52 protein-coding genes (2 of these 52 running past the window's edge) are annotated in these 57,671 nt (G+C 53.5%); 33 read left to right on the top strand and 19 right to left on the bottom strand.

Going from position 1 to position 57,671, the window contains the following annotated elements:
* Both I6L54_RS20085 and I6L54_RS20080 read left to right on the top strand, forming a co-directional pair.
* A protein-coding gene (locus tag I6L54_RS20085; RefSeq protein WP_005127956.1) for a YebC/PmpR family DNA-binding transcriptional regulator crosses the window boundary here: on the top strand, positions 1-301 show its end. It extends 416 nt beyond the left edge of the window; the window shows 301 of its 717 coding nt (coding positions 417-717); its start codon lies off the left edge, out of view; the stop codon is at positions 299-301.
* Positions 302-538: 237 nt separating this feature from the next.
* Complete coding sequence (locus tag I6L54_RS20080; protein ID WP_040232903.1) at positions 539-991, top strand: acyltransferase; 453 nt, start codon at positions 539-541, stop codon at positions 989-991.
* Between the two features lie 125 nt (positions 992-1,116).
* On the opposite strand, the gene catA is transcribed toward I6L54_RS20080, so the two are convergent.
* The 3 genes from catA to I6L54_RS20065 form a co-directional block, all read right to left on the bottom strand.
* A complete protein-coding gene (gene catA / locus I6L54_RS20075; RefSeq protein ID WP_040232806.1) occupies positions 1,117-1,794 on the bottom strand; it encodes a type A chloramphenicol O-acetyltransferase in 678 nt (225 codons plus the stop codon).
* A 150-nt stretch (positions 1,795-1,944) separates the two neighbouring features.
* A complete protein-coding gene (locus tag I6L54_RS20070) occupies positions 1,945-2,256 on the bottom strand; it encodes a putative quinol monooxygenase (RefSeq protein ID WP_040232803.1) in 312 nt (103 codons plus the stop codon).
* A 135-nt stretch (positions 2,257-2,391) separates the two neighbouring features.
* On the bottom strand, positions 2,392-3,204 hold the full coding sequence (locus tag I6L54_RS20065) for a DNA-binding transcriptional regulator (protein ID WP_040232802.1): 813 nt from the start codon (positions 3,202-3,204) through the stop codon (positions 2,392-2,394).
* A gap of 191 nt (positions 3,205-3,395) precedes the next feature.
* Here I6L54_RS20065 and I6L54_RS20060 point away from each other — a divergent pair, with 191 nt between their 5' ends.
* The 9 genes from I6L54_RS20060 (at position 3,396) to mmuM (ending at position 13,555) form a co-directional block, all read left to right on the top strand.
* Positions 3,396-5,060, top strand: a complete 1,665-nt coding sequence (locus tag I6L54_RS20060; RefSeq protein WP_040232800.1) for a bifunctional 3-(3-hydroxy-phenyl)propionate/3-hydroxycinnamic acid hydroxylase — start codon at positions 3,396-3,398, stop codon at positions 5,058-5,060.
* 1 nt (position 5,061) lies between these two features.
* Complete coding sequence (gene mhpB, locus I6L54_RS20055) at positions 5,062-6,006, top strand: 2,3-dihydroxyphenylpropionate/2,3-dihydroxicinnamic acid 1,2-dioxygenase (RefSeq protein WP_040232799.1); 945 nt, start codon at positions 5,062-5,064, stop codon at positions 6,004-6,006.
* A 28-nt stretch (positions 6,007-6,034) separates the two neighbouring features.
* On the top strand, positions 6,035-6,901 hold the full coding sequence (mhpC, locus tag I6L54_RS20050) for a 2-hydroxy-6-oxonona-2,4-dienedioate hydrolase (protein WP_040232797.1): 867 nt from the start codon (positions 6,035-6,037) through the stop codon (positions 6,899-6,901).
* 9 nt (positions 6,902-6,910) lie between these two features.
* Entirely contained in the window at positions 6,911-7,720 is an 810-nt protein-coding gene (gene mhpD, locus I6L54_RS20045) for a 2-keto-4-pentenoate hydratase (RefSeq protein WP_040232796.1), read from the top strand.
* Positions 7,717-8,667 carry an acetaldehyde dehydrogenase gene (gene mhpF / locus I6L54_RS20040; RefSeq protein ID WP_040232795.1) on the top strand — a complete coding sequence of 317 codons (951 nt, stop codon included), beginning with the start codon at positions 7,717-7,719 and terminating at the stop codon, positions 8,665-8,667. The genes mhpD and mhpF overlap by 4 nt, the downstream gene beginning before the upstream one ends.
* Positions 8,664-9,677, top strand: a complete 1,014-nt coding sequence (gene mhpE, locus I6L54_RS20035) for a 4-hydroxy-2-oxovalerate aldolase (RefSeq protein WP_040232793.1) — start codon at positions 8,664-8,666, stop codon at positions 9,675-9,677. Before mhpF ends, mhpE begins: the two co-directional genes overlap by 4 nt.
* A 68-nt stretch (positions 9,678-9,745) precedes the next feature.
* The gene (gene mhpT, locus I6L54_RS20030) at positions 9,746-10,957 is read left to right on the top strand and encodes a 3-(3-hydroxy-phenyl)propionate transporter MhpT (protein WP_040232901.1); all 1,212 of its coding nucleotides are present in this window, start codon (positions 9,746-9,748) and stop codon (positions 10,955-10,957) included.
* A 275-nt stretch (positions 10,958-11,232) separates the two neighbouring features.
* On the top strand, positions 11,233-12,636 hold the full coding sequence (mmuP, locus tag I6L54_RS20025; protein ID WP_040232790.1) for an S-methylmethionine permease: 1,404 nt from the start codon (positions 11,233-11,235) through the stop codon (positions 12,634-12,636).
* Positions 12,623-13,555 carry a homocysteine S-methyltransferase gene (gene mmuM, locus I6L54_RS20020; protein WP_005125025.1) on the top strand — a complete coding sequence of 311 codons (933 nt, stop codon included), beginning with the start codon at positions 12,623-12,625 and terminating at the stop codon, positions 13,553-13,555. Before mmuP ends, mmuM begins: the two co-directional genes overlap by 14 nt.
* A gap of 88 nt (positions 13,556-13,643) precedes the next feature.
* Here mmuM and fbpC read toward each other — a convergent pair whose 3' ends face one another.
* The 6 genes from fbpC to I6L54_RS19990 all read right to left on the bottom strand — a co-directional run bounded on the left by fbpC (position 13,644) and on the right by I6L54_RS19990 (position 21,427).
* Entirely contained in the window at positions 13,644-14,690 is a 1,047-nt protein-coding gene (gene fbpC, locus I6L54_RS20015) for a ferric ABC transporter ATP-binding protein (RefSeq protein WP_040232788.1), read from the bottom strand.
* An 11-nt stretch (positions 14,691-14,701) separates the two neighbouring features.
* A complete protein-coding gene (locus I6L54_RS20010; protein ID WP_040232787.1) occupies positions 14,702-16,780 on the bottom strand; it encodes an ABC transporter permease in 2,079 nt (692 codons plus the stop codon).
* 70 nt (positions 16,781-16,850) lie between these two features.
* Positions 16,851-17,882, bottom strand: a complete 1,032-nt coding sequence (locus I6L54_RS20005; RefSeq protein WP_005125022.1) for an ABC transporter substrate-binding protein — start codon at positions 17,880-17,882, stop codon at positions 16,851-16,853.
* Positions 17,879-19,171, bottom strand: coding sequence for an MFS transporter family glucose-6-phosphate receptor UhpC (uhpC, locus tag I6L54_RS20000; protein ID WP_040232785.1), 1,293 nt, complete (start codon positions 19,169-19,171; stop codon positions 17,879-17,881). The genes I6L54_RS20005 and uhpC overlap by 4 nt, the downstream gene beginning before the upstream one ends.
* Positions 19,172-19,256: 85 nt before the next feature.
* Positions 19,257-20,798, bottom strand: coding sequence for an MASE1 domain-containing sensor histidine kinase (locus I6L54_RS19995; protein ID WP_040232782.1), 1,542 nt, complete (start codon positions 20,796-20,798; stop codon positions 19,257-19,259).
* Positions 20,798-21,427 carry a response regulator transcription factor gene (locus I6L54_RS19990; protein ID WP_005125019.1) on the bottom strand — a complete coding sequence of 210 codons (630 nt, stop codon included), beginning with the start codon at positions 21,425-21,427 and terminating at the stop codon, positions 20,798-20,800. The genes I6L54_RS19995 and I6L54_RS19990 overlap by 1 nt, the downstream gene beginning before the upstream one ends.
* 335 nt (positions 21,428-21,762) lie before the next feature.
* On the opposite strand from I6L54_RS19990, the gene tauA reads away from it, so the two are divergent.
* Genes tauA through tauD form a run of 4 tightly spaced genes read left to right on the top strand, consistent with a single transcriptional unit; the run spans position 21,763 to position 25,180 of the window.
* On the top strand, positions 21,763-22,725 hold the full coding sequence (gene tauA, locus I6L54_RS19985; protein ID WP_040232781.1) for a taurine ABC transporter substrate-binding protein: 963 nt from the start codon (positions 21,763-21,765) through the stop codon (positions 22,723-22,725).
* A gap of 12 nt (positions 22,726-22,737) precedes the next feature.
* Positions 22,738-23,505 carry a taurine ABC transporter ATP-binding subunit gene (gene tauB, locus I6L54_RS19980; RefSeq protein ID WP_040232780.1) on the top strand — a complete coding sequence of 256 codons (768 nt, stop codon included), beginning with the start codon at positions 22,738-22,740 and terminating at the stop codon, positions 23,503-23,505.
* Entirely contained in the window at positions 23,502-24,332 is an 831-nt protein-coding gene (gene tauC, locus I6L54_RS19975) for a taurine ABC transporter permease TauC (protein WP_040232778.1), read from the top strand. Before tauB ends, tauC begins: the two co-directional genes overlap by 4 nt.
* Positions 24,329-25,180 carry a taurine dioxygenase gene (gene tauD, locus I6L54_RS19970; RefSeq protein WP_040232776.1) on the top strand — a complete coding sequence of 284 codons (852 nt, stop codon included), beginning with the start codon at positions 24,329-24,331 and terminating at the stop codon, positions 25,178-25,180. The genes tauC and tauD overlap by 4 nt, the downstream gene beginning before the upstream one ends.
* Positions 25,181-25,266: 86 nt before the next feature.
* Here tauD and olsF read toward each other — a convergent pair whose 3' ends face one another.
* Entirely contained in the window at positions 25,267-26,973 is a 1,707-nt protein-coding gene (gene olsF, locus I6L54_RS19965) for a bifunctional ornithine lipid synthase OlsF (RefSeq protein WP_040232775.1), read from the bottom strand.
* A 112-nt stretch (positions 26,974-27,085) separates the two neighbouring features.
* Positions 27,086-28,060, bottom strand: a complete 975-nt coding sequence (hemB, locus tag I6L54_RS19960) for a porphobilinogen synthase (protein WP_005125012.1) — start codon at positions 28,058-28,060, stop codon at positions 27,086-27,088.
* Positions 28,061-28,565: 505 nt separating this feature from the next.
* Here hemB and ehaB point away from each other — a divergent pair.
* On the top strand, positions 28,566-31,484 hold the full coding sequence (ehaB, locus tag I6L54_RS19955; RefSeq protein ID WP_005120958.1) for an autotransporter adhesin EhaB: 2,919 nt from the start codon (positions 28,566-28,568) through the stop codon (positions 31,482-31,484).
* An 86-nt stretch (positions 31,485-31,570) separates the two neighbouring features.
* On the top strand, positions 31,571-32,194 hold the full coding sequence (gene iprA, locus I6L54_RS19950) for a hydrogen peroxide resistance inhibitor IprA (protein ID WP_040232772.1): 624 nt from the start codon (positions 31,571-31,573) through the stop codon (positions 32,192-32,194).
* A gap of 1 nt (position 32,195) precedes the next feature.
* Here the strand turns inward: iprA and ampH are convergent, their stop codons facing one another.
* Entirely contained in the window at positions 32,196-33,353 is a 1,158-nt protein-coding gene (ampH, locus tag I6L54_RS19945; protein ID WP_040232770.1) for a D-alanyl-D-alanine-carboxypeptidase/endopeptidase AmpH, read from the bottom strand.
* Between the two features lie 381 nt (positions 33,354-33,734).
* Here ampH and sbmA point away from each other — a divergent pair, with 381 nt between their 5' ends.
* Both sbmA and I6L54_RS19935 read left to right on the top strand, forming a co-directional pair.
* The gene (sbmA, locus tag I6L54_RS19940) at positions 33,735-34,955 is read left to right on the top strand and encodes a peptide antibiotic transporter SbmA (RefSeq protein ID WP_040232769.1); all 1,221 of its coding nucleotides are present in this window, start codon (positions 33,735-33,737) and stop codon (positions 34,953-34,955) included.
* Positions 34,956-34,969: 14 nt separating this feature from the next.
* A complete protein-coding gene (locus tag I6L54_RS19935; protein ID WP_040232767.1) occupies positions 34,970-36,073 on the top strand; it encodes a DUF1615 domain-containing protein in 1,104 nt (367 codons plus the stop codon).
* Here I6L54_RS19935 and I6L54_RS19930 read toward each other — a convergent pair.
* Positions 36,058-36,381 carry a YaiY family protein gene (locus I6L54_RS19930; RefSeq protein WP_040232764.1) on the bottom strand — a complete coding sequence of 108 codons (324 nt, stop codon included), beginning with the start codon at positions 36,379-36,381 and terminating at the stop codon, positions 36,058-36,060. The two genes, I6L54_RS19935 and I6L54_RS19930, sit on opposite strands and share 16 nt — an antisense overlap.
* Before the next feature lie 264 nt (positions 36,382-36,645).
* On the opposite strand from I6L54_RS19930, the gene I6L54_RS19925 reads away from it, so the two are divergent.
* Positions 36,646-36,867, top strand: coding sequence for a DUF2754 domain-containing protein (locus tag I6L54_RS19925; RefSeq protein ID WP_005120949.1), 222 nt, complete (start codon positions 36,646-36,648; stop codon positions 36,865-36,867).
* Positions 36,868-36,889: 22 nt separating this feature from the next.
* On the opposite strand, the gene ddlA is transcribed toward I6L54_RS19925, so the two are convergent.
* Complete coding sequence (gene ddlA / locus I6L54_RS19920) at positions 36,890-37,984, bottom strand: D-alanine--D-alanine ligase (RefSeq protein WP_040232898.1); 1,095 nt, start codon at positions 37,982-37,984, stop codon at positions 36,890-36,892.
* Positions 37,985-38,285: 301 nt separating this feature from the next.
* Between ddlA and I6L54_RS19915 the strand changes: the two genes are divergently transcribed.
* The 5 genes from I6L54_RS19915 (at position 38,286) to adrA (ending at position 43,167) form a co-directional block, all read left to right on the top strand.
* Complete coding sequence (locus I6L54_RS19915; RefSeq protein WP_040232763.1) at positions 38,286-39,482, top strand: multidrug efflux MFS transporter; 1,197 nt, start codon at positions 38,286-38,288, stop codon at positions 39,480-39,482.
* 248 nt (positions 39,483-39,730) lie between these two features.
* Positions 39,731-39,973 (top strand): sigma-S stabilization anti-adapter protein IraP, encoded by a 243-nt coding sequence (locus tag I6L54_RS19910; protein WP_005120945.1) that lies wholly within the window; start codon positions 39,731-39,733, stop codon positions 39,971-39,973.
* A gap of 104 nt (positions 39,974-40,077) precedes the next feature.
* The gene (gene phoA, locus I6L54_RS19905; protein WP_040232762.1) at positions 40,078-41,493 is read left to right on the top strand and encodes an alkaline phosphatase; all 1,416 of its coding nucleotides are present in this window, start codon (positions 40,078-40,080) and stop codon (positions 41,491-41,493) included.
* Between the two features lie 146 nt (positions 41,494-41,639).
* Complete coding sequence (gene psiF, locus I6L54_RS19900) at positions 41,640-41,960, top strand: phosphate starvation-inducible protein PsiF (RefSeq protein WP_005120942.1); 321 nt, start codon at positions 41,640-41,642, stop codon at positions 41,958-41,960.
* Between the two features lie 91 nt (positions 41,961-42,051).
* Positions 42,052-43,167 (top strand): diguanylate cyclase AdrA, encoded by a 1,116-nt coding sequence (adrA, locus tag I6L54_RS19895; protein ID WP_137378455.1) that lies wholly within the window; start codon positions 42,052-42,054, stop codon positions 43,165-43,167.
* Positions 43,168-43,181: 14 nt separating this feature from the next.
* Here adrA and proC read toward each other — a convergent pair whose 3' ends face one another.
* Positions 43,182-43,991, bottom strand: a complete 810-nt coding sequence (gene proC / locus I6L54_RS19890) for a pyrroline-5-carboxylate reductase (protein WP_040232760.1) — start codon at positions 43,989-43,991, stop codon at positions 43,182-43,184.
* Positions 43,992-44,180: 189 nt separating this feature from the next.
* Between proC and I6L54_RS19885 the strand changes: the two genes are divergently transcribed.
* The 4 genes from I6L54_RS19885 (at position 44,181) to ppnP (ending at position 46,678) form a co-directional block, all read left to right on the top strand.
* Complete coding sequence (locus tag I6L54_RS19885) at positions 44,181-44,636, top strand: YaiI/YqxD family protein (protein ID WP_005120939.1); 456 nt, start codon at positions 44,181-44,183, stop codon at positions 44,634-44,636.
* A 184-nt stretch (positions 44,637-44,820) separates the two neighbouring features.
* A complete protein-coding gene (gene aroL / locus I6L54_RS19880; protein WP_040232759.1) occupies positions 44,821-45,366 on the top strand; it encodes a shikimate kinase AroL in 546 nt (181 codons plus the stop codon).
* A 278-nt stretch (positions 45,367-45,644) separates the two neighbouring features.
* On the top strand, positions 45,645-46,322 hold the full coding sequence (locus I6L54_RS19875; RefSeq protein ID WP_040232758.1) for an AroM family protein: 678 nt from the start codon (positions 45,645-45,647) through the stop codon (positions 46,320-46,322).
* Between the two features lie 71 nt (positions 46,323-46,393).
* Entirely contained in the window at positions 46,394-46,678 is a 285-nt protein-coding gene (ppnP, locus tag I6L54_RS19870; RefSeq protein WP_003021477.1) for a pyrimidine/purine nucleoside phosphorylase, read from the top strand.
* A 93-nt stretch (positions 46,679-46,771) separates the two neighbouring features.
* On the opposite strand, the gene rdgC is transcribed toward ppnP, so the two are convergent.
* Positions 46,772-47,683, bottom strand: coding sequence for a recombination-associated protein RdgC (gene rdgC, locus I6L54_RS19865; RefSeq protein ID WP_005120935.1), 912 nt, complete (start codon positions 47,681-47,683; stop codon positions 46,772-46,774).
* Between the two features lie 91 nt (positions 47,684-47,774).
* Here rdgC and mak point away from each other — a divergent pair, with 91 nt between their 5' ends.
* Entirely contained in the window at positions 47,775-48,683 is a 909-nt protein-coding gene (gene mak / locus I6L54_RS19860; protein WP_005120934.1) for a fructokinase, read from the top strand.
* A gap of 4 nt (positions 48,684-48,687) precedes the next feature.
* Here the strand turns inward: mak and araJ are convergent, their stop codons facing one another.
* The 3 genes from araJ to sbcD all read right to left on the bottom strand — a co-directional run bounded on the left by araJ (position 48,688) and on the right by sbcD (position 54,397).
* Positions 48,688-49,860, bottom strand: coding sequence for an MFS transporter AraJ (gene araJ, locus I6L54_RS19855; RefSeq protein WP_040232897.1), 1,173 nt, complete (start codon positions 49,858-49,860; stop codon positions 48,688-48,690).
* A gap of 194 nt (positions 49,861-50,054) precedes the next feature.
* Complete coding sequence (gene sbcC / locus I6L54_RS19850; protein ID WP_040232754.1) at positions 50,055-53,198, bottom strand: exonuclease subunit SbcC; 3,144 nt, start codon at positions 53,196-53,198, stop codon at positions 50,055-50,057.
* A complete protein-coding gene (gene sbcD / locus I6L54_RS19845; RefSeq protein ID WP_040232752.1) occupies positions 53,195-54,397 on the bottom strand; it encodes an exonuclease subunit SbcD in 1,203 nt (400 codons plus the stop codon). Before sbcD ends, sbcC begins: the two co-directional genes overlap by 4 nt.
* 190 nt (positions 54,398-54,587) lie before the next feature.
* On the opposite strand from sbcD, the gene phoB reads away from it, so the two are divergent.
* From phoB to brnQ, 3 genes are all read left to right on the top strand, one after another.
* Positions 54,588-55,277 (top strand): phosphate response regulator transcription factor PhoB, encoded by a 690-nt coding sequence (gene phoB / locus I6L54_RS19840; protein ID WP_003021496.1) that lies wholly within the window; start codon positions 54,588-54,590, stop codon positions 55,275-55,277.
* 50 nt (positions 55,278-55,327) lie between these two features.
* Entirely contained in the window at positions 55,328-56,623 is a 1,296-nt protein-coding gene (phoR, locus tag I6L54_RS19835) for a phosphate regulon sensor histidine kinase PhoR (protein WP_040232750.1), read from the top strand.
* A gap of 407 nt (positions 56,624-57,030) precedes the next feature.
* On the top strand, positions 57,031-57,671 hold the beginning of the coding sequence (gene brnQ / locus I6L54_RS19830) for a branched-chain amino acid transporter carrier protein BrnQ (RefSeq protein ID WP_040232748.1). It continues 679 nt past the right edge of the window; only the first 641 of its 1,320 coding nucleotides appear in the window; the start codon lies at positions 57,031-57,033; its stop codon lies off the right edge, out of view.

Here is a 57,671-nt window from a genome sequence, read left to right as displayed (position 1 = left end):
TAAAGGCACTGACCCTGACCATATTTTTGAAATTTTGCTTGAAGCTGAAGTTGATGTTCGTGATGTCACCGAAGAAGAAGGCAATATCATTATTTATACTGAGTCTACAGACCTTCATAAAGGAATTGCAGCCCTCAAAGCCGCTGGGATTACTGAATTCTCAACCACAGAATTAGAAATGATAGCTCAATCAGAAGTTGAACTTTCACCAGAAGATTTAGAAATCTTTGAAGGACTTGTTGATGCCCTTGAAGATGATGATGATGTTCAAAAAGTATATCATAACGTTGCAAATCTCTAATTATAAAATAAATAAATCTGTCATTATGGCAGATTTTATAAATTGTAAGTTTGTTATAATCAACATGTCTGATAAGATGTGTTGATTATAACAAATAGATAAAAACACTATCGCTAAAAGAAACGCATCAATTGAAATTCCTGGCCTAAACTATCTGATAATAAATGGCAAAGGAGCTCCTGCAAGTTCATGTCTTCAATACTGAAGCGTATTATCTTGAGTAAGGACAGTGCTGATATGAATATTATTGAAAGTGGTATTCGTGACGTAAAACAAGGTAAGAATGTCACAATAGTCATGCCTGTGAATCTTTATGAATGCAACCTGGGCCATGATGTGTTTGTCGGACCATTTGTTGAGATACAAAAGGGATGCGTCATAGGCGATAGAACTAAAGTGCAGTCCCATACTTTCATCTGTGAGAACGTTACCTTAGGCGAGGACTGCTTTATAGGGCATGGCGTGACCTTTGCTAACGATCTTTTCAAGAGCGGAAGTCCCGACGCTTCTGCAAAAAGCTGGATTAATATTGTATTAGGTAACGCAGTATCGGTGGGCAGTGGCGCCACAATTTTAACAACGGAAATTTGCAGTGGTGCGGTGATTGGTGCCGGTAGTGTGGTAATAAAACCCGTACTGATAAAAGGCGTGTATGCTGGCAATCCGGCCAGACTTTTGCGAAAGCTTTAAGTATTACCCTTGCCATTGCGAACCCAAATTTATGTTCTTCCCAGACCGTTCATGTCGACTCCTCTTGTTTGCAGGCATGGCGACTATTATTGCTGCTCACGCCATATAAAGAAACGTCTGCTGCATCAGACGTTGCGTTCCTCCGAATGGTGCCGTAGGTCATGACTCATTTCCTGTAGTTCATTAATTAGTCGTGCTAAATGGAATCCATCGCACACGGAGTGATGTACCTGAACGGCGAGAGGTAACACCACTTTCCCATCTTGTTCATAGTATTTCCCAAGAGTGAACATGGGGGCAAAAAAGTTCTGCATGTTCGCAATGTTGATATTAAAACTGGTAAAACTGACCCAAGGGATAGCCGATACGAAAAATATATTTTCCGGAGACTCCCCCTTCGGCCAATAAGAAAGATTATGACAATAGCGTGCAACGTCTTCTGAATAAGTGTTTTGGAAGTGATGAATATTGCCATCGTAGCGGCTCCATAATGATGAAAAAGTCTCAGTTTCATTATGGAAAATGGTATAGCTTGGATGAATTTCATTCCATATGACAAGCTCATTGTTCTTTATGGCCATACGGAATTCAGTATGCTTGTTGACAACTTTAGCAAGGAGGAAAATCATAGTAGGGTAAAATTTCCAGCCAATCTCTTTTATATGTTTTAGTACTGCGGTAATGTCTAACAGAACAGTTTGGTTAATTGTACTTTGAGCAAAAGACTGAAATACCTCAAAATGCTCTCTCCTTGGCCAACGAGACAAGTCAACAGTCGTATATTCTGGAGTCGTTTTTTTCACTTTTTATCCTTTGATTTGCAATCAAATATCATATTTTAGCCTAAGTCTTTCTATGACGTAATCAAGTTGCATGTCCCGAAGCATGTTACCAGCGAACGCATTTTTTAGAGAGTAGCGTATCCTTATACAGGAGGAAAGATTAAAGCCTCTTCACAAGAGACTTTGAGCCCCTGGATTTACGATGTCATTCATCAATATGTAACGTGCTTCTTTGCGCGTGTATTGATCGATTAACGGCACAAGTCGTCTGAAATGCTCACTCGCACAATGTTCATCGAGCGCCGCGTGGTTTGGCCATTCTTCTATAAAAATAAAATGCCCAGGATCTTTTTCATCAATATAGAGGTCATAAGCAAGACAGCGCTGTTCTTTCTTTGTGGCGGATATGAGTTCACGATACAAAGGGAGAACGGTTTCAATATATTCAGGTTTTATAAAATCTTCAGCAATGACCTTTAACATGTAGCCCCCTGGCAGAAAATGAATGCACACTCTGCAATGAAGATATCATTTAAGCAAGATGACACCGCGTGATATCGGCTGATGAGTGAATCATTCCAGCTATCCATCAGGTGAGGCGTATAACTGTGATCCACATCACCTCCCGGCAACCAAAATCTCCTGTGACTCGACGCCGTCCTCTATCTGTTTTGCCACCTTTTGTAAGGCTGGAAGATGTTTTTCCGCAGCCTGTTCGATGGTCATCGCGCTGGCCATATACACCAGGTTCAGGCAGCCGATCACCCGCTGTTCACTGCGAATGGGGACGGCGATGGAGGCGATTTTTTCCTCCTGATCCCAGCCGCGATAGTTCTGGCCAAAGCCGTCTTTCCGCGCGCGGGTCAGGATGGCATTGAGCTTCAGTGGCTCGCGCGCCAACTGGAATTCTTCTCCGGGTCGTGAGGCCAGCATTTCAATCAGTTCCTGACGTTCATTCTCCGGGCTAAATGCCAGCCAGGTCAGGCCGGAGGCGGTTTTCAGCAGCGGCAATCGACGCCCGACCATCGCCCGGTGAAACGATAAGCGGCTGAAGCGGTGGGTGGTTTCACGCACCACCATGGCGTCCACATCCAGCGTGGAAACGTCGGTCGGCCAGATCACCTCGCGCAGCAAATCTCCCAGCAGCGGGGCAGCCAGCGCAGAAATCCACTGCTCGTCACGAAATCCCTCACTGAGCTGGCGGACTTTAATGGTTAAACGAAAGCTGTCATCGGACAGGCTGCGTCGGACGTAACCTTCATCCTGCAACGTTTCCAGCAGTCGCCTGACCGTAGTGCGGTGCAGGCCGCTCAGTTCAGCCAGCAGGCCAACGCTGGCTCCGCCATCGAGCCGGTTTAACATATTTAATAACATTAATCCGCGCGTTAATCCGCGTACGGTTTTGTATTCGGTACCGTCGTCATTTTTCATATTTATTGACAAATCTACAGGTAAAACAACGTGGTGCACTTAGTGCACATCCAGGCATGTTTTGATTGTAGCGCAAAAACTCATTCCTATACTGACCGCACAATAAAAAATTATTTACATCTTTTTAACAAGACGAATTGCGCCTCGCCAGGGTCTGCAATTGCGTTTTGTCCGAGTAGTGAGGTTCTGAAATGACAACGATAAACCCGGATATCCAACCCGCTGTACAGCACACTGTACAGGTAGCGATTGCCGGAGCCGGTCCGGTTGGGCTGATGATGGCCAACTATCTGGGCCAGATGGGCATTGAGGTACTGGTGGTGGAGAAACTCGACAAACTGATCGACTATCCACGTGCCATCGGCATTGACGATGAAGCGCTGCGCACCATGCAGTCCGTCGGTCTGGTCGAAAACGTGCTACCGCATACCACGCCATGGCACGCGATGCGCTTTCTTACGCCGAAAGGCCGCTGCTTTGCCGATATCCAGCCGATGACCGACGAATTTGGCTGGTCGCGGCGCAACGCGTTTATTCAGCCACAGGTGGACGCGGTGATGCTGGAAGGGCTGTCGCGTTTTCCCAACGTGCGCTGCCTGTTTTCCCGCGAACTGGAAGCCTTCAGCCAACAGAACGGTGAAGTAACGCTGAATCTGAAAGCCCCGGACGGCCCACGCGAAACGGTGAAAGCCCAGTGGCTGGTGGCCTGCGACGGCGGCGGTAGCAACGTCAGACGGTCGCTGAATGTGCCATTTGAAGGAAAAACCGCGCCAAATCAGTGGATTGTGGTGGATATCGCCAACGATCCGCTCAGCACGCCGCATGTGTATCTGTGCTGCGATCCGGTGCGTCCGTATGTCTCCGCCGCGCTGCCGCACGCGGTGCGCCGCTTTGAATTTATGGTGATGCCGGGAGAAACCGAAGCGCAGCTCAGCGAGCCGCAAAATATGCGCCAGCTGTTGAGCAAAGTATTGCCGAACCCGGATAACGTTGAGCTGATCCGCCAGCGTGTGTATACCCATAACGCCCGCCTGGCCGAACGTTTTCGCATTGACCGTGTGCTGCTGGCCGGCGACGCGGCGCACATTATGCCGGTCTGGCAGGGGCAGGGGTACAACAGCGGCATGCGCGATGCTTTCAATCTGGCGTGGAAACTGGCGCTGGTAATTAACGGCAAAGCTGGAGATGCGCTGCTGGATACCTACCAGCAGGAACGCCGCGACCACGCCAAAGCGATGATCGATCTCTCCGTGACCGCAGGCAACGTACTGGCACCGCCGAAACGCTGGCACGGCGCGGTGCGCGACGGAGTCTCCTGGTTGTTGAACTACCTTCCACCGGTCAAACGCTACTTCCTTGAAATGCGTTTTAAACCGATGCCGCAATACCACTCCGGGGCGCTGGTGCGTGAGGGCGACGCGAAAACTTCTCCGGTCGGCAAGATGTTTATCCAGCCGAAGGTGACGCTGGAAACCGGCGACGTGACGCTGCTCGATAACGTCATTGGGCCGAATTTCGCGGTGATTAGCTGGGGTTGTAACCCGCGGTGGGGCATGAGCGAGGCGCAGATCCAACAGTGGCAGGCGTTGGGCACGCGGTTTATCCAGGTGGTACCGGATACGCAGATTGCCACTGCTCAGGATAACCATGACGGCGTTATCCGCATTGGCGATACGCAAAACCGCCTGCGCACGTGGTTTGCCCGGCACAACGCTTCGCTGGTGGTGATTCGCCCGGACCGCTTCGTAGCCGCCATCGCTATTCCGCAAACTCTGGGCAGCACCCTGAATAAACTGGCATCGGTGATGACCCTCACCCGCGCCAATGCCGCTGTTCCCATTGAAAAGGTCGCCTGATATGCACGCTTATCTTCACTGTCTCTCCCACTCGCCGCTGGTGGGTTACGTCGACCCGGCGCAGACCGTGCTCGACGAGGTTAACGGTGTGATCGCCAGCGCCCGGGCGCGCATTGCGGCGTTTGACCCTGAACTGGTGGTGCTGTTTGCCCCCGATCACTACAACGGTTTTTTCTACGACGTGATGCCGCCGTTCTGTTTAGGCGTGGGAGCCACGGCGATCGGTGATTTCGGCAGTGCGGCGGGGGAACTGCCGGTGCCGACGGATCTCGCTGAAGCCTGCGCCCACGCGGTGATGAAAAGCGGTATCGATCTCGCCGTGTCCTACAACATGCAGGTCGATCATGGTTTCGCCCAGCCGCTGGAGTTTTTACTCGGCGGTCTGGATAAGGTTCCGGTGCTGCCGGTGTTTATTAACGGTGTCGCCACGCCGCTGCCGGGCTTTCAGCGTACCCGCATGCTCGGTGAAGCGATTGGCCGTTTCGCCAGCTCGCTGAATAAGCGCGTACTGTTTTTAGGCTCCGGCGGACTGTCGCATCAGCCGCCGGTACCAGAGCTGGCAAAGGCTGACGCGCATATGCGTGACCGTATGCTCGGCAGCGGTAAACAGCTGCCCGAAAACGAGCGCGAGCTGCGCCAGCAGCGGGTGATCAGCGCCGCCGAGAAGTTCGTGGCCGATCAAAACACGCTGCACCCGCTGAACCCTGTCTGGGATAACCGCTTTATGACCCTGCTTGAGCAGGGGCGCTTGCAGGAGCTGGACGCGATCAGTAACGAAGAGTTGTCTGCGATGGCGGGCAAATCAACGCACGAAGTGAAAACCTGGGTTGCCGCCTTTGCCGCCATTTCTGCCTTTGGCAACTGGCGCTGCGAAGGCCGTTATTACCGCCCGATCCCAGAGTGGATCGCCGGATTCGGCTCCCTGAGCGCTACCACACAGAACTGAAACAGAACTGAACATGCAGGAGAAAACCATGACTTACCAACCGCAAACCGAAGCCGCGACCAGTCGTTTCCTGGAGGTACAAGAAGCTGGTGAAACGCTACGCGTGCATATCAATGACTGTGGGCAGGGCGAAGAAACCGTTGTGCTGCTGCATGGCTCCGGTCCAGGCGCGACCGGCTGGGCGAACTTCAGCCGCAATATTGATCCGCTGGTGCAGGCCGGATACCGGGTGATCCTGCTGGATTGTCCTGGCTGGGGAAAAAGCGATGGGATCGTTAACCGCAGTTCACGTTCGGATCTCAACGCCCGCATCCTGAAAAGCGTGGTCGATCAGTTGGATATTCAGAAAGTCCACCTGCTGGGCAACTCGATGGGCGGCCACAGTTCCGTGGTATTCACCCTGAGCTGGCCGGAGCGCGTGGGCAAGCTGGTGCTGATGGGCGGCGGAACGGGCGGCATGAGCCTGTTTACGCCGATGCCGACCGAAGGTATTAAGCGGCTGAATCAGCTGTACCGCGAGCCAACTATCGAGAACCTGAAGCTGATGATGGATATCTTTGTCTTCGATACCAGCGATCTCACTGAGGCGCTGTTTGAAGCGCGTCTGAACAATATGCTGTCGCGCCGCGATCACCTGGAAAACTTTGTCCAGAGTTTGGAGGCCAACCCGAAACAGTTCCCGGATTTCAGCCCGCGTCTGGGTGAAATCAAAGCCCAGACCCTGATTGTCTGGGGACGCAATGATCGCTTTGTGCCGATGGATGCCGGTCTGCGCCTGCTCTCCGGAATTGCCGGTTCTGAGCTGCATATCTACCGCGACTGCGGGCACTGGGCGCAGTGGGAGCATGCGGATGCCTTTAACCAGCTGGTGCTGAACTTCCTCGCACGCCCTTAAGGAACGGACATGACGAATCATAATCTTGAGCAGCTGGCCGCCGATTTACGTCAGGCTGAAGAAAAAGGGGAAGCTATCGCCCCACTGCGTGAATTGATTGGTGTGGATAACGCCGAAGCGGCCTACGCCATTCAACGCATCAACGTGCAGTATGAAGTGGCGCGCGGGCGTCGCGTGGTCGGGCGCAAAGTAGGGCTGACACACCCGAAAGTGCAGCAGCAACTGGGCGTCGATCAGCCGGACTTCGGTACGCTGTTTGCCGACATGTGCTACGGCGATAACGACACCATTGCGTTTGAGCGCGTGCTGCAACCGCGTATTGAAGCGGAAATCGCGCTGGTGCTGAACCGCGATCTGCCCAATGCCGACACTACTTTTGACGAGCTGTATAACGCCATCGAGTGGGTGCTGCCCGCGCTGGAAGTGGTCGGCAGCCGTATCCGTGACTGGTCAATCAAGTTTGTTGATACCGTGGCGGATAACGCCTCCTGCGGGGTGTATGTGGTCGGCGGCCCGGCACAGCGTCCGGCAGGATTAGATCTGAAAAACTGCGCGATGAAAATGACGCGCAACAACGAAGAGGTTTCCAGCGGGCGCGGCAGCGAATGTCTGGGACATCCGATCAACGCCGCCGTCTGGCTGGCGCGCAAAATGGCCAGCCTCGGCGAGCCGCTACGTGCCGGAGATATCATTCTCACCGGCGCGTTAGGCCCGATGGTGGCGGTGAATGCGGGCGATCGTTTCGAGGCCCATATCGACGGTATTGGTTCAGTTGCCGCCACTTTTTCAGCGGCGGTTACAAAAGGAAGTCAGTCATGAGTAAGCGTAAAGTCGCCATTATCGGCTCCGGCAACATCGGTACCGATTTGATGATAAAAATTCTGCGTCACGGGAAGCATCTGGAAATGGCGGTGATGGTCGGTATCGATCCAGAATCTGATGGTCTGGCGCGTGCCCGACGCATGGGCGTTGCCACCACCCATGAAGGGGTGACAGGGCTTATCGCCATGCCGGAATTCGCCGACATCGACATTGTTTTTGATGCCACCAGCGCAGGCGCGCATGTGAAGAACGACGCCGCGCTGCGCGCCGTTAAACCAGCGATCCGCCTGATCGACCTGACCCCCGCGGCAATCGGCCCGTACTGTGTGCCTGTGGTGAATCTGGAGGCCAACGTTGATCAGCATAACGTTAATATGGTGACCTGCGGCGGGCAGGCGACTATCCCGATGGTGGCGGCGGTTTCTCGCGTGGCAAAAGTCCATTACGCCGAAATTATCGCCTCGATCGCCAGTAAATCTGCGGGTCCAGGCACGCGCGCTAATATCGATGAGTTTACCGAAACCACCTCGAAGGCGATTGAAGTGGTTGGCGGCGCGGCAAAAGGTAAAGCGATTATCGTCCTTAATCCAGCCGAGCCGCCGCTGATGATGCGCGACACGGTGTATGTGCTGAGCGAAGCGGCCTCTGAGGTTGAAGTTGAAGCATCGATTAATGAGATGGTGGCGGCGGTGCAGGCGTACGTGCCGGGCTATCGTCTGAAACAGCGTGTCCAGTTTGAAGTCATCCCGCAGGATAAACCGGTCAATCTGCCGGGCATCGGCCAGTTCTCCGGGCTGAAAACCGCGGTGTATCTGGAAGTGGAAGGCGCGGCGCACTATTTACCTGCCTATGCGGGCAACCTCGACATTATGACCTCCAGCGCGCTGGCGACCGCTGAGAAAATGGCGCAGTCACTCACTCGTCAGGCAGGAGAAGCAGCATGAACGGTAAAAAACTCTATATCTCTGACGTGACCCTGCGCGACGGCATGCACGCCATTCGTCATCAATATTCGCTGGAAAACGTGCGCCAGATTGCCAAAGCGCTGGACGACGCGAGGGTGGATTCAATTGAAGTGGCGCACGGCGACGGTCTGCAGGGTTCCAGTTTTAACTATGGCTTTGGCGCGCACAGCGACCTGGAGTGGATTGAAGCGGCGGCGGATGTGGTCAAGCACGCTAAGATCGCCACGCTGCTGTTGCCGGGCATCGGCACGATTCACGACCTGAAAAATGCCTATCAGGCCGGAGCGCGGGTGGTACGCGTGGCGACTCACTGCACCGAAGCTGACGTGTCAGCCCAGCATATTCAGTATGCGCGCGAGTTAGGTATGGACACCGTCGGCTTTCTGATGATGAGTCATATGACCACGCCGGAAAACCTCGCACAGCAGGCGAAGCTGATGGAAAACTACGGTGCGACCTGTATCTACGTGGTTGATTCAGGTGGGGCGATGAACATGTCTGATATCCGTGACCGCTTCCGCGCCCTGAAAGCGGTGCTGAAGCCGGAAACCGAAACCGGGATGCATGCGCACCACAATCTGAGCCTCGGCGTGGCGAACTCCCTTGCTGCGGTAGAAGAGGGCTGTGACCGCATCGACGCCAGCCTGGCGGGTATGGGCGCAGGCGCGGGTAATGCGCCGCTGGAAGTGTTTATCGCCGCTGCGGATAAGCTTGGCTGGCAGCACGGCACCGATCTCTATGCGCTGATGGATGCCGCCGACGATTTAGTCCGTCCGTTACAGGATCGCCCGGTGCGGGTCGATCGTGAAACGTTGGCACTGGGCTATGCCGGGGTGTACTCAAGCTTCCTGCGCCACTGTGAAGTCGCGGCGGCGCGTTATGGCCTGAGCGCGGTAGATATTCTGGTTGAACTGGGCAAACGCCGGATGGTCGGCGGCCAGGAAGATATGATCGTCGACGTGGCGCTGGATCTGCGCAACAGCAAATAAAAATGATTACGCGGCTGGCAACGTATCAGCCGCGATTCACCTGCATCGTGACCTCTGAGGTACATCTTATGACTACCCGTACCCCCTCATCCTCCCGCCTGACGCTGACCGTCGGGCTGTGTTTTTTAGTCGCCCTGATGGAAGGGCTGGATTTACAGGCCGCCGGGATCGCTGCCGTCGGTATCGCCCATGCATTTGCGCTGGATAAAATGCAGATGGGCTGGATCTTCAGCGCGGGCATTCTCGGGCTGCTGCCCGGCGCGCTGGTGGGCGGCATGCTGGCCGATCGCTATGGCCGCAAGCGCATTCTGATTGCCTCCGTGGCGCTGTTCGGTCTGTTCTCGCTGGCAACAGCGGTTTCCTGGGATTTCTCGTCGCTGGTGTTTGCCCGTCTGATGACCGGCGTCGGGCTGGGCGCGGCGTTGCCGAATCTGATTGCGCTGACTTCCGAGGCGGCGGGTCCGCGTTTTCGCGGTACGGCGGTGAGCCTGATGTACTGCGGTGTACCGATTGGCGCGGCGCTGGCGGCGGCGCTTGGATTTAGCGGTCTGGCGTCCGCCTGGCAAACCGTGTTCTGGGTTGGTGGGGTGATCCCGTTGCTGCTGGTGCCGCTATTGATGCGCTGGCTGCCGGAGTCGCAGGTGTATGCCCAACAAACGCAGGTCGCCGCCGCGCCGCTGCGCGCTCTGTTTGCACCAACCACCGCGACAGCCACGCTGCTGCTGTGGCTGTGCTATTTCTTCACCCTGCTGGTGGTGTATATGCTGATCAACTGGCTGCCGATGCTGCTGGTGGAGCAGGGCTTTCAGCCCTCGCAGGCGGCAGGCGTGATGTTTGCCCTGCAAATTGGCGCGGCCAGCGGGACGTTAATTCTCGGGGCGTTGATGGACAAACTGCGTCCGGTGATCATGTCGCTGCTGATCTACACCGGGATGTTGGCTTCACTGCTGGCGCTGGGCGCGGTATCGTCATTGAGCGGCATGCTGATGGCGGGATTTGTGGCGGGGATGTTTGCCACCGGTGGGCAAAGCGTGTTGTATGCTCTGGCACCATTGTTTTACAGCACACAGATCCGCGCCACCGGCGTGGGCACCGCCGTCGCGGTTGGGCGTCTGGGCGCGATGAGCGGTCCCTTGTTGGCAGGGAAAATGTTAGCGCTTGGCACCGGAACAGTGGGGGTGATGGCAGCTTCAGCGCCGGGTATTTTAGTGGCGGGCCTGGCGGTATTTATTCTGATGAACCGCAAATCGCAGATGCCGATCCCGGCCAGCGGTGCTTAAGCGCTCATTCGCTAGTATGAGTGGGGGGGATACGGTTCCCACTTCCGGGTGAACGCCAGTCGGTGAGGACGTTGCCAGAGTTTAGATAAAGCCTGGCAACGGAGGCGTTATGAGCTGGCGACCCTTTTTGTATTTGATTATTAATCCTCACCCGGTATTAAGCGCCCGGCGCGGGCATCTGCGCCTGGTGCAGGGTTGACTTTGCATTCTGTTAACAAACGCGGTATAACAAACCTTCTTTGGATGTTTAGATGTCCATACGTTCAGAAGGTTATATGCAAACAACACAACAAAATGCGCCACTGAAGCGCACAATGAAAACACGTCATCTGATTATGCTCTCCTTGGGCGGCGTGATTGGCACAGGGTTATTCTTCAATACCGGGTACATCATCTCCACCACCGGGGCGGCGGGAACGCTGCTGGCCTATCTGATTGGCGCGCTGGTAGTCTGGCTGGTCATGCAGTGTCTGGGCGAGCTTTCGGTAGCGATGCCGGAGACCGGGGCGTTTCACGTCTATGCTGCGCGTTATCTCGGCCCTGCAACGGGATATACCGTGGCCTGGCTCTACTGGCTGACCTGGACTGTGGCGCTGGGGTCGAGTTTTACCGCCGCCGGATTCTGTATGCAGTACTGGTTTCCCCAGGTGCCGGTATGGGTCTGGTGCGTGGTGTTCTGCGCGATTATTTTTGGCCTGAATGTTATCTCCACACGCTTTTTTGCCGAAGGGGAGTTCTGGTTCTCGCTGGTAAAAGTGGTCACTATCATCGCTTTTATTATCCTCGGCGGAGCGGCTATTTTTGGTTTCATCCCGATGCAGGATGGTTCGCCCGCGCCGGGGCTGAGTAATATCACGGCGGAAGGCTGGTTCCCACACGGTGGTTTACCGATCCTGATGACGATGGTGGCGGTGAATTTTGCTTTTTCGGGAACCGAGCTTATCGGTATTGCCGCCGGAGAAACAGAAAACCCGAGCAAGGTCATTCCGGTAGCGATTCGTACCACCATCGCGCGACTGATTATTTTCTTTATCGGCACAGTGTTTGTGCTGGCGGCGCTGATCCCGATGCAGCAGGCGGGCGTGGAGAAAAGCCCGTTTGTGCTGGTGTTTGAGAAGGTGGGGATTCCGTATGCCGCCGATATTTTTAACTTCGTGATCCTGACGGCTATTCTTTCCGCGGCGAACTCCGGGCTGTATGCCTCCGGGCGCATGCTGTGGTCGCTGTCGAATGAACGCACGCTGCCAGCCTGTTTTTCCCGAGTGACGAAAAACGGCGTGCCGCTGACGGCGCTGTCGGTCAGTATGCTCGGCGGTGTGCTGGCACTGTTTTCCAGCGTGGTGGCCCCGGACACGGTATTTGTCGCGCTGTCGGCAATCTCCGGGTTCGCGGTGGTGGCGGTGTGGCTGAGCATTTGCGCTTCGCACTTCGTCTTTCGCCGCCGTCATCTGCAGCAGGGTAAGGCATTGAGTGAATTGCATTATCGCGCGCCGTGGTATCCGTTGGTGCCGGTACTGGGATTTGTGCTGTGCCTGGTGGCTTGCGTCGGGCTGGCATTCGATCCAGCGCAGAGAATTGCGCTGTGGTGCGGGGTACCGTTTGTGGCAGTGTGTTATGGTGCTTATTTCCTTACTCAATCGCGTAAAGCCAAACAGGAGCCCGAACATGTCGCAGAATAATCCGTTAAGCGCCATCCTCGAAAAACAGGATTTCCTGCTGCTCGATGGTGCGATGGCGACGGAGCTGGAAGCGCGTGGCTGTAACTTAGCCGATAGCCTGTGGTCAGCCAAAGTGCTGGTCGAAAATCCGGAGCTCATCCGCGAAGTCCATCTCGATTACTACCGGGCGGGGGCGCAGTGTGCGATCACCGCCAGCTATCAGGCGACACCGGCGGGGTTTGCCGCCCGTGGCCTGGATGAAGCGCAGTCGAAAGCGCTGATTGGTAAAAGCGTGGAGCTGGCGCGTAAAGCCCGTGAAGCGTATCTGGCAGAGAACCCCCAGGCGGGCACGCTGCTGGTAGCAGGATCGGTCGGGCCTTACGGCGCGTATCTGGCGGATGGTTCTGAATACCGTGGTGATTACCAACGTAGCGCTGAAGAGTTTCAGGCGTTTCACCGCCCGCGCGTGGAAGCCTTGCTGGATGCCGGGGCCGATCTTCTGGCCTGTGAAACCCTGCCAAATTTTGCCGAAATTAGCGCGCTGGCTGAGTTATTGACCGCATATCCGCGTGCGCGGGCGTGGTTCTCATTTACTCTGCGCGACAGCGAGCACCTGAGCGACGGTACGCCGCTGCGTGACGTGGTTGCGTTGCTGGCGGATTATCCGCAGGTGGTGGCGCTAGGTATTAACTGCATTGCGCTGGAAAACACCACCGCTGCGTTGCAGCATTTACACGGTTTAACGGCGCTGCCGCTGGTGGTGTATCCGAACTCGGGTGAGCACTATGACTCAGTGACCAAGACCTGGCACCATCACGGCAAAGCATGCGCCACGCTGGCGGGATATTTACCCCAGTGGCTGGCGGCGGGCGCGAAGCTGATTGGCGGCTGCTGTCGGACGACGCCGCAGGATATTGCCGAACTGAACGCGCAGCGCTGAGAATCATGCCGGGTGGCGGCTCCGCCTTACCCGGCCTACAAATTGCACAAACAGTAGGCCGGGTAAGCGCAGCGCCACCCGGCACAACTTATGCAACATCCGCCAGCACAAACATCCCGTACGGGTGGATTTCGAGGTAATACTGCTCGCCGACGTCCGGCTGTAAACGCGTAGCGTTGACCTGCAATAAGATCTCCTGCCCGTGCCATTCCACCGTGACTTCATACTGGGGGCCCATATAGGCCACGTGGCGGATCACGCAGCGCTGACTCTCTTCGCCGCGATCGCTGAGCGTGATCGCTTCCGGGCGCACGCCGACCATGCCTTCGCCTTGCGTATCAAAGTGCAGCGGGCGCGGCAGATGATAGCCGTAGATATCAACGTATTGCTCACTGAAGGTGGCCGGGAACAGGTTGGCATCGCCCATAAAGCTCGCCATAAAGCGTGAGGCCGGCTGGCGATAGAGATCCTGCGGCGAGCCTATCTGCATGATGTGCCCCTTGTTCATCACCAGCACGGTATCCGAAACCGCAAAGGCTTCGCTCTGATCGTGGGTGACGTACAGCGAGGTGATATCAAACTGCTTTTGCAGTTCGCGGATCTTGTCGCGCATGCTGCGACGCAGGTTGGCGTCGAGGTTACTTAACGGCTCATCAAACAGCAGCACTTTCGGTTTGAGGATCAACGCGCGGGCCAGCGCTACGCGCTGCTGCTGACCGCCGGAGATCTGATCAACATAGCGCTCTTCGAATCCTTCCAGATCGACCATCGCCAGTGCCTCTTTGACACGGGCTTTCACCTCAGCGCGGGACACGCCGAGCATCTTCAGGCCATAACCAACGTTCTCTCCCAGCGACATATGCGGGAACAGGGCATAGGACTGAAACACCATACAGATATCACGCTGCTGAATTGAGCGATGGGTGACGTCTTCGCCATCAATGAAAATCTGCCCTTCGCTCGGTTTTTCCAGCCCGGCGACCAGGCGCAAAATGGTGGTTTTACCACAACCGGACGGGCCGAGCAGCGTGACCATTTGTCCCTGTGGAATGGTGAGATTGATATTGTCGATTACCGTATTGCTGCCGAATCGTTTGGTGACGTTGCGCAGTTCAACGAAATTTTTCTGAGTCATAGTGCGCTCCATTACGCCTGGTTTTTGGCTTTTGAACGGGAGGTTCGTGATTCACCGATCAGCCAGTCAAAGATGAAAATAATCGCCAGCATCACCACGATCAGAATAGAACCGTAGGCAATCGCCACGCCATATTCGCCGTCTTCCACGCGGTTAAGGATGTAGGCCGTGGCTACGCGGGTATCCGGCGTGACGAGGAACACAATGGCGCTGACGGTGGTAATGGCACGGACAAAGCTGTAGATCAGCGCTGAGAGGATTGCCGGGCGCAGCAGCGGTAGCAGGATGTGCGTAATGGTGCGCAGCGAACCGGCGCGCAGGCTGAGTGAGGCTTCATCCAGTGATTTATCGATCTGGCCGAGTCCCGCAATACCCGCGCGAATGCCGACCGGGACGTTACGCATTACCATCGAGATAATGACAATCGCCGCCGTGCCAGTGAGGTACACCGGAGCGCTGTTAAAGGCCAGAATATATGACACACCCGCGACGGTGCCCGGAACGGCAAAGCACAGCATAGTGGTGAACTCGATGGTCTTCTTACCTTTGAACTGCTGACGCACCACAATCCAGGCGATCAGCAGGCCGAAGATGGCGGTGATCGGCGCGGCAATCCCGGCGTAGAGCAGGGTGTCGAGCAGTGAAGGCCACGCGCCGTCGCTCATCCCCTGGCCGAACAGTTTGGTAAAGTTCGCCAGCGTCAGGGTGTAGTCCACGCCCCAGTTAACGGTGAAACTGCCGTAGAAAATGCTGCCGTACAACAGGGCGTTAAAGGCAATCCACACCGCCAGCAGCGCGACCACGCTCCATACCAGCGTCACAGGTAACGGCTGCACGTCGCCCCGGTAGGATTTACCGGAAACGGTGACGTATGAGCGTTTACCAATCCACATATATTGCACGCAGAACACCAGCAGCGAGAACAGCAGCAGGAAGGCACCCAGCGTACTGGCGGCCTGGTAGTCGAGCTGCGAACCGGTGATGTAGAAGTAGATTTGCGTTGCCAGCACGTCGAAGTTACCGCCGAGCACCAGCGGGTTACTGAAGTCGGCCAGCGATTGCACCACCACAATCAAAAAGGCGTTCGCCAGCGCGGGTTTCAGCAGCGGGACAAACACGCCGTTAAAGGTCTGCCAGCGGCTGGCACGCAGGGTGTACGACGCTTCTTCCAGCGACGGATGAATGGTTTTGATTGCTCCGTCGAGGATCATAAACGCCATCGGAGTGAAGGCCAGCACCTGTGCCAGCCAGATGCCGGTAAAACCGTACAGCCAGTTGGTGTTGGTTAAGCCAAACCATTCGACCATAAATTCGGTGATGTAGCCGGAGCGTCCCATCATCAGCGTGACGCCTAAACCCACGACAAACGGCGGGGTGACGATCGGCAGAATCGAGAAAATTCGTCCAATAATAGCGCTGCGTCTGGCGATACGGGTGGTATAGATAGCCAGTACCAGACCAAAGAAGGTACAGCCGACGCCGACGGCAATCGACAGCATAATCGAGTTGAGGATCACCTGAATGATATGTGCCTGCGACAGCACATTCATAAACGCCAGCGGGGCAAATTCCCCGGCGTCGTTGGTGAACATCGGAATAAAAATAGCGATACTCGGCCAGACGATAAAAATACCGATCAAGGCGACAATCGCGGTGAGCGAACCGATGACGAAACGGTCGCCGCCCAGCCATTCCAGACGGGTGAGCGCCAGGGTCATGATCGCGCCAAGTGCCACAAACAACACTATGGTGGCATAGCCTAAGCCGCGCCCCTCAAGAGTCGCGCTGGCGACGATAAACGCCATACAGAAAAAAGCCCAGCCCGCATCAAGATAATGGCGGCCGCGCTGTTCGCGCCTGGCCTCATGGAACGGACGCACCAGCAGCAGGCTCGGCAGCAGATACCATAACCAACTGATATTGAACTGTGACCAGCCGTAGGCGGCGAGTATTTCCTCGCCAGTCGACTCCAGCAGACCGTAGTCCAGGCTCCAGCTTGGCAGCAGGGCAAATGCCAGCCAGCCAAGCAAAACCCAAAGGAATATCGCATCCCGTTTTTTCACAGGATGGAGTGCAAGTGTGTGTGACATAAGTTTTCCGGTGTTGTGTGTAGGCCCGGTAAGCGTGAGCGCCACCGGGCATTAACCGCAAAATGTGGGCTTATTTACCCATCTTCACTTCGCTAACCCACTTATTGATAAGCTGCTTACGGACTTCGGTCGAACCGTATTTATCCATGTCGTAGTTGATAAGCTTCAGGTCGTCGAGCTTCAGCGAGTTTGGTGAGGTTTCGGCGGTGGTGTTGGTCAGGATCTGATAAGACTTGCCTTTTTTCCACGCCAGTTCCTGAGCATCTTTTGACAGTACCCAGTCAACGAACAGTTTGGCGTTATCGAGGTTGCGCGCGCCTTTCAGGATGCTGACGCCGCCAATTTCATAACCGGTACCTTCGCACGGTGAAATCAGCTCCAGCGGTGCGCCCTGTTCTTTTTCCAGCGAGTAGTCGTGCAGGAAGCCAATGCCAATCGCCGTTTCGCCACGGGCGGCGTTACGCGCTGGGGCAATGCCGGATTTAGTGTATTGAGAGACGTTGGCATTGAGCTGTTTCAGGTAATCAAAGGCCTGATCTTCACCCCACAGTTGAGCAAAAGTCGCCAGCGCGGTATAGGCGGTACCGGAGCTTTGCGGGTCAGCAATCTGGATTTCACCTTTGTATTCCGGTTTGGTCAGATCCTTCCAGCATTTTGGCACCGACAGGTTTTTCTCTTTCAGACGCTGAGTATTGACGCCAAAGCCCAGGATACCGACATAAACCGCGGAGGATAGGTTGCCTTTTACTTTTGCCGGATCGCGGAATTTCTCCATGATCTGCTCGAGATTCGGTGATTTATACGGTTGCAGCAGACCCATTTCGCCCGCCTGAGATTGCGGGTCCAGCGTACCGCCGTACCACACATCCGCCTGTGGGTTTTTCTTCTCGGCATCTACTTTCGCCAGCGTACTGCCCGAGCCGTTGCGAATGAATGAGGTTTTCACATCATATTTGTCGCCGAAGGCTTTGGTTTCGGTTTCACACATCTCGTTCGTGGCGCTGCAATAGACCACCAGACGACCTTGTGCTTGTGCCGTACTGCTGAAGGCCGCCAGCGCCAGAGTAGAGGCAATCAGGGTAGAGGTAAGCGTCAGTTTCATTGTTTTATCCTTTGACTGAGAGAAGGGGTAATGCCCGCAATGAGCAACGGCATCAGCAATAAACCCATAAAGACAGCGGCAACCGAGAGTAAACTGAACATTCCCGACCAGCCGTAATGTTCTATGACCAGCGACAGCGGCCAACCCGCCAGCGCGGCCCCCAGATAGGCGAACAGCCCGAGAAAACCGGTAATTGAACCTGCTGCCGCTTTGTGCCCGCACTCCACTGCCGCGAGGCCAATCAGCATCTGTGGGCCAAACACAAAAAAGCCCACCGTAAAGAAACAGACAGCCAGTAGCGCGTAGTGGTGCACCGGCGCCAGCCACAGCGCGGCGACGGAGACCATCAACCCCAGCGTGAACAGCAAAATCATCGGCGCACGCTGACCGCTGAACAGCAGATCCGATCCCCAGCCGGCAAACAGCGCCCCCAGCAAACCGCCAACTTCAAACAGCATCACCGTGGCATTGGCGCTGAGCAGATTCACGCCATGGCTTTCCGTCAGCCAGATGTTGCCCCAGTCGTTGAGGGCGATGCGGATCAAATAGACCAATACATACGACACGCCGAGCAGCCAGATCATCGGGTTTTTCAGCATGGTGGTACGTAACATTTGCCACAGCCCCATCGGCGGGCTTTGCTGCTCCTGGCGCAGCTCCAGCGGGTCATGCCGCCATTCCCCGACCGTAGGTAATCCCTCTTCCCGGGGCGTGCCTTTCAGTTGCAGGGTGAGCCAGATACCTAACGCCATGCTGATAATCCCTGGTGCCAGCATCGCCGCCTGCCAGCCCCACCAGTGGGCGGCAAAGGCGCTAATCAGCGGGATAATTGCCCCACCGATGTTGATCGACATATTCCAGCAGCCCCACCAGAATCCGCGTTCGTTACGCGAATACCAGTGGGTCAGCAGGCGGGCGCAGGGCGGCCAGCCCCAGCCCTGAAAAAATCCGTTGAGCGTCCAGACCGCCAGCAGTAGCGTCAGCGATTCACCAAACGCGAACAGCACATTTAAAATGCCGGTGGCGAACAGGCCAATGCCCATAAACGCGCGCTGTCCGTGGCTGTCGTGCCATAGCCCGGCGGTGAATTTCGACAAACCATAGGTCAGGTAAAACAGCGATCCCAACAGACCTATATCACTTTTATCCAGTCCCAGATCCATTTGCAGTGCCGGGAGCACGTAGTTAACGCTTTTGCGCGTCAGGTAAAACGCCGCGTACCCGATGACCATGTACATCAGCAGCTGTGGACGCAGCGTCCGGTATTGTTGGTTGATGTCGGTACGCATAGCCGTCTCCGTTTGTGCTGACTATAGGAAAGTGAAATCGAAAGGGGATGAGAGAAAGTCCAGAGTGGCTAAGACTTTTTCCTGGTTAGCGGCTGATTTGTTGCAAATTTGTGGGCAGGTTAACAATTACCCGCGTGCTGCCGTTTGATTCGAGCGTCAGCTCGCCGCCGAGCGCGCTGACCCGCTCACGCATCCCCTGGATACCAAAACCGGGAATTTTTTCAGGAAGAATGCCGACACCGTTGTCCGTGACTTCCAGCAACAGGCAGTGATCCCGTTGGCGCAGCGCAATCGACACCTCGCTGGCATTGGCATGTTTACAGATGTTATTGAGCAATTCCTGCAACAGACGGTACAGCGTAAAGCGCACCGTTTCATTTTCTGGCGTATTTGCCAGTCGGTAATCAAACTGGCAGTGAATACCCCGTTCGGCAAAGGCAAATTCATTGACCAGATGGTGCAGCGCATCTTTAAAAGACAACTCGTCAAGCGCGGGCGGGCGTAGCTGGCGCAGTAACTGACGGGTCGAGTGGTGGATACGCCGGGCAAGATCGTTGATCTGGTTTGCCGCGTCGAGCGTTTGCTCAGAACCCTGCGAACGTTTAACCAGTTGAGACTGAATTTGAATGGCGGTAATGTTCTGGCCAATTTCATCATGCAGTTCCCGCGCCAGGCTTTTGCGCGTGTTTTCTTCGGTGCGGATCAGCTGTTCGGTCAGTGCGCGACGCGCCGCCAGTTCAGTTTCCAGACGCTGGCGATAATGATGCAGATTTTGCGCCAGATGCTGCTGGCGGCTGATGGCGATCCCCAGCCCGATGCCGAGCAGCGCCTGGGTGGCGAGGAAAATCTCCAGCTCCACTAAGTTGCTGAACCCGACGCCGATTTGCCGGGCGATGGTGATCATCATACTGCCGAGCAATCCGGACAACACGCCGCCCTGCCAGCCAAATTTCCACGCCATCACCACGTTCGGTAAGAACACGACAATCAGCAACAGGCGCTCAATCTCCGGCGACAGCACCATCTGGGTGCCGATGCCAATAATAAAAAACAGGCTGCACCAGATGATAAGTGAGGTGCGTAGCGGGGGATTGGTGGTATCCAGACCGAGCAAATGATAGCGGTGTTGCTGGCGTAGAAATTCGTAGATCAGATAGACAAACGGCGTCAGCAGCACACCGCCGGTAAACGATGCCAGCCCAATCAACATCGCCGGGCTTTGGATAAACGGTGAAAGCAGGGCGGTATTGAGCAGCGACGTGACCGTCACCGCGGCCAGCAGCAGCGTTAAGCGCTGCCAGTAAAGCGGGAAGCGGTGCCAGTATGACTGACCGATACTGGCCGGTATCAGGCTTATCAGCGGTGCGGCCAGCAGAAGATAACCGTTGAGTAACTGTTCGTTGTGCAGCCAGAACAACATCAGCACCGGCGGCAATACCAGCGCGGGCCAGTAGCGGCGAGACAGCAGGATCAATAGCGCGAGATAGACGCCGTGCGGCAGAAATAGCGCCGCCTGCTGACCGTTATGGGTCAGGTAAAAACCTAACGTCCACAGCATTAGCCAGCCCGATCCCCAGGCCAGCAGAATAAACAGAGAAATAACCCAATGACGAAGGTTACGCGACATTAATGCCCCGTCAGCAACTGGTGGTCGAGGGCAAAATGCACCAGATCGATGGTGCTGTGGCATTGCAGTTTGCCCAATACGTTCGCGCGATGAACGTGCACCGTTTTATGACTGAGGTCGAGCTTGAAGGCGATCTCTTTCACGCTGTCGCCTTTGACCAACAGCTCAAACACTTCGCGCTCGCGTGGGGTCAGTACTTCCAGTACCTGCGCGGGCTGTTCGCCGCCGCGTAACGCCCGCAGCGCATCGGCACACAGGTAATGCCCGCCCATACCGACCGATCGTACTGCCTGCACCAACTCTTCCGGTCCACAGCGTTTGGTCAGGTAGCCACTGGCCCCGGCATCCAGCGCGCTTTGTACAAACGTCGGCGCGTCATAAATACTGAGAATAATGGCGCGAAAGCCGGGTTTTTGCGCCCGCAGCCGTTTTAGCAGACTCAGACCATTTTCATCCGGCATGGCGATATCCATGACGGCGACATTGACGTCCTCGCGCAGTAATGCCGGCCAGGCCTCTGCCGCACTGCTGTACTGGCCGATAACGGCGAGATCCTCTTCGAGACCGAGTAATTGCGCAAAACCGGAACGCACCACCACATGGTCGTCCACCAGCACAACATGAATCATGATATTGCTCTCTTGCCTGACAAGAATATCTATGATGCCTGCCAGCGCCACGCTGGCAATCATCCAGACGCAGTTATGTTACGGATGTAACAAAATTGTAATAATTTTCCGGGTGTGGTAGGCCGGATAAGGCGCTTGCGCCGCCATCCGGCAACAGTGCCTGATGGCGCTGCGCTTATCAGGCCTACGAATGTCATCTGTAATGAGCGAAATCGCTAACTATTGCCGCTTTTTTTCTAAAAACGCTTTGTTCTTAGCCAGAATTTTTAATTCCTTTATCAAATTGTGCCGCAACGAAATACTGCCTCCATAACAAGACAGGGGAGCAGACAATCATGGCTATTTCATCGCGTAACGCACTTCTCGGTGCACTGGCATTCATCGCATTTCAGGCGCAGGCGGTGAACGTCACCGTCGCCTATCAGACCTCCGCTGAACCGGCCAAAGTAGCGCAGGCAGATAACACCTTTGCTAAAGAGAGCGGGGCCACCGTTGACTGGCGCAAATTCGACAGCGGGGCGAGCATCGTGCGTGCGCTGGCTTCCGGCGACGTGCAGATCGGTAATCTTGGCTCCAGCCCGCTGGCGGTCGCTGCCAGTCAGCAGGTACCGATTGAGGTTTTCCTGCTGGCGTCAAAACTGGGTAGCTCTGAAGCGCTGGTCGTGAAGAAAAATATCAGTAAGCCGGAGGATTTGATCGGCAAACGCATTGCCGTGCCGTTTATTTCCACCACCCATTACAGCCTGCTGGCTGCGCTGAAACACTGGGGGATTAAACCCGGTCAGGTGGAGATTGTGAACCTGCAGCCGCCGGCAATTATTGCCGCCTGGCAGCGTGGCGATATTGATGGTGCTTACGTCTGGGCACCGGCCGTCAATGCACTGGAAAAAGACGGCAAGGTGTTAACCGACTCATCGCAGGTTGGCGAGTGGGGCGCACCGACGCTGGACGTGTGGGTGGTACGCAAAGATTTTGCCGAGAAGCATCCTGATGTGGTGAAAGCCTTTGCCAAAAGCGCTATCGATGCGCAGCAACCTTATATCGCTAATCCCGATGAGTGGCTGAAGCAGCCGGAGAATATCAGCAAATTGTCGCGTTTAAGCGGCGTGCCGGAAGCGGATGTGCCGGGACTGGTGAAAGGTAACACTTACCTGACGCCGCAACAGCAGACTGCCGAACTGACCGGATCGGTGAACAAAGCCATTATCGACACCGCGCAGTTCCTCAAAGAGCAGGGCAAAGTCCCCGCCGTCGCGACGGATTACAGCCAGTACGTTACCGATCGCTTCGTGCAATAAAAGGAGGCGCTGATGCTGCAAATCTCTCACCTCGCAGCCAGCTACGGTGGAAAACCGGTGCTGGATGATATCAACCTGTCGCTTGATAGCGGCGAACTGCTGGTGGTACTCGGGCCTTCCGGCTGCGGCAAAACCACGCTGCTAAATCTGATTGCCGGGTTTGTGCCGTATCAGCACGGCAGCATTACGCTGTCAGGTAAGAAGGTGGAAGGTCCGGGCGCGGAACGCGGGGTGGTATTCCAGAACGAAGGTCTGCTGCCCTGGCGTAACGTGCAGGATAATGTGGCCTTTGGTCTGCAACTGGCAGGGGTAGAGAAAGTGCAGCGTCAGCGTATCGCCCTGGAGATGTTGCAGAAAGTCGGGCTGGAGGACGCGGGCAAACGCTTTATCTGGCAGCTTTCCGGTGGACAGCGGCAGCGTGTTGGCATTGCGCGGGCGCTGGCGGCCAATCCACAGTTGTTGTTGTTGGATGAACCTTTTGGCGCGCTCGACGCCTTTACTCGTGAGCAGATGCAAACCCTGCTGCTGAAGCTGTGGCATGAGACCGGCAAACAGGTGCTGTTGATTACGCACGATATTGAAGAAGCGGTGTTTATGGCGACAGAGCTGGTATTGCTGTCGCCAGGCCCTGGTCGGGTGATGGAGCGTCTGCCGCTTAATTTTGCCCGGCGCTTTGTGGCCGGGGAAGCGAGCCGCAGCATTAAGTCCGATCCGCAGTTTATCGCCATGCGCGAGTACGTGTTAGGTCGCGTCTTTGAACAACGGGAGGCATTTTCATGAGCGTGGTGATTAATGATAAACCCCGTCGCCAGCGCGCGCTCAACTGGCGCTGGCCGTTCTCGCGGCAGATTACCTTAAGCCTTGGTACGTTGGCCGTCATTCTGGCGGTGTGGTGGACGGTGGCAGCGCTGCAATTAATCAGCCCGCTGTTTTTGCCAGCGCCCGGTCAGGTACTGCAAAAGTTGATCACCATCGCTGGGCCACAAGGATTTATGGATGCCACGTTATGGCAGCATCTGGCAGCGAGCCTGGCGCGAATTGTCATCGCCCTGCTGGCGGCGGTGCTGCTGGGCGTCCCGGTTGGGATCGCGATGGGGCTGAGTCCGACAATTCGCGGCATTCTCGATCCGATCATTGAATTATACCGTCCGGTTCCGCCGCTGGCCTATTTACCGCTGATGGTGATCTGGTTTGGTATTGGTGAAACCTCCAAGATCTTATTGATCTACCTGGCGATTTTCGCGCCTGTTGCGATGTCGGCGCTGGCCGGTGTCCGCAGTGCGCAGCAGGTGAGAGTACGCGCCGCACAATCACTCGGGGCCAGCCGTGCGCAGGTGTTGTGGTTTGTTATTTTACCCGGTGCATTGCCTGAAATTCTGACCGGGCTGCGCATCGGGCTGGGTGTCGGCTGGTCAACGCTGGTGGCCGCGGAGTTGATTGCCGCCACGCGAGGTTTGGGTTTTATGGTCCAGTCCGCCGGTGAATTTCTGGCAACGGATGTGGTGCTGGCGGGGATCGCGGTGATTGCCGTTATCGCCTTTATTTTAGAACTGGGTCTGCGCGCGCTTCAGCGTCGTCTGACGCCCTGGCATGGAGAAGTACAATGAGTGAACGTCTGAGCATTACCCCGCTGGGGCCGTATATTGGCGCACAAATTTCCGGTGCGGACCTGACGCGTCCGCTAAGCGATAACCAGTTTGAGCAGCTTTATCATGCGGTGCTGCGCCATCAGGTGGTGTTCCTGCGTGAGCAGGTGATTACGCCGCAGCAGCAGAGAGCGCTGGCGCTACGTTTTGGCGATCTTCATATTCATCCGGTCTACCCGCACGCCGAGGACGTGGAGGAGATTATCGTGCTGGATACTCACAACGATAATCCGCCGGATAACGATAACTGGCACACCGATGTGACCTTTATCGACACGCCGCCAGCCGGGGCAATTCTGGCAGCAAAAACGCTGCCTTCGACCGGTGGCGATACGCTGTGGACCAGTGGAATTGCCGCTTATGAGGCGCTCTCTGAGCCGTTTCGTCAGTTGCTGAGCGGCCTGCGGGCAGAGCATGATTTCCGCAAATCGTTCCAGGAGTTCAAGTACCGTAAGACGGAAGAAGAGCACCAGCGCTGGCTGGAAGCGGTGGCGAAGCATCCGCCTCTGTTACACCCAGTGGTGCGTACGCATCCGGTAAGCGGGAAGCAGGCGCTGTTCGTGAACGAGGGATTTACCACGCGGATTGTGGATGTCACGGAGAAAGAGAGCGAAGCGCTACTCGGGTTCCTGTTTGCGCATGTCACTAAACCAGAGTTTCAGGTGCGCTGGCGCTGGCAGCCTGACGATGTGGCGATTTGGGATAACCGCGTGACGCAGCATTACGCCAATGCGGATTATCTGCCGCAGCGGCGCATTATGCATCGGGCCACGATTTTAGGGGATAAGCCGTTCTATCGTGCGTCGTGAGTTCCTGACAGGTGCCGATTGTAGGCCGGATAAGCGTAGCGCCATCCGGCATCGTGCCGGATGGCGGCGTAAACGCCTTATCCGGCCTACAAACCTAAATGCGGTCCGATATACCGCTGGTAGCGATTTGCCTTCAGATACGTTAAATCTACCAGTACCAGGCCATCCACGCAGTTGTTAAAGTCCGGGTCGCTGCCAAAGTCGATAAACTGTACGCCACCTGGCTCACACACTTCGGAATATTGCTTGTAGAGTGGTGGAATCCCACAACCAAGGTTGCCGAGCAGCGACTTCAGCCGCGTCAGGTCTTCACTGTAATTTTCCCCGCCAAACTGCGCCAGTGCGTCGGGTAACGAGGCCGGGTACGGTCGGCGTGACTCCGCCAGCGGATGTGTTGCCGGAAACCACAGGCGATAAAAGGCAACCAGCAAATCGCGGGCCGAAGGCGGTAGCCCACCAGAAATAGAAACCGGGCCAAACAGGTAGCGATAGTGTGGATGGCGCGCCAGATACGCGCCGATACCGGACCACAGATAGTCCAGGCCGCGGCGTCCCCAGTAGCGTGGCTGAATAAAGCTGCGCCCCAGCTCAATGCCGTGCTGGAGGATATCGTCCATCCGTTCGTCGTAATGAAACAGGCTATAGCTGTAAATGCCGTCCAGCCCGCGCTTTTCCATCTGTAGGGCGGTCGGCATAAAGCGGTAGGCACCGACGATCTCCAAATCGTCTTCATCCCACAGGATCAGATGCAGGTAGTCATCGTCGTAACTGTCGATGTCGCGGCGTTTGCCGCTACCTTCACCTACCGCGCGGAAGGCGATTTCCCGCAGGCGGCCCAGCTCACGTAGCAACGGAACCTCTTCCTGGCCATTACGCTGCCATAGATAGATAACCTTACCGTCTGCTGTACGCCCCAGGCACTCGGCCTGGTGTAGCTCGCGCTTGAGCAGGGCCCGGGGTTCCGGGCGAGCGATCGCGCTTTCGGTTTTAAAGACGCCCGGCAGTCCTTTCCCCAGTAGCTGAACGTGTCGGTAGCACTTGTCTGTCATTTCTCGCGGCGTAGTTTGTGGGTTACACCATGTCGTCCACGCAATTTGCTCGCCAATGGTCACCGGCAGGTTGCTGTTCCGGCGGCGAAACATTTGCTGCATTAACAACAGCATCGGCAGGTTTTGCGATACCAGTGCGCTGGCATAAAACAGCGTACTGTTGCGTGCCTCAATCCACGCAGGTAAGAGCGGTGCGCGGTATTTGGCGGCGAGCTTAATAAAGCCGGAGTGCCATTTTTTATCGTGAATGCCGCGCCGGGTTATGCGCGAAACTTCACCGGCCGGGAAGAAGATCAGCACACCGCCGTTTTGCAACTGTCGATCCATCAGCTGTAGCGCTGCTTTAGCGGTGCGGCCATTGATATTATCCACCGGAATAAACAGCGAACTGAGCGGTTCGAGATGAGTGAGCATGCGGTTGGTGACGACTTTAACATCGCGGCGAACGCGAGAAACGGCGTACAGCAGGGCCAGGCCGTCGAGTGTGCCGGTAGGGTGGTTGGCGATGATAACCAGCGGCCCTTGTTCGGGAATTTGTTCCAGACTACGGACCGGAATTTGACAGTGAATGTTGAGATGCTCCAGCACCTGTTCAACGGTATCTAACCCTTTCAGATGGCGGTGACGAGCGGCAAACTGTTGGAATTCCTCTTCATGTAACAGTTTTCTCAGCACTTTTTTTTGCCACGGGGCGGGCCTCGCCTCTGGCCACAGGTCGTCGATGACATTGTCGAGACTAAACATAGCGGCTCCTCCTCTGTCCTTTTGTGACAGTAGAAGGGCGATGTGTCGGTTAGATGGCGGTTTGGTGACGTTTTATGATAAAACGCCCCGCAGTGCAGGGCGTTGAAAGGAATTAACGCAGGATTTTTTTCTCAGCCAGATCGAGTGCGAAGTAGCTGAAAATCAGATCCGCGCCAGCGCGCTTGATCGAGCCTAAGCTTTCCAGCACCACTTTCTCTTCATCTATAGCACCCGCCATCGCCGCGAATTTGATCATCGCGTATTCACCGCTGACTTGATAAGCGCCAATCGGCAGCTCGGTGCGCTCGCGGATATCGCGCAGAATATCGAGGTATGCGCCAGCCGGTTTGACCATCAGGCAGTCTGCGCCCTGGGCTTCATCCAGCAGCGATTCGCGGATCGCTTCCCGACGGTTCATCGGGTTCATCTGATAGGTTTTACGATCGCCTTTCAGCGCAGTGCCTGCGGCTTCACGGAACGGGCCGTAGAAAGAAGAGGCAAATTTCGTGGAGTAGGACATGATCGCCGTATCGGTGAAGCCCGCAGCGTCCAGCGCCTGGCGAATCGCCTGCACCTGGCCGTCCATCGCGGCGGAAGGCGCGATGAAGTCAGCACCCGCAGCGGCGGCAACCACCGCCTGCTTGCCAAGATTGGCCAGGGTTAAATCGTTATCAACGCCGTGCTCGCATAATACGCCGCAGTGACCGTGCGAAGTGTATTCACAGAAGCAGGTGTCGGACATGACGATCATTTCAGGTACGGTCTGCTTACAGATACGCGACATGCGCGCCACCAGACCGTCTTCTCTCCATGCATCGCTGCCGGTGTCATCGGTGTGGTGGGAAATACCGAAGGTCATGACTGAGCGGATGCCTGCATTAGCAATGCGTTCAATTTCGCGTGCCAGATGCTTCTCCGGAATGCGCATCACGCCTGGCATGGCCTCGATAGCTTTGTAATCGTCGAGTTCTTCTTCAACAAAGATCGGCAACACCAGGTCATTTAAGCTCAGTGTTGTCTCTTCAAACATAGCGCGCAGCGCAGGTGATTTGCGCAGGCGGCGAGGGCGTTGGATTAGGTCTGTCATGGTATGCCTGATGTTTGTGAAATCGAAGGCCGTAGTATACCCGAACCTGAGGGCGGGTGGTTTACGAAAGTTGGCTTTATATTTGGATTTCCCGTGGCGAAAGGCTGAATCATTAGAGCAATTTATTCACATGCATGACAATTTATTTATATTCATTATTTTGTTTATTTTTGTTTTTATTATTTTAAATGTTGATGTGTTTATTTGGCACGTAACGTAACTCTCGCCTATTTATTTTTTATTTGTTTAAGTATTGGGTGGATCATTTGATAATTATATGTGTTAGATATCATATGTTCTATATATTACTGAAAGTGTTTGTATTTTTGTTTTCTCGTTAAGGCTGGGGTAATTCATGATTTTGTCCGGTTTCGGACGGTGCGCAAAGAATAATTGAACCTTTTAGTTGTGAAACTGCATAATCGACCCTGCGAAACATAAAATGTTTTCTTTGCATTGATAATTGATGGATCAACTATATTACGTCCCTGAGGAGGGATGACAAATGCACATCTGGAAAAAGAAACTTGTAGTCTCACAATTAGCATTAGCCTGCACTTTGGCAATCACTTCTCAGGCGAATGCTTCAACCGATATTTCTGGAACCACGTACAACACGTTCTCCCACTATAATGATGATAGTCATACTGATAATTGGTATTACGGTGGTTATGTAGGCTGGTACAATGATGACACCGATAGTATTTATAACGGTGATATTTATCCGGTAATCAATAACGCCACTGTCAACGGTGTTATGTCTATTTCTAAATATTATCTGGATGATGAACTATCTAATAACAACAGCCTGACGATTAAAAATAGTACTATTCACGGTATGGTGATATCCGAGTGTTTGGCCACGGATTGTACTAACTATAGGAGTACCGACTACGACTACGATCGCCTGTCGATGAGCGTCATCAACTCAACGATTGATGACAACTACGAACATTATACCTACAACGGTACCTATAACGATGCGGCTGATACGCACGTTGTCGACGTTTATAATCTGGGTACGGCTATCACGCTGGATCAAGAAGTTGATCTGTCTATCTCCAACAACTCTCACGTTGCGGGTATTACGCTGACTCAGGGTTATGAGTGGGAAGACATTGACGATAACACCGTCAGCACCGGCGTAAACAGCGGCGAAGTGTTTAACAACACCCTTTCTGTCAGCGATTCTACTGTAACCTCTGGTTCATGGTCTGATGAAGGAACCTCCGGCTGGTTTGGCAATACCAGCAATGCAAGCGACTACAGCGGTTCTTATACCGCTGACGATATTGCATTAGCGGTTATTGCACATCTGGGTGCTGACAACGCGATGCAGACGACTGCCACGTTGAGCAACTCCACGCTGATGGGCGACGTGGTGTTCTCCAGCAACTTCGATGAGAACTTCTTCCCGAACGGCGCTGATACTTACCGCGATACCGATGCCGACCTGGATACCAACGGTTGGGATGGTACTGACCGTCTGGATCTTACCCTCAACAACGGCAGTAAGTGGGTGGGCGCGGCGATGTCCGTCCATCAGGTGGACGTTGATGGCGACGGTGTTTATGACCGCTACGATGCGGGCACTGAATACACCTCTACGTTGATCGACATCGCGGCTAACAGCCTGTGGCCAGTTTCAACCTATGGTATCGATAGCGACACAACTTCTTATGACGAAAATGGCCATGTGGTGGGCAACGCCGTCTACCAGAGCGGTCTGTTCAACGTTACGCTGAATGGCGCTTCACAGTGGGATACCACCAAAACGTCTCTGATCGACACTCTGGGCATCAACAGCGGTTCGGTTGTCAACGTAGGTGATTCTACCCTGATTTCTGACACCATCTCTCTGACCGGTGCTTCTGCCCTGAACATCAACGAAGATGGTCATGTTGCGACCGATACGCTGTCTATCGACAACAGTTCTGTAACGATTGCTGACGACGTATCTGCTGGCTGGAGCGTGGGTAGTGCTGCACTGTATGCCAACACCATCAACGTTACCAACAACGGTGTTCTGGATGTGGGTAACAGCACAGGTGATGCACTGCAGGTTGATACGCTGAACCTGACCAGCTATACCGACGCTTACAACCATGTTAATGCGGGTGTTTTCGACATCAACAGCACCAACTATGTGTTGAATGCTGACTTGACCAACGATCGTACTAACGACAAAACTCAGGCTAACTACGGTTACGGCGTGATCGCAATGAACTCTGATGGTCACTTGACTATCAATGGTAACGGCGATTCTGACACCTCCTACGATCAGTCTGAAGTTGATAACTATGGTGACCACGTAGCGGCAGCAACCGGTAACTATAAAGTGCGTATCGATAACGCGACCGGCGCTGGTTCTGTTGCTGATTACAAAGGTAACGAGCTGATCTACGTTAACGACACCAACAGCACCGCAACCTTCTCAGCAGCGAACAAAGCTGACCTCGGCGCTTACACCTATCAGGCGCAGCAGCAGGGTAACACCGTTGTTCTGCAGCAGATGGAGCTGACCGACTACGCAAATATGGCTCTGAGCATCCCGTCTGCCAACACTAATATCTGGAACCTGGAACAAGACACCGTCGGTACTCGTCTGACTAACGCGCGTCATGGTCTGGTTGATAACGGTGGCGCATGGGTTAGCTACTTCGGTGGTAGCTTCGATGCGGATAACGGCACCATCAACTACGATCAGGATGTTAACGGCATCATGGTCGGTGTTGATTCCAAAATTGATGGTAACAACGCCAAGTGGATTGTCGGTGCAGCAGCAGGCTTCGCGAAAGGTGATATGAGCGACCGTACCGGCCAGGTGGATCAGGACAGCCAGACTGCCTATATCTACTCTTCTGCTCGCTTTGACAACAACATCTTTGTTGACGGTAACTTAAGCTACTCCCACTTCAACAACGATCTTTCTGCCAACATGAGCAACGGTCAATATGTTGATGGCAGCACTTCTGCTGATGCCTGGGGCTTTGGTCTGAAACTGGGTTACGACCTGAAACTGGGTGATGCTGGTTACGTGGCGCCTTATGGTAGCGTATCCGGTCTGTTCCAGTCTGGTGATGACTATAAACTGAGCAACGACATGAAAGTTGACGGTCAGTCTTATGACAGCATGCGTTATGAACTCGGTGTAGATGCAGGTTATACCTTCGCCTACAGCGAAGATCAGGCGCTGACCCCGTACTTCAAACTGGCCTACGTTTACGATGACTCTAACAATGATTCTAACGTAAACGGTGACTCCATCGACAACGGCGTAGAAGGTTCTGCGGTACGTGTTGGACTGGGGACTCAGTTCAGCTTTACCAAAAACTTCAGTGCCTACACCGATGCTAACTACCTCGGTGGTGGCGATGTAGATCAAGACTGGTCTGCGAATGCTGGTGTTAAATATACCTGGTAATAAATTTCTCATTGAGAAAAAGATAATTTAATCCAGAAAAATGCCCGTCACGGATTTGACGGGCATTTATTGCAAGGAGTGCGCACATGCTATCTACAAATAAACCTCTTTTGGAATTTTGTAAGCTTGATAAATGTTTGTCAAAATATGGTAAACATTTTAAATATGATAACAAAAAACAAATTATATATTCCAGTGATATAAATGGCGACGATACCTTTGTTATTTTAAGCGGTGTTGTTTCCCTGCGTAGAGGGGAAAACGTGCTGGTCGGGATTGTACAGGCACCTTTTATTATGGGCCTTTCGGATGGCGTAATGAAAACAGATGTACCATACAGATTAATAACCGAAAGTAATTGTACGGGATATCATCTTCCTGCCTCACAAACGATTAATATCATTGAACAATGCCAGCTTTGGCGCGAAGCTTTTTGCTGGTTAGCATGGCAAAACTGCATGCTTGAAATGCGCGACTTGCAGTTGATTGGCAATAACTCCTACGATCAGATCCGTGCGACGCTGATATCCATGACGGAATGGGACGACGTTCTGCGTTCGCGTATCGGCGTCATGAACTATATTCACCAACGCACGCGAATTTCACGCTCAGTTGTTGCTGAGGTTCTCGCGGCTTTGCGTAAAGGTGGTTACATTGAAATGAATAAAGGCAAACTGGTGAACATTAACCGTTTGCCTTTTGAGTATTGAATCAGGAGGCGGGAATAACCTGCGGTTTGTTGCCGCTCAGTTCGCTCACCAGATTGTTGATCCCATCGCTCATATTGGTAAAGCGGGTCAGCGGGGAGCGGGTCACCACGACAAAGGCCCCGACGTTTTGCTGTGGGATCATCGCCATATAAGTAATGAAGCCACCGCCGCCACCGGTTTTTTGAATAATTCCTGGACGCCCATTCTTCGGCGCCATATAGACCCAGCCCAAACCAAGCGCATCGGCCTTGCCCGGCACATCCATCCCTATCACTTTGGTTAACTGCGTACGCTGATAAATCAGCGTCTGCATCCGGTCGGCCTGCTGGCTACGATGGTAAAAATCAGAAGAGAGATACTGCTGCATCCAGCGCATCATATCGCCTGGCGTTGAATAGACGCCGCCGCTGCCCATCGCCGCCAGCGTATTGTTACACGGGCTGGCGCCTTTTTCCGCGACCATCAGACGTCGGCATTGATCGGGGGATGGGGTAAAGGTGGTGTCTTTCATCCCCAACGGACGGGTAATTTTTTCTTCAAACAGCTGTGGATAAGGCTTACCAGAGGCAGTTCCCAGCGCATCGGCCAGCAGGTCAAACGCCAGGTTCGAATAGGAAGCCTGCGAGCCCGGTGCGGCTTTTAGCGTGGCGGTAGAGAGATAGCTCCAGCGCTGTTCGCGAGTCGGCCAGACAAAGACCGGGCGTTTTGCCGCGCCGCCAGGCTGCTCGCGTGGCAGCGCGCTGGTGTGCGTCGCCAGATTCACCAGCGTGATAGGCGTTCCCTGATATGTCGGAACGCGTGCGCCTGGTGGTGCATATTTACTCAATGGATCGTTGAGTTTAACTGTGCCCTGATCGAGTAATTTCACTAACATTTCGCTGGTCATTAATTTGGTCAACGACGCGATGCGAATGACGGAATCCAACTGCGGGTGAACATTATTGCCGGGGCGCGTTTCACCAAAGCTACGAAACACGCGCTGATTACCATCAATCACCACGAGCGCCATCCCCGTAGCTCCGCTGCCGTAGAAAATATGATCGGCATACCGGTCGACGATGTCAGAGGCAAAGACGGGATCGGTTATAGGCTGTGCCGCCTGGACTGATGTCAATGACGCCGCACACAGCGCGGCAGAAAAAAGCAGACTACGTTTCAACGGTGGTGTCCATGAGTTAGAGGAAATAAAAGATGACGTGCGTATGCGTATTTATACTACTCGTTGGCATATTGCAAAGCGCTTATCAGCCAATGATAGTGGGAAAAACGTAACGATGAGTAAACGTGGGCTTTTCCCGGAGAGTGGATGTTCGCTTTTGTGATCTCACGCTGTAATAATCTGAACATGCCGGAACGCTGTCGGTGTGAAAACCGCAGAAACAATTCTACAAAACCAGATAGCGAACTAAGTGCGTCGGTTCTGGTCACAATTGTCGGTTTCAGCTTGTGTTTATTGGGCGTAAGCCGTCTTGCCGCGGTAAACCACCGTGGCAAATGCACAGCAGTCGTCATAACGATAAGAAGTTAGCAGGAGAGCACTATGTTTAAGTCTTTTTTCCCAAAGCCGGGGCCGTTCTTTATTTCGGCATTTATTTGGGCACTGGTCGCTGTTGTATTTTGGCAGGCTGGTGGGGGAGCCTGGGTTGCACAGATTACCGGCGCATCGGGGGATGTACCGATTAGCGCGGCGCGATTCTGGTCACTGGATTATCTGATTTTTTATGCGTACTACATTCTGTGCGTTGGCGTGTTTGCGCTGTTCTGGTTTATCTACAGTCCGCACCGCTGGCAGTACTGGTCGATACTCGGTACCTCGCTGATTATCTTCGTTACCTGGTTTCTGGTTGAAGTCGGCGTCGCCGTCAACGCGTGGTATGCCCCGTTCTACGACCTGATTCAAACCGCACTCAGCACGCCGCATAAGGTGAAGATTGAGCAGTTCTATCAGGAAGTGGGGATCTTTCTCGGGATTGCGCTGATAGCCGTCGTCATTGGCGTGATGAACAACTTCTTTGTCAGCCATTACGTCTTCCGTTGGCGTACCGCGATGAACGAACATTATATGGCGCACTGGCAGCATCTGCGTCATATCGAAGGTGCGGCGCAACGTGTGCAGGAAGACACCATGCGTTTCGCTTCCACGCTGGAAGACATGGGCGTAAGTTTTATTAACGCGATTATGACGCTGATTGCCTTCCTGCCGGTACTGGTTACGCTTTCTGCGCATGTCCCGGATCTGCCGATTGTTGGACATATTCCTTACGGTCTGGTGATTGCCGCGATTGTCTGGTCGTTGATGGGGACCGGGCTGCTGGCCGTGGTGGGGATCAAACTGCCTGGGCTGGAGTTCAAAAATCAGCGGGTGGAAGCGGCGTACCGTAAAGAGCTGGTGTACGGTGAAGATGATGGTAATCGCGCGACGCCGCCCACGGTTCGCGAGCTGTTCCACGCGGTACGTCAAAACTACTTTCGCCTCTATTTTCACTATATGTACTTCAATATCGCCCGTATTCTTTACCTACAGGTTGATAACGTTTTCGGCTTGTTCCTGCTGTTTCCATCGATTGTTGCCGGTACGATTACGCTCGGTCTGATGACGCAAATCACCAACGTGTTTGGTCAGGTACGTGGCTCGTTCCAGTATTTGATTAATTCGTGGACAACGCTGGTTGAGCTGATGTCTATCTATAAGCGTCTGCGCAGCTTCGAACGTGAACTGGATGGTCAGGAAATTCAGGCTGTTACCCATACGCTTAGCTAACAAAAGGAGATGTTATGTCGACGGTTTCCCGTCTTTACCCCTTGTCTGGCCTTGCTGCACTGGTGCTGGTGGGATGTAGTAGTCAACCCGCGCAGCCGCTAAAAAAAGGGGAGAAAGCCGTCGATGTGGCGAGCGTGGTGCGGCAAAAAATGCCCGCCAGCGTGAAAGACCGGGACGCGTGGGCGCAGGATTTGGCGAAAACGTTTGCCAGCCAGAAGCTGGTGCCGACGGTTGAAAATATCTGTTCGGTGCTGGCGGTCGCGCAGCAGGAGTCCAACTATCAGGCCGATCCGGTTGTCCCGAATTTAAGCAAAATAGCCTGGAAAGAGATTGACCGTCGCGCCGAGCGTATGCATATCCCAGTGTTTTTGGTGCATACCGCGCTGAAGATTAACTCGCCAAATGGGAAAAGCTACAGCGAGCGTCTGGATACGGTGAAAACCGAAAAACAGCTTAGCGCGATCTTTGATGATTTTATCAACATGGTACCGATGGGGCAGACGTTATTTGGTTCGCTTAATCCGGTGCATACCGGTGGGCCGATGCAGGTTAGCATCGCCTTTGCTGAGCAACACACCAGCGGGTATCCGTGGCAAATGGAAGGAACCGTGCGCCAGGAAGTCTTTACCCTGCGCGGCGGACTGTGGTTCGGCACGTATCACTTGCTGAATTACCCGGCGAACTATAGCGCGCCCATCTTCCGTTTCGCGGATTTTAATGCGGGATGGTACGCCAGCCGTAATGCGGCGTTTCAGAATGCCGTCAGCAAAGCCAGTGGTGTGAAGCTGGCGCTGGATGGGGATTTGATTCTCTATAACAGCAAAGAACCGGGTAAAACGGAGCTGGCGGTACGCAAGCTTGCCGGGAAGCTGGGGATGAGTGAGAGCGATATCCATCGTCAGTTGCAAAAAGGCGACAGCCTGGCCTTCGAGGAGACTGCGCTGTACGAGAAGATGTATAAGCTGGCGGAAGCGAAGGCAGGAAAAGCGTTACCACGGGAAATGCTGCCAGGTATTCAACTGGAAAGCCCGAAGATTACGCGTAATTTGACCACGGCATGGTTTGCCAAACGCGTGGACGATCGTCGGGCGAAGTGTATGGGTCAGTCATCGTTGTGATGACGATGGCGCCAGCGCACCACCGCCGCGATGACGCCAAGGATAAGGCAGCCAGTGAGGAAGGGAATCAGTCCAAACAGGGTGCCGACGCCTAAGCCAATTTCAACGCGTGGGCGCCCGGTCTCGTGCATCTGTAGCTGCATCAGTTCTTCATAGATACCGGGCGCATGGGCTAACAGATTTAAAATCTGAGCCCCGGCCCAGAAGCAAAACAGCACAAAAACGGCATACGCAATGTTGCCGGGCAGAGAGGAGGTATCTCGATGCTTGCCCTTAAACAGGGATTTTGAGAGCGTAAAATCAGACATAGGGACCTCCAAGAAATATCCTGCGTTGTCGATGCCATACCAGTAACTGACAGTGAGTCTGACAGGTGATCGGGATTGTCAATATCAGAATGATGGTAATTTCAGGTAGAGATTATTCCTGGATTTTGATTTTTTGTTGAGCGTCACAAATGTGTAACCTTAAGTTAAATTGATTCACATTTCAGAATTTCCGCACAGGACACAGACGCCCGCAGTGAAATGTGCGAGGATGCTGTTCAACGATGTACTTCCACCGGAGCTGTTATGAACCTGCCTGTAAAAATTCGTCGCGACTGGCACTATTACGCGTTTGCCATTGGGCTGATCTTTATTCTGAATGGCGTGGTGGGATTATTGGGTTTTGAAGCGAAAGGATGGCAAACCTATGCGGTGGGGCTGGTTACGTGGGTGATTAGCTTTTGGCTCGCGGGACTTATTATTCGCCGCCGTGCCGATGAGGATGAAGATGTCAAGGATGCCCAATAGTTATCGGGCATCCTGTCTGCTTTTACATGCTGGTTTTCAGCGCGCTATCGTCAGCGTGGCGCTCCAGCGCCAGCTCGATCAGACGTGTGATCAGATCGGTATAGCCTAAGCCGCTGGCCTGCCACAGTTTGGGATACATACTGATGTTGGTAAAGCCCGGTAGTGTGTTGATCTCGTTGATCACCACGTCATTCTCTGCGGTCAGGAACACATCCACTCGCGCCATCCCGGCGCAACCCAGGGTCTGGTAAGCCTGAATAGCGATTTCACGGATCTTGTCGTTAATTTCTGAGGCGATCGCCGCCGGAACCACGACTTTGGCACCGTTATCGTCAATATATTTGGTATCGTACGCGTAGAAATCGCTGTTCAGGACGATCTCGCCACAGGTGCTGGCCTGCGGGTGATCGTTACCCAGTACCGCACATTCGATCTCGCGGCCTTTGATCCCTTGTTCCACCACCACTTTATGATCGAACTCAAACGCCAGTGCAACAGCCTGGTTGTATTGCGCTTCGCTGGTGACTTTGCTGACGCCAACGGATGATCCCTGGTTGGCTGGCTTCACAAACAGCGGCAGACCCAGACGCGATTCGACCTCAGCAAAGCTGATGGCATTGCGATTGGCGCGGGTGAGCGTAATAAATGGCGCGATGTTTAATCCGGCATCGCGCAGCAGACGTTTGGTAATATCTTTATCCATGCAGGCCGCAGAGCCCAGTACATCAGAACCGACGAACGGTAAATTCGCCACGCGCAGCATGCCTTGCAGTGAACCATCTTCACCCAGCGTGCCGTGCACGATAGGGAAAATAACATCGACCGTTGGCAGCGGCTGACCGTTTTGTGCATCGATCAGCTGCTGTTCTTGTTTACCCGGTACCTGCGCCAGGCTGGTGGCGGAAGGGCGCAACGCAATGCGTGCCGGATCGTCAGAGTTGAGCAGATAGTTGCTGGCATCGCTCACGTGCCACTGCCCTTGTTTATCAATACCTAACAGCACAACGTCAAAGCGAGTCTTGTCGATGGCATCGACAATATTTTTTGCCGATTGCAATGACACTTCATGTTCCGCTGATTTACCACCAAATACGATTCCTACTCGCAACTTTGCCATCTTAAAAACCCATTCCTTGAATGCAAAGCACATACATTACCACGACAAAACGCAGGATTCCTCGGCTTCTGGCAGATTGTTTTGGTGGATTCCCCGGGAATGAATACGCACAAACCCATAGGGCATGTTAGCAGCATAATTCCCTGTATCTAATAGGGGGTTGATGTGATGGATATCACAAATATGATGAGCGGGGAGATAAAATACTAAACTGTGAAACATCGCACCTCTGAACCCTCGTTTGAAGGCGTAATTTGTTAAGCTGCTCGCAGTTTTCAGCTATTTACCGTTATGAGTCCTTATGGAATCCTGGAGAGTTAACCTTATTTCCGTGTGGTTCGGTTGCTTTTTCACCGGACTTGCAATCAGCCAAATCCTGCCTTTTCTGCCGCTCTATATCTCCCAACTGGGAGTCACCTCGCACGAAGCGCTCTCAATGTGGTCCGGGTTAACGTTTAGCGTCACGTTTCTTATTTCTGCCATTGTTTCACCGATGTGGGGCAGTTTAGCTGACCGTAAAGGGCGTAAGCTGATGCTGTTACGGGCCTCGCTGGGGATGGCAATTGCCATTTTGCTGCAGGCATTTGCCACTAACGTCTGGCAGCTTTTTCTGCTGCGCGGGGTGATGGGGTTAACGTCGGGATACATTCCCAATGCGATGGCGTTGGTGGCGTCGCAAGTCCCGCGAGAACGCAGTGGTTGGGCGTTGAGCACGCTCTCAACGGCGCAAATTAGTGGGGTGATTGGCGGGCCGCTGATGGGCGGTTTTATTGCCGACCATGTTGGCTTACGTGCGGTATTTTGTATTACCGCCGCACTGTTGGTAGTGAGTTTTATGGTCACACTGTTCTTAATTAAAGAGGGTGTCCGACCGACGATTAAAAAAAGCGAGCGTTTAAGCGGGAAAGCTGTTTTTGCTTCGTTACCGTATCCCGCGCTGGTCATTAGTCTGTTTTTTACCACCATGGTGATTCAACTGTGTAACGGCTCAATTGGCCCCATTCTGGCGCTGTTTATCAAATCGATGGTGCCAGATAGCGCAAATATTGCCTTTCTCAGCGGCCTGATTGCCTCGGTTCCCGGCATATCCGCTTTGATTTCAGCGCCACGTCTTGGAAAGTTGGGCGACAGAATTGGTACTGAACGGATCCTGATGGCAACGCTCATATTCGCCGTGGTGCTGTTTTTCGCTATGTCATGGGTTACCACTCCGCTGCAGTTAGGGATACTACGTTTTCTGCTCGGCTTTGCCGATGGTGCAATGCTGCCTGCGGTGCAAACGCTATTAGTGAAATACTCCAGCGAGCAAATTACCGGGCGCATCTTTGGGTATAACCAGTCGTTTATGTATCTTGGAAACGTCGCTGGACCCTTGATGGGGGCAACCGTATCGGCCATGGCGGGTTTCCGCTGGGTCTTTATCGCTACCGCGAGCATTGTGCTTATTAATATCTGGCAACTGGCTATCGCGTTGCGACGCCGGCGTCTCGCTCGCTGAATGGCGGATTAACAACGCGGGTTGCCAGCGTTGTTAATCCATAATTGAAGATTATATATCTGGGTGACTATTAATCTCCTTACCCTTTTATATTGAATTATTCTGCAGAAAGCGTCATTCCCCCTTATTTTGTGTTGTGATTGTTTTCGCAAAATGTTTTATTTCTGCAATAAATACAACTTTCATCCTCTAGGAAGTTGTGAGTCTTAGTGATAACGTGGCCTTTATTTAGTTAAGGGAATACGAAAATGAAAAATCTCATCACTGAGTTGTTACTTAAGCTCGCCCAAAAAGAAGAAGAGTCGCAAGACCTGGCCGCGCAAGTCGCAACGTTAGAGCGGGTCATCATGGAAATGCTGCGCAACATGGCAACAAATGAGCAGCAAACACTGATTCGTCAAATAGAAGACGCGCTGGCAGGGGTAAGTCAAATGCCCGCATTTCTGACGACCATGCACAGTGCTGGCGAGAACGTATCTAAAACGTGTTGAGATATCTGCAGATACTTATCGACGAATTATCATAAAAGTGTCACATCAAATACTTATAGTCGCTTTGTTTTAATTTTACCGTATTTGTACATGGAGAAAATAAAGTGAAACAAAGCGCACTCGCTATTGCCCTGTTACCCTTGCTGTTTACCCCGGTTATTCATGCAGAAACATCTACCGTAGCGGCTATGGATAATCGTGCCGCACAGGGAGATATCACCACACCGGGTGGCGCGCGTCGATTAACGACTGATCAAACGGCAGCACTACGAGATTCTTTGAACGATAAACCGGCCAAGAATATTATTTTATTGATCGGTGATGGTATGGGGGACTCGGAAATTACCGCTGCGCGAAATTATGCCGAAGGCGCGGGTGGTTTTTTTAAAGGTATTGATGCGTTACCCCTGACCGGACAATACACGCACTACGCGTTGGATAAAAAAACGGGTAAACCTGACTATGTGACCGATTCCGCAGCCTCTGCGACGGCATGGACGACCGGTGTTAAAACATATAACGGTGCGCTGGGCGTTGATATTCACGAAAAAGATCACGCCACTATTCTGGAAATGGCCAAAGCTGCCGGTCTGGCGACAGGCAACGTATCCACTGCTGAATTGCAGGATGCCACCCCCGCGGCGCTGGTTGCGCATGTGACGTCGCGTAAATGTTACGGTCCGAGCGTCACCACTGAGAAATGCCCGACGAATGCGCTGGAAAAAGGCGGTAAAGGGTCAATCACCGAACAATTATTGAATGCCCGTGCTGACGTTACGCTGGGCGGCGGGGCAAAAACCTTTGCTGAGACCGCTGCTGCGGGCGAGTGGCAGGGTAAAACGCTGCGTGAACAGGCTCAGGCCCGTGGTTATCAGATGGTCAGTGATACCGCGACGCTGGCAGCCATTACCGAAGCGAATCAGGATAAACCGCTGTTAGGTTTGTTCTCTGATGGCAACATGCCGGTACGCTGGGAAGGGCCAAAAGCGTCTTACCACGGTAACCTTGATAAGCCAGTCGTGACCTGTACGCCCAATCCAAAACGTAACGACACGGTGCCAACGCTTGCACAGATGACGGATAAAGCGATTGAGCTATTAAGTAAGAATGAAAAAGGCTTTTTCCTGCAGGTAGAAGGCGCGTCTATCGATAAGCAGGATCACGCCGCAAACCCGTGCGGTCAGATTGGTGAAACGGTCGATCTGGATGAAGCTGTACAGCGCGCGCTGGCCTTCGCGAAGAAAGACGGCAACACGCTGGTCGTCGTGACCGCTGACCACGCGCATGCCAGCCAGATTGTTGCACCAGACACCAAAGCCCCTGGCCTGACTCAGGCGCTGAATACCAAAGATGGCGCGGTGATGGTTATCAGCTATGGTAACTCGGAAGAGGAATCACAGGAGCATACCGGCAGCCAGCTGCGTATTGCCGCCTATGGCCCGCATGCGGCGAATGTGGTAGGCCTGACCGATCAGACCGACCTGTTTTACACCATGAAAGCGGCGTTAGGGCTGAAGTAACCTGTATTTGGTCACTTAATTTTAATAATGAGGTGGCTATTTCTGCGTCAGCAACCAGACTTACTACACGTCATCCTTCAAGCAGCCAACATCGAGGTCGCTTGAAAGGTGACGTGTAGAGTGAATACTCACAACAGGATGGTGCTATGAAAATAACATTACTCGTTACCCTATTATTTGGCCTGGTTTTCTTAACTACCGTCGGCGCTGCCGAGAAGACGTTAACCCCGCAACAACAACGTATGACCACCTGCAACCAGCAGGCGACGGCGCAGACCTTAAAAGGGGATGCCCGGAAGACATATATGAGTGATTGCTTGAAAAACAGTCAGTCTGCGCCTGATGAAAAGAGTCTGACGCCGCAGCAGCAGAAAATGCGCGAATGTAACGTTCAGGCAACAGAGCAGTCGCTGAAAGGCGACGATCGTAAAAAATTTATGAGCGCTTGCCTGAAAAAAGCTGCGTAATACATACGGGTGAGCGGATAAAATCGCTCACCCGAAATATCATACTTCCGCCGCCAGACCCCTTTCTATAATTTGGGAAATTTGTTTCAGAATATTCCCAAATACGATGAATGATGAAAACTTTTATCAAAAGAAGGCCGTACCGAATGAAGCATTTTTATCGCTTCATCAAAACGACCACCAACGTTCCGGTCTGCGATTTGCCCGACGGATAAGACTGCCTCGCGCAGTCGGGCTGGGGGGAATGTTTTTCCCCATCGCGTCGGTATTAGTCTCGCAACCCATAACCGGAGGTTGGTGGCTATTACTGGTGGGATGGGCGTTTGTCTGGCCGCACCTTGCGTGGCAGTTGGCGAGTAAAGCGGAAGATCCGCTATACAGTGAATTTACGAATATTAAAGCCGATGCGATCCTCGCTGGCATGTGGGTGGGGATCATGGGGGCAAACCTGCTGCCATCCACGGCGCTGCTGATGATTATCTGCATCAACCTGATGGGCGCAGGTGGGGTGCGATTATTCATCGCTGGCGTTGTGTTGATGGTGGTTTCATGTCTGGTGACGCTACAGTTAACGGATATTCCGGTCGTGTTTAGCAGTACGCAACTGAGCGTGCTGTTGTCGCTGCCGGTACTGGTGATTTATCCGCTGCTGTTTGCCTGGGTTAGCTACCAGACGGTGATCAAATTGGCGGAGCATAAACGCCGCCTGCAGGTCATGAGTACGCGGGATGGAATGACCGGGGTTTATAATCGGCGCCATTGGGAGCTATTGCTGCGCAATGAATTTGATAATTGCCGTCGCCAGCAACGTGATGCCACGTTGCTTATTATCGATATCGACCATTTTAAGAGCATCAATGATACCTGGGGTCATGACGTAGGGGATCAGGCGATTGTTGCGCTGACGCGTCAGTTGCAAATGACGCTGCGCGGCAGTGATGTGATTGGGCGTTTTGGTGGCGATGAGTTTGCGGTAATTATGTGCGGTACACCTGCAGCCAGTGCAATCGCAGCGATGTCGCGCGTCCATGAACGACTTAGCCAGTTACGCTTGTCCTGCGCTCCGCAAGTTGCCCTGCGGATTAGCGTCGGTGTTGCTCCGCTGACTTCTGAAACAGAGCACTATCGGGAGTGGTTGAAGTCAGCGGATATGGCGCTTTACAAAGCAAAGAATGCCGGACGTAACCGTACTGAAGCGGCGGCCTGACGTCCGACCTGCACTCAGGATTTGCTGAGTTTCTCTGATTGTTCCATGCACTTAACCATCGCTTCGATAACTGACGAACGGAAGCCGCGCTCTTCGAGGACGCGCACTGCCTCAATGGTGGTTCCGCCAGGCGAGCACACCATATCTTTCAGTTCTCCAGGATGTTTACCCGTTTCCAGTACCATCTTCGCCGATCCCATGACCGCCTGTGCCGCAAATTTATATGCTTGCGCGCGTGGCATGCCGCCCTTAACGGCGGCATCGGCCATGGCTTCGATAAACATAAACACATAGGCCGGGGCTGAACCGCTGACGCCAACGACCGGGTGAATCATCGATTCTGCGATGACTTCGGCTTCGCCAAAGCAGCGGAAAATATTCAACACATCAGCAGTATCTTCCGGTGTTACCAGCGCATTTGGGGTGACGGACGTCATTCCTGCATTGACCAGTGACGGCGTGTTAGGCATTGCGCGGATAATTTTACGGTCATGACCCAGTGCGCGGGCGAGTTGATCGAGGGTGACGCCCGCCGCAATGGATACCACCAGGGAATCTTTGTTCAGACTGGAGGTGATTTCACTCAGCACCTTAATCATGATGCCTGGCTTCACGGCGCCAAAGACAATATCTGCGATCTGCGCGACTTCTTGCGCAGACTGCGCCGCATTTATGCCGTACTGATCGTGCAGCGCTGCGACTTTATCGGGAGAGGGGGTATAGACCCAGATATGTCCGGGGAGTACCTGGCCGCTGGCGATCAGGCCGCCAAGAATCGCTTTACCCATATTTCCGCAGCCGATAAAACCAATTTTCTTGTCCATCTTGTCACTCCCTATGCGTGATATTCATTGTTTTATACCCATCATCCTTCAAGTCACTTGAATTATTTAGGGTAAATCTGGGAAAGCTAAGCTTAGCGCGGAATGAAGGCGTTCAGAAGGAGAAACAGCGCTTTGCCTGAAAGTAAAAGCACGAGACAATGTGCAATTGCACATGTGTCTGGAGGTGTTATGACGATTTGGGTGGATGCGGATGCGTGTCCGAATGTGATTAAAGAAATTTTATATCGGGCCTCCGAGCGGATGCAGATGCCGCTCATTTTGGTCGCCAATCAGAGTTTGCGCGTTCCGCCTTCTCGTTTTATCCGCACTTTACGTGTTCCGGCCGGGTTTGATGTCGCCGATAACGAAATTGTGCGCCAGTGCAGCGCTGGAGACCTGGTTGTCACGGCGGATATCCCGCTGGCCTCTGAAGTCATTGAAAAAGGCGCTGCGGCACTCAACCCGCGCGGTGAGCGCTATACCGAGGCGACGATCCGTGAACGTCTGACGATGCGTGATTTTATGGATACGCTGCGTGCCAGCGGGATCCAGACCGGGGGGCCTGACAGCCTTTCGCCGCGTGACAGGCAACATTTTGCGGCTGAACTGGACAAGTGGTGGCTGGAAGTTCAACGTGGAAAATAATAATTGTAATTTATTTTTTACACTTTCTTCGTTGTGAATTCTTGTTATAGTAGGGTTTAATCGATTTTATCGCCTTATTGGAATATATTCTTTACACTTTGGCGATGTACTAGTTTGATGGTATGATTATAACTTTAACAGCATCAGATCCCGCTTACCTGCGGTTCTCTGGGGAACTTCTGTGATGACACAACCGCTTTATCTTGTTGGCCCCCGGGGGTGTGGTAAGACGACAACCGGTATGGCGCTGGCGAAAGCCATCGACTTTCAGTTCGTTGATACCGATCGTTGGTTGCAATCACACCTGCAGATGACGGTGGCTGAAATTGTTGAAAGAGAAGGATGGGAAGGTTTTCGCGCCCAGGAAACGACCGCCTTGCAGGCCGTTACGGCCCCCTCAACAGTCGTGGCGACCGGCGGCGGTATTATTCTTACTGAATATAATCGTCACTACATGCGTAGTCACGGCATGGTCATCTATTTAAACGCACCAGTATCGGTACTGGTAAACCGCCTGGAAGTGGCGCCTGAAGAAGGATTGCGCCCGACGTTGACCGGCAAGCCATTAACCGAAGAAGTGCAGGAAGTTCTTGAACAGCGCGATACGCTGTATCGTGAAGCGGCGCATTATATTGTTGATGCGACGAATGAACCTTCGCAGGTTGTGGCTGATATTCTTGTGATACTGTCGCAAGCCCGGTCACGGCTACAGGGCGGGGCTTATTGTTAAGGGTTTCCCGATATAGACCGATCTTTCCACTCAATCCTGGGCGCGCAGACATATTATCTGTCCTCTGCCGGAGCGTGCCTGTATCACAATTTTCGCACCTCCTGCTATAGCGCGGAAAGTGAAAATTAAACGATAACAATATAGTACTGGAATGATTTGGAATCTTTACACTATGCATCGCCGATCTGCTGCTACGCTTTTGAGCATTTGTAGCGCAGGTCAGTACCCGGCATTTGTCCGGGGATTCACGGCAAAGTAAGAAGACGGTGGAACAACAAATGAGTACGTCGTTGGCTATCCTCACGATTGGTGTTGTGCCGATGTGTGAGGTGTTACCGCTCCTGACGGAATATATCGATGAACAACACATAACTCACCACAGCCTGCTGGGACAGATGCGGCGAGAAGAGGTGATGGCCGAGTATGCGGTCTCGCCCGGTGACGAGTCGTTATTGACGCTGCTGAGCGACCATCAACTGGCTCATGTCTCGCGCCAGAAAGTCGAGCGCGATTTGCAAAGTATTGTTGAAGTGCTGGATAACCAGGGTTTTGACGTTATTTTGCTGATGAGCACGGCCTCAATTACCCGCCTGGCGGCCCACAATAGTATCTTGCTGGAGCCTTTACGCATTATTCCTCCCCTGGTGGCCTCAATTGTGGAAGGGCATCAGGTTGGGGTGATTGTGCCGGTCGCCGAATTGCTCCTGACCCAGGAACAAAAATGGCAGGTGCTACAGACGCCCCCCGTCTATGCCGTGGCAAACCCGATTCACGGTTCTGAACAACAGCTGATTGATGCCGGAAAAGATCTGCTTGAGCAGGGCGCTGATGTTCTCATGCTGGATTGTTTGGGTTTTAACCAACGCCATCGTGATTTACTGCAAAAGTCGCTGGATGTCCCGGTTCTTCTGTCTAACGTACTGATTGCCCGACTGGCATCCGAGTTGCTCGCTTAATTTTGCGTGACAGGTACAACGTCAGGCCCCTATATTGGTTATCAACTTAATCACGAGATAGGGCCAGTTGTATGCTTCAAAGTAATGAATACTTTTCCGGCAAAGTAAAATCGATTGGTTTTACCAGCAGCAGTACTGGCCGCGCCAGCGTTGGCGTTATGGCGGAAGGTGAATACACCTTTGGTACAGCGGCACCTGAAGAGATGACGGTGGTAAGCGGTGCGTTAAATGTGTTACTGCCGGGGGAAACTGAGTGGAAAGTATATGCCGCAGGAGACGTGTTTAACGTACCGGGCAACAGTGAGTTTCATCTGCAGGTAGCAGAGCCAACATCCTATCTTTGCCGCTATCTGTAATTGTTTATTGCCTGATAGTACTCACTTATCTGGCCTACAATATGCGTAGGCCAGATAAGTCGCAAGGGGTGACATCTGGCAATACGAAGTCACTCAGCGTTGTGCTTCGCCGCCTAATCCTTCCACCAGGCTTTTAATCAACGCGGCCAGTTCACCCGTCATCAGGATGAAATCGGCATCAAAACGTTGAGCGTAGTCTTCACGGTCGATGTCTTCATTTTGATCGCGCAGTTCATCGCTGAACTTCAGACGCTTAATGGAACCGTCGTCACACATAACGAACTGAATACGCTGCTGCCAGTCGAGCGCCAGCTTGGTGACCAGTTTGCCTGCTTCGATGTGTACGGCAATTTCATCGCAAACCAGATCCTGTTTCTTCGCGCGGATCACGCCGCCGTCTTCCAGCATCGCTTTCAGTTCGGCTTCATCCAGTAACTGGAAACCTTGCGCCGTTGTGCCGGAGCGAACCCATTCGGTCAGCGTTAGCTCAATAGGGTTTTCCATCGTCAGCGGAACGACCGGCAGCGAACCGAGGCTCTTACGCAGCAGCGCCAGCGTATCTTCCGCTTTCTTCGCGCTTGCACAGTCGACCATGATCAGGTCATTGACGGTGTCGATCCACATCATTGTCTGGCTGAAGCGGCTAAAAGCGCGCGGCAGCAATGAGTGCAACACTTCATCTTTCAGCGAGTCTTTTTCGGTCTTCTTGAGTTTGCGACCTTGCTCAGCTTCCAGTTTGATTATTTTGGCTTCCAGCGCCTGTTTGATAACCGGCGACGGCAGAATTTTTTCTTCTTTGCGGGCGCAGATAATAATTTGGCCATTGGCGGTATGCGTTAATGCATCGCTGTGCGATCCCATCGGCGGAACCCAGCCCATTTTTGCCATATCCTGGCTACCGCAAGGGGTGAACGTCATTGATGCCAGCTGTTTTTCCATCTCTTCGGCACGCAAAGAAACATCGCGGCTAAGACGGTAAACCATTAAATTTTTGAACCACAGCATGATAATTTCCACGGCCTTGTCGTTAAATCCAGCGGGCATGATAGCGAATTGTCGCTATGCTTGCATTGTTAATCGGGAAGAGGAGTAAACCGTGCGTATAGGTATCGATTTAGGCGGTACGAAAACGGAAGTTATCGCGCTTGGCGATGCGGGTGAACAGCTTTTTCGCCATCGCCTGCCGACGCCGCGTGATGATTATCGACAAACCATAGAAACCATCGCCGCGCTGGTGGAGATGGCGGAAAAAGCCACCGGGCAGACGGGAACCGTAGGGATGGGCATTCCCGGTTCAATTTCGCCCTACACCGGAGTGGTGAAGAATGCCAACTCGACCTGGCTTAACGGGCAGCCTTTTGACAAAGACTTAAGTGCGCGTCTGAACCGCGAAGTCCGCCTGGCAAACGATGCTAACTGCCTGGCTGTGTCTGAAGCGGTCGATGGCGCGGCGGCGGGGGCGCAGACGGTGTTTGCGGTAATTATTGGTACCGGCTGTGGTTCCGGCGTGGCGCTAAATGGCCGGGTGCATACCGGTGGGAATGGCACGGCGGGCGAGTGGGGGCATAATCCGCTGCCGTGGATGGATGATGATGAGCTGCGTTATCGGCAGGAAGTACCCTGTTATTGCGGTAAACAAGGCTGTATTGAAACCTTTATCTCAGGGACCGGTTTTGCCACTGATTATCATCGCCTGAGCGGGAACCCGCTAAAAGGCAGTGAAATTATCCGTCTGGTAAACGAACAGGATGCGCTGGCGGAACAGGCGCTGAGCCGATATGAATTACGCCTGGCGAAATCATTAGCGCATGTGGTGAATATTCTCGACCCGGATGTCATTGTGCTGGGCGGCGGAATGAGCAATGTCGACAGGCTGTACCAAAACGTTCCGTCACTGATTAAGCAGTTTGTTTTTGGCGGTGAGTGTGAAACGCCTCTGCGCAAGGCGTTACACGGTGACTCCAGTGGCGTGCGCGGCGCAGCCTGGCTGTGGCCGCAGGTATAAACGTTTACGTCGCGGGTGCAACCTGTTGTTGCACGCCGCGCTTCAGGCGACCATAGATCAGCAGTGATGACATCGCGGAAAAAGACAGTAGAGCCGCAGGGATCGTGACGTAGTTGTAGGCAAAGCCCAGCGTCAACATTAAGCCGCCGAAGTAAGCGCCAATTGCGCTACCCAGATTAAAGGCCATTTGCCCACCGGCCGCTCCCAGCAGTTCACCGCCCTTCGCGTTTTGTAGCAGTAAAATTTGCAGCGGTGCTGATAGCGCAAATAGACCCGCACAGCAAATAAAGGCGAACGTCAGCGAGGCGGCTTTGATGCCGCCGAATGCAAACAGCAGCAGCAGAGCCAGTACAATCACAAAATCGGTTACTACCGCAATGCGTAGCGGCGTGTAGCGACCAGACAGTCGACCGCTCAGCAGGTTGCCTAACACCATTCCCAGCCCAACCAGCATCATGATGAAAGTCATTAGCGTTGCGGAGAAACCAGAGATGTACATCATGTAGGGTTTTACGTAGCTGAACCAGGCAAAAACACCGGCGTTCCCAAACATGGTGGCGGAGAAAATGAGCCACGGTGCGGGACTTTTCAGAAAGTGAAATTGCTCGCGTAGCCTGCCTTTTGCTTCATCACGGAGGTTGGGTACCCAAAAGATAACCGATAGAATAACGGCGATGTTAAACACGGCAATCAGCAGAAACGTGTAGCGCCAGCTAAACGTCTGACTCAGCCAGGTGCCAACAGGAATGCCAATCAGATTGGCGACGGTCATGCCGGAAATCATGCCCGCTACCGCGGCGGTAACTTTACCAGGGCGCGCCAGCTTTGACAGGATAATCGCGCCGACGCCAAAAAATGCCCCGTGTGGAAACCCGGAGACCAGCCGGCCTACCGCCAGCATAAAATAGCTGGAAGAGAGGGTGAAGATGGCGTTACCGACGACACAGAGTGTGACCAGAAACAGCAGAATATGCTTGAGCGAAAAACGATTGGAAAACACGGCAATAATGGGTGCGCCGATGACAACGCCAAAGGCGTAAAACGAAATCATATGGCCAGCATCGGGGATAGAAATGCCCACGTCACGCGCCAGTTCGGTTAATACGCCCATAATGCCAAACTCGGCCATGCCCAACCCAAACGTCCCGAGGGCTAAAGAGAAAATGACTTTTTTCATACTACCTGCCAACAATAAAGACGCAGGATGTGCGCCACTGCGTCGAATGCTCGCCGCCAATAAAGGGATAGCTTGCGGATAAGAAAAAGAGATTGCCATTTCATATCCGTCTTTGTGTATTCACGATCGTGCTATGTATTATGCCGGATGGTGCTTACGCTTATCCGGCCTGTGAAACCGCACCCATGGGGCGATTACTCCACCGCAAATATCTTGTCGAGTTTGCTGTAGCCTAATCCATTGATTTTTTTCACCTTAATCTGCACCGGAATACGTTCTTTCATCGCTTCGACGTGGCTTATCACGCCAATGGTCTTGCCTGTGGCGTTCAGGGCATCCAGCGCGTCGAGGGCGGTATCCAGCGTTTCGCTATCCAGCGTGCCGAAGCCTTCATCGAGGAACAGGGAGTCAATGCGTGTTTTGTGACTGACCAGGTCGGACAACGCCAGCGCCAGCGCCAGGCTCACGAGGAAGCTCTCGCCGCCGGATAGCGTGCGGGTATCACGCACGGCATCGGCCTGCCAGGTATCCACCACTTCGAGTTCCAGCGCCTCACTGGCCTTGCGTTGCAACAGATAGCGGCCATGCAGACGGGTTAGCTGGTTGTTGGCAAGCCAGACCAGATTATCCAGCGTTAGCCCTTGGGCAAACTTGCGGAATTTATCCCCCTCTTTTGAGCCGATCAGGGCATTCAGATAGCCCCAGTCTTCGACCTGCTGTGCGACCTTTTCAATCTCCAGCATCAGTGTCTGCTGCTGCTGGCGGTTGTCTGCATCCTGTTTGAGCTGCTGGCGAATTTCGCCCTGGCGCGTGGTGTTATCCCGCAGTTGTTGCGTGAGATGTGCCAGTGCATCGCGAAGATATTCCACGGTGAGTGTGAGATCCGCGCCGGCAGGCGGTTGCTGCTGATGCGTTGCCAGCGCCTGCTGAGCCTGGTTAAGTAGCGTTTGCATCTGTTGTAGCTGGCCTTCCAGCGACTGCTTAAGCTGCTCAAGATGGTTAAATGCCTCTTCATCCAGCAGGGCGGCAAGGAAGGCGTCGCGATCGTCAAAAACACTGGCCTGCAATGCGGCATCAAACTGCGCCTGAATCTCTGCTGCGCGTTGTGCTTCCTGGGCTTCCTGCTGTTGCAACGATTGCCACTGGCCCTGTAATGAGAGGCAGTCATCGTGCACCTGCCGCCAGTTTTCCAGCACCAGATCCTCAGCGCTTTCAGAAAGCGCATCGGTTTCTGGCAGCGTTTCCAGCAGTGGCGCAAGCTGGGCAATCCGGGCCTGTAATGCGGTCAGTTCGTTCTGGCGCTGTTGCCACATTTGCGTTTCGTTCGCCCGTTCGCTCAGCCATGAGGCGACGTCACCCTCAGCCGGAAGGGCCAGACCATGGCGGGCCAGTTCGGCGGTTAGCGTCGCCTGACGCTGGGCAATATGCTGCTGGAGCTGAGTAATCTGTTCCGTATGCGCGGTGATTTGCGCCTGCAAGGTATGACGCAGGCTCAGGTGGTGAAGCTGTTGCTCGTGCTCTTCCTGAGCTGCAAGCCACGGGGCGATATCATCCTGCGGTTGCAACGTTATGTTCAGGCTGGCAGTCAGCGTCTGCCACTCTTGAGTAAGTGCTTGCTCCTCCTGAGAAAGCGTCTGTACCTCGCGTTCATCACGCAGTAGCTGCTGGGTTATCGCGTCGAGCTGTCCGCGTAGCGTTGACCCCTCATCTGCCAGCGTTTTGACCTCTTTTTCTAATGCTTCACGCCGCGCCTGATTGACGCTGAGTTCGAGTGTTTGATAGTGCTCAATGGCCGGGTGCGTCGTGGAGCCACAAAGCGGACAAGGCTGTCCGGATTGCAATAAAGCACGCTGGCTTTCCAGATCTTTAATCCGTGCTTCCTGCTCGCAGAGCGTTTTTACATCGGTCAGATGCTGATTTTTATCTTTATAACGCTGACGTTTTTCTGCCAGGGCCGCGTTGCGTTGCGCTTGCTCCTGCTGCCGCTGCTGTATTGTGGTGCGTAGCTGTACCAGCTGTTTTTGTTTCGGCGCAATTTGTCCATGCAGATTGCTCAGTTGCTGGCGGAATAGACGCAACTGTGAGTGCTGCGCCAGCGCTACCGTGACTTCTTGCGCGCTAAATGACAGCGAGGGAAGCGGCAGTGCATCCAGCTTGCGTACGTCGCTGTCGCGGAGTTTTTGCCACTGACGTAGCTGGTCGTTAGCGTCAGATTGCTGTGCCAATAGCGCTTTCCATCCCGCCAGTTCGCTGCTCCATAAGCGGAAACGGTCATGTTCGTTCAGCCAGTCGGTTAGCGTCTGCTGTTCGGTGAGCAGAGTCGCCGACTGTATTTGTGCCCGCTGACGGATGCGCCCACGCAGCGCTAAGCTGCTTTGTAAGCGAGCATTTACTTCCTGAATATTCTGTCGTGTTCGGCTGAGCGTGGCGGATTGTTCCTGAATTCGCTCCCAGTACGGACGCAATGCTCTGGCGGGATGTGCCAGGCTGAGTGTCGCCAACTGCGGTTGTGCTTTATCTTGCGCCTCTTGTGCGGTCTGTAATGCTTGCTGGTGGCGGCTTACTTCTGCCTGCAGCTCATTTTGTCGGATGAGCCAATTAAGATGCTGTTGCTGGATTTGCTGACGGGTAAGATGCTGTTTTTCTTCGTCAGTAAGTACCTGCAAACTTTCTGTCAGGGACTGTACCTGCTCTGGTGCTAACAGCGCCACGCCGCTGGCCTGGGCCTGTAGTTTTTCCAGCTCCGTGCGCGCTGCTTTGTGCTTTTCAAACACCATGGCGGAGATTTGGCCGTAAATCTCTGTGCCGGTCAGCTCTTCCAGCAGTTCGGCGCGCTCTTTCGGTTTGGCATTGAGAAATGCGGCAAACTGCCCCTGAGACAGCAGCATCGAGCGGGTAAAACGGCCGTAATCCAGCCCGGTAAGCTCGGCGGTCATTTCCAGCTTGTCTTTAACTTTATCGGCGAGAATTTTGCCATCGGCGCAACGAGCCAGTTCGACACGCGGAACCTGCAGATTGCCCTCAGGCTGATTGCGCGCGCGGTTCTGGCTCCAGAATGCGCGATAGGCTTCGCCTCTGACTTCGAATTCAACTTCGGCCAGACATTCCGCCGTATCGCGGGTCATCAGGTCGTTTTGCGACTGCGATACGGTATTGAGTCGTGGTGTTTCGTGGTACAACGCGAGGCAAATGGCGTCCAGCAGGGTGGTTTTCCCGGCACCGGTTGGACCGGTGATGGCGAACAGCCCGTTGCTGGCAAAAGGCTCTGCCGTGAAATCAACTTTCCATTCCCCTTTCAGGGAGTTGAGGTTTTTCAGGCGCAGACTGAGAATTTTCATGCTTCAGCCTCCCCGGCAAGCGTCTGTACGGTTGCGCTAAACAGCTGATTAAGCCGCTCACGCTGTGGTTCTTCAAGTTCTTCCAGCGCCAGGCGGCGGTCAAAAACCTCCGCCACGCTCAGTTCGCTTAATGTTTCACGACGTTCATTGACCATGATGCGCTCGCGCTGTTCCCGACTGCGGCGCACCAGTAACACCTCTACCGGTAAATCTTCGGTCAAGGCCTGGATTTTACGCTGCATATCATGCAGATAGTCATCGGTGGTAATTTCAATATCCAGCCACACCGGCGGATCTTGCTGTACGTTGCGCCACTGCTCAAGCTGGGCGGTAATGGCGGCGAGATCGCCTTTCAGTACCGCAAGCGGCTGGGTGACCGGTACGGTGAGATTCTCAACGGCGCTCAGCTTACCGTTTTCAAAGCTCACCAGGTGGACGCATTTGCTTTTGCCGCACTCGTCAAAACTAAGCGCAATCGGCGAGCCGCAATAGCGAATATGTTCTGTACCGCCGATGATCTGCGCCCGGTGAATATGTCCCAGCGCAATGTAATCCGCCGGTGGGAAATTTTGTGCCGGAAAAGCATCCAGCGTCCCAATATAAATATCACGTACGGCGTCACTTTTACTGGCGCCGACGGTGGTCAGATGCCCTGTCGCAATAATCGGCAGATTCTGGTCGCCACGCAGCGCGCTGGCGTTCTGATATTGCTGTTGGTAATAGTCGGTGATTGCACCTAATAAATGCTGCTGCTTTTCGTGACCGGTTAGCCCCGCCTGACTGGTAATGATGTCACGTGGACGTAAAAAAGGAACCGGGCAAAGGATCGCGCCCGGCGTGCCGTCGCGTTGAGGTAGCACTTGCGGCGCGTGGCCCGCGCTGGCCACGACCGTGGTGTTGAGAAACGCCAGAATATCGCGGGACTCATTGAGCGTGGCGACGGAGTCGTGGTTGCCTGCCAGCACCACCAGATGACAGCCGGTTTGCTGCAGATTAACGACAAAACGGTTATACAGCTCACGGGCATAGCTTGGCGGTGAGCCGGTATCAAAAATATCGCCTGCCACAATAATGGCATCCACCTGATGGGATTGTGCCGTTTCCAGCAGCCAGTCGAGAAAGGCCTGGTGTTCAGCGGCGCGGCTCTTGCTGTAGAAATTTTGGCCCAGATGCCAGTCAGACGTGTGGAGGATGCGCATAAGAGTTCCATGACAAAAAAACGATGGCGGAGATTATAACCTTGCAAGGGCGGTAATATCTTGTTTCCGGGCTGTCATAATTCGCCTGGCTGCGTTAAACCTGGACTATCTTTTCATAAATCTGTCATAAAAGTGACGCATAATGCCACGGTATTGATGGCAAACGATTTAATTATAAACAGGGCAAATCATGGCGAGACGTATTCTGGTCGTAGAAGATGAAGCTCCAATTCGTGAAATGGTCTGCTTCGTGCTCGAGCAAAACGGTTTTCAACCCGTAGAAGCCGAAGACTATGACAGTGCTGTGAACCAACTTAATGAACCCTGGCCGGATCTCGTCCTGCTTGACTGGATGCTTCCCGGCGGCTCGGGTCTACAGTTTATTAAACACCTCAAGCGGGAAGCGATGACGCGGGATATCCCCGTGATGATGCTGACGGCGAGAGGTGAAGAGGAAGACCGCGTCCGGGGTCTGGAAACCGGTGCGGATGATTATATTACCAAGCCGTTTTCTCCCAAGGAGCTGGTGGCGCGTATTAAAGCGGTTCTGCGTCGTATTTCACCGATGGCGGTGGAAGAGGTTATTGAGATGCAGGGGCTAAGCCTTGATCCGACCTCGCATCGCGTGATGACCGGAGAGGATCCGCTGGATATGGGGCCGACCGAATTCAAACTGTTGCACTTCTTTATGACCCACCCTGAGCGCGTCTACAGCCGTGAACAACTCCTCAATCATGTCTGGGGAACCAATGTCTACGTGGAAGACCGGACAGTGGATGTGCATATTCGCCGGTTGCGTAAAGCGCTGGAGCATAGCGGACACGATCGTATGGTGCAGACGGTACGCGGGACGGGATATCGCTTTTCGACCCGCTTCTGACTGCAAGTAATAAGAGCCTGAGGGATTAGGCTGTAAATGGAGTAAGACGTTTGCTTGAACGATTGTCATGGAAAAGGCTGGTACTGGAGCTGATCCTCTGCTGCATACCGGCTTTTATCCTTAGCGCTTTTTTTGGTTATCTACCCTGGTTTTTACTGGCGTCGGTAACGGGCCTGCTTATCTGGCATTTCTGGAACTTATTGCGTTTGTCCTGGTGGCTGTGGGTCGACAGGAGTATGACGCCTCCACCGGGTCGTGGCAGTTGGGAGCCACTGCTCTACGGCCTGCATCAAATGCAGTTGCGTAACAAAAAGCGCCGTCGCGAATTGGGTAACCTCATTAAACGCTTTCGCAGCGGGGCGGAATCGCTACCCGACGCAGTGGTGCTAACCACCGAAGAAGGCGGTATTTTCTGGTGTAACGGACTGGCACAGCAGGTTTTAGGGTTACGCTGGCCGGATGATAGCGGGCAAAATATTCTTAACTTGTTGCGCTACCCGGAGTTCACACAATATCTGAAAACACGCGACTTTAGTCGGCCAATTAATCTGGTACTCAACACCGGACGGCATCTGGAAATTCGCGTAATGCCCTACACCGATAAGCAACTGCTAATGGTGGCGCGCGACGTTACCCAGATGCACCAACTGGAAGGTTCACGACGTAACTTTTTCGCCAACGCCAGCCATGAGCTACGTACCCCGCTGACGGTGTTGCAGGGCTACCTGGAAATGATGCAGGAACATCCGCTGGAAGGGACGACGCGCGAAAAAGCGCTGCATACCATGCGTGAACAAACGTACCGTATGGAAGGGTTAGTGAAGCAGTTGCTGACACTGTCGAAAATTGAAGCCGCACCGGCGATGATGCTCAATGAAAAGGTGGATGTGCCGATGATGCTGCGCGTGGTCGAGCACGAAGCGCAAACGCTGAGCCAGCACAAACATACGTTTACTTTTGATGTTGATAACAGCCTGAACGTGCGGGGGAACGAGGAGCAGTTGCGTAGCGCTATCTCGAATCTCGTCTATAACGCGGTGAATCATACGCCTGCGGGAACACACATTACCGTACGTTGGCAGCATGTGGCCTCGGGGGCGGAATTTTGTGTGGAAGACAACGGTCCAGGCATTGCCGCCGAGCATATTCCACGCCTGACCGAGCGTTTTTATCGTGTAGATAAAGCACGATCCCGACAAACGGGGGGGAGCGGATTAGGTCTGGCGATTGTGAAGCATGCTCTGCATCATCACGACAGCCGTTTGAATATCGACAGCGAACCAGGCAAAGGGACTCGTTTTAGTTTTGTGCTCGCGGAACGTTTAATTGCCAAAAACAGCGGTTAAAACGTATTCGTAAGCTTATCTTTCCAAAAGCCAGCGTAAGTTGGCTTTTTTTGTTGCAGTCAATAAAGAGTTCCTGAATTTTACGACGTTTGATTGTTTTTTGTTCGCATGATTACCCATGTCTTTTTCCAGGGAATGGTGTTTTGTGCTAGCTCAATTTTTCATATCGCTATATTGTTCTGGTTTTTAGATCCCACCTTGCTTTAAAACGTTATAAGCGTTTAAATTGCGCTCCAGGTGCTGTCATACCGACTGCATTTACGCGGTAAATCGAAAAACTATTCTTCGCCGCGCCAGGCAGGGAGAATTTCCCGCTGGAATTGCTTAAAAATGCCGCTGTATCATCCCGCAGGGAAAGGCAGAAAATTAAACGTTTTCAACACCACATCCACAGGCAGTAAGACTTTATGACCCATCAGTTAAAATCGCGCGATATTATCGCTCTGGGATTTATGACATTTGCACTGTTCGTTGGTGCAGGTAACATTATTTTCCCCCCAATGGTTGGTTTGCAGGCAGGCGAGCACGTCTGGACTGCAGCCTTTGGCTTCCTGATTACCGCCGTGGGCCTGCCGGTACTTACCGTGGTCGCACTGGCGAAAGTGGGCGGCGGCGTGGACAGCCTGAGCACGCCTATCGGTAAAGTTGCCGGTCTGCTGCTGGCTACCGTCTGCTATCTTGCCGTGGGGCCATTATTCGCCACGCCGCGTACCGCGACGGTCTCTTTCGAAGTCGGGATTGCACCGCTGACCGGTGATTCTGCGCTGCCGCTGTTCATCTACAGCGTGGTGTACTTCGCGATTGTGATTCTGGTGTCACTGTATCCCGGCAAACTGCTGGATACCGTGGGCAACTTCCTTGCTCCATTGAAAATTCTGGCGCTGGTTGTGCTTTCCGTGGCGGCGATTGTTTGGCCAGCGGGCCCGATCAGCAATGCAATGGAAGCCTATCAAAATGCGGCATTCTCGAATGGCTTTGTGAACGGCTATCTGACGATGGATACGCTGGGCGCGATGGTATTTGGTATTGTTATTGTTAACGCCGCCCG

Source organism: Citrobacter pasteurii, assembly GCF_019047765.1.
Classification (GTDB): Bacteria; Pseudomonadota; Gammaproteobacteria; order Enterobacterales; family Enterobacteriaceae; genus Citrobacter; species Citrobacter pasteurii.
The sequence above is the reverse complement of the archived record's forward strand: the minus strand, read 5'-3'. Positions and strand labels throughout refer to the sequence as shown.

Bases quoted from the DNA above. Each gene is read 5' to 3' on its own strand.
- I6L54_RS20080 (WP_040232903.1), top strand. From the start codon at position 539: ATGAATATTATTGAAAGTGGTATTCGTGACGTAAAACAAGGTAAGAAT.
- I6L54_RS20070 (WP_040232803.1), bottom strand. From the start codon at position 2,256: ATGTTAAAGGTCATTGCTGAAGATTTTATAAAACCTGAATATATTGAA.
- I6L54_RS20065 (WP_040232802.1), bottom strand. From the start codon at position 3,204: ATGAAAAATGACGACGGTACCGAATACAAAACCGTACGCGGATTAACG.
- I6L54_RS20060 (WP_040232800.1), top strand. From the start codon at position 3,396: ATGACAACGATAAACCCGGATATCCAACCCGCTGTACAGCACACTGTA.
- mhpB (WP_040232799.1), top strand. From the start codon at position 5,062: ATGCACGCTTATCTTCACTGTCTCTCCCACTCGCCGCTGGTGGGTTAC.
- mhpC (WP_040232797.1), top strand. From the start codon at position 6,035: ATGACTTACCAACCGCAAACCGAAGCCGCGACCAGTCGTTTCCTGGAG.
- mhpD (WP_040232796.1), top strand. From the start codon at position 6,911: ATGACGAATCATAATCTTGAGCAGCTGGCCGCCGATTTACGTCAGGCT.
- mhpF (WP_040232795.1), top strand. From the start codon at position 7,717: ATGAGTAAGCGTAAAGTCGCCATTATCGGCTCCGGCAACATCGGTACC.
- mhpE (WP_040232793.1), top strand. From the start codon at position 8,664: ATGAACGGTAAAAAACTCTATATCTCTGACGTGACCCTGCGCGACGGC.
- mhpT (WP_040232901.1), top strand. From the start codon at position 9,746: ATGACTACCCGTACCCCCTCATCCTCCCGCCTGACGCTGACCGTCGGG.
- mmuP (WP_040232790.1), top strand. From the start codon at position 11,233: ATGCAAACAACACAACAAAATGCGCCACTGAAGCGCACAATGAAAACA.
- mmuM (WP_005125025.1), top strand. From the start codon at position 12,623: ATGTCGCAGAATAATCCGTTAAGCGCCATCCTCGAAAAACAGGATTTC.
- fbpC (WP_040232788.1), bottom strand. From the start codon at position 14,690: ATGACTCAGAAAAATTTCGTTGAACTGCGCAACGTCACCAAACGATTC.
- I6L54_RS20010 (WP_040232787.1), bottom strand. From the start codon at position 16,780: ATGTCACACACACTTGCACTCCATCCTGTGAAAAAACGGGATGCGATA.
- I6L54_RS20005 (WP_005125022.1), bottom strand. From the start codon at position 17,882: ATGAAACTGACGCTTACCTCTACCCTGATTGCCTCTACTCTGGCGCTG.
- uhpC (WP_040232785.1), bottom strand. From the start codon at position 19,171: ATGCGTACCGACATCAACCAACAATACCGGACGCTGCGTCCACAGCTG.
- I6L54_RS19995 (WP_040232782.1), bottom strand. From the start codon at position 20,798: ATGTCGCGTAACCTTCGTCATTGGGTTATTTCTCTGTTTATTCTGCTG.
- I6L54_RS19990 (WP_005125019.1), bottom strand. From the start codon at position 21,427: ATGATTCATGTTGTGCTGGTGGACGACCATGTGGTGGTGCGTTCCGGT.
- tauA (WP_040232781.1), top strand. From the start codon at position 21,763: ATGGCTATTTCATCGCGTAACGCACTTCTCGGTGCACTGGCATTCATC.
- tauB (WP_040232780.1), top strand. From the start codon at position 22,738: ATGCTGCAAATCTCTCACCTCGCAGCCAGCTACGGTGGAAAACCGGTG.
- tauC (WP_040232778.1), top strand. From the start codon at position 23,502: ATGAGCGTGGTGATTAATGATAAACCCCGTCGCCAGCGCGCGCTCAAC.
- tauD (WP_040232776.1), top strand. From the start codon at position 24,329: ATGAGTGAACGTCTGAGCATTACCCCGCTGGGGCCGTATATTGGCGCA.
- olsF (WP_040232775.1), bottom strand. From the start codon at position 26,973: ATGTTTAGTCTCGACAATGTCATCGACGACCTGTGGCCAGAGGCGAGG.
- hemB (WP_005125012.1), bottom strand. From the start codon at position 28,060: ATGACAGACCTAATCCAACGCCCTCGCCGCCTGCGCAAATCACCTGCG.
- ehaB (WP_005120958.1), top strand. From the start codon at position 28,566: ATGCACATCTGGAAAAAGAAACTTGTAGTCTCACAATTAGCATTAGCC.
- iprA (WP_040232772.1), top strand. From the start codon at position 31,571: ATGCTATCTACAAATAAACCTCTTTTGGAATTTTGTAAGCTTGATAAA.
- sbmA (WP_040232769.1), top strand. From the start codon at position 33,735: ATGTTTAAGTCTTTTTTCCCAAAGCCGGGGCCGTTCTTTATTTCGGCA.
- I6L54_RS19935 (WP_040232767.1), top strand. From the start codon at position 34,970: ATGTCGACGGTTTCCCGTCTTTACCCCTTGTCTGGCCTTGCTGCACTG.
- I6L54_RS19930 (WP_040232764.1), bottom strand. From the start codon at position 36,381: ATGTCTGATTTTACGCTCTCAAAATCCCTGTTTAAGGGCAAGCATCGA.
- I6L54_RS19925 (WP_005120949.1), top strand. From the start codon at position 36,646: ATGAACCTGCCTGTAAAAATTCGTCGCGACTGGCACTATTACGCGTTT.
- ddlA (WP_040232898.1), bottom strand. From the start codon at position 37,984: ATGGCAAAGTTGCGAGTAGGAATCGTATTTGGTGGTAAATCAGCGGAA.
- I6L54_RS19915 (WP_040232763.1), top strand. From the start codon at position 38,286: ATGGAATCCTGGAGAGTTAACCTTATTTCCGTGTGGTTCGGTTGCTTT.
- I6L54_RS19910 (WP_005120945.1), top strand. From the start codon at position 39,731: ATGAAAAATCTCATCACTGAGTTGTTACTTAAGCTCGCCCAAAAAGAA.
- psiF (WP_005120942.1), top strand. From the start codon at position 41,640: ATGAAAATAACATTACTCGTTACCCTATTATTTGGCCTGGTTTTCTTA.
- proC (WP_040232760.1), bottom strand. From the start codon at position 43,991: ATGGACAAGAAAATTGGTTTTATCGGCTGCGGAAATATGGGTAAAGCG.
- I6L54_RS19885 (WP_005120939.1), top strand. From the start codon at position 44,181: ATGACGATTTGGGTGGATGCGGATGCGTGTCCGAATGTGATTAAAGAA.
- aroL (WP_040232759.1), top strand. From the start codon at position 44,821: ATGACACAACCGCTTTATCTTGTTGGCCCCCGGGGGTGTGGTAAGACG.
- I6L54_RS19875 (WP_040232758.1), top strand. From the start codon at position 45,645: ATGAGTACGTCGTTGGCTATCCTCACGATTGGTGTTGTGCCGATGTGT.
- ppnP (WP_003021477.1), top strand. From the start codon at position 46,394: ATGCTTCAAAGTAATGAATACTTTTCCGGCAAAGTAAAATCGATTGGT.
- rdgC (WP_005120935.1), bottom strand. From the start codon at position 47,683: ATGCTGTGGTTCAAAAATTTAATGGTTTACCGTCTTAGCCGCGATGTT.
- araJ (WP_040232897.1), bottom strand. From the start codon at position 49,860: ATGAAAAAAGTCATTTTCTCTTTAGCCCTCGGGACGTTTGGGTTGGGC.
- sbcC (WP_040232754.1), bottom strand. From the start codon at position 53,198: ATGAAAATTCTCAGTCTGCGCCTGAAAAACCTCAACTCCCTGAAAGGG.
- sbcD (WP_040232752.1), bottom strand. From the start codon at position 54,397: ATGCGCATCCTCCACACGTCTGACTGGCATCTGGGCCAAAATTTCTAC.
- phoB (WP_003021496.1), top strand. From the start codon at position 54,588: ATGGCGAGACGTATTCTGGTCGTAGAAGATGAAGCTCCAATTCGTGAA.